The organism is Gemmatimonadaceae bacterium (genome assembly GCA_036003045.1).
Taxonomy (GTDB): domain Bacteria; phylum Gemmatimonadota; class Gemmatimonadetes; order Gemmatimonadales; family Gemmatimonadaceae; genus JAQBQB01.
In genome coordinates, this window is sequence record DASYSS010000101.1 from 1 (window position 1) to 57671 (window position 57671).

The following is a 57671-nucleotide window of genomic DNA, read 5'->3' on the forward strand; positions in this document are numbered from 1 at the left end:
GTGCCGTTCGTCAGCGTGAGCACGAGCGACTTCGACCGCTTGTTCTGGTTGACGACCCCGCCCGTGTCCGGAACCAGCAGGTAGAACATCTCGGCGAAGTTGCTGCCTGCGCACGGGCCGCCCGGTGCCGTGGTCTTGGAATACAGGTCGCGCGGAAAGAAGAATCCGAGCGTCACGCCCAAGGCGCCCGGCGACGTGAGCTCGTTGACGGCGCGCGTGAAGAACATGATCACGCGGCCGTTGCCGTCGATGTCCGACGGCGTGCCGAACGCGGCGCGGTCGATCGGGTCGACGAGCGTGTCGAACGTCACGCCGATCGACTTGTACTCGTCGTCCGTGAAGCCGCCGGCCGGATTGCTCGTGTCGGCGACGATGATCGCCTTGTTCGTGATCGCGGCGACGCGAGCGACGCGGGGCTGCGGGTTGTCGCACGGGTCGGCGGAGTTCGCGTTGAGCGAGATAAGATCACCGACGGCCGGAATCGCCAGCGTCGTGGTCGCGCGCGCCGCGTCGAGGCTCGCGCGCCAGGCGGCGCGCCCGCCGGGACGGCGCATCGCCTCGGCGCGAGCGCGCTGCCTGAGCCGTCTCTCGAAGCTGTAGTCGATCGTGACCGGCGGTTGTTGCGTCCTCTCGTTCGGAGCCCCTGGGGAAGCGCGAAAGATGTTCGCCACAGGCAGCGCGAGCGGCGCGATCCCTTGTCCGCGGACCTCGAGCACAGTCGTCGCGCTCGCCACGCCGGAGTTGTAGTACGGGATGATCGCGTACTCCGCTCCGGCGGCGGACGAATGAACGCAGAAGCCGTCGCCAGAAACACCGGTGATCGTCTGGCCGATGGCGAGATCCACGGGGGTCGGCGCTCCGGTGCAGATCGATTGGCCGACCGCGAGGACCGTGACCAAGACGCTGTCGGCTTTCGGCCCCGACGTGGCGACGACCCAGGTCGCCGATCCACGCCGAAGTGCATGCACAAATCCCGTCGGGTCGATGCTGAGCAGCGTCGGATCGCGCGCGACGAGGACGGGGGCCGGAGTCGCGACGTTGCCGAACATGTCGAGGCTCGCCGCAGCAATTCGCGCCGAGTCCACGTTGACCGGCATGCGCACGCTCTTTGGCGACAGCGACAGCGTCGCCGTGGGTCCGGGCGCGCCCATCGCGTGGAACGTCACGCTGCCGCCTGTTCCGCTGACGCTCGCCGTGATCACGTTGTCGCCCGCGATCGTGCCGAGATTCCAGGTTGCCTTGGCCTGTCCGTTCGATCCCGTCGTCGCGATGCGCGGGCTCGTCGACCCGTTTCCTCCGGTGACCGCGAAGGCCACCGATGCGCCCGAAACCGGCCGCCCGGACGCGTCGGTCACGCTGACGACGAGGCCGCCGGGAATCGTGTCCCCGACGACCGCGGCGCGATTGAGATCGCTGACCGCGTTGAGATGCGCGGGCGGACCGCTCGACGGGGACGTCGAATCGCCGCCGCAGGCCAACGCCAGCGGAGCGCCTACAATCAACACCAGCCTTCGAGCCATCTTCACGGTCAACGAATCTATCGGATGGACCGTGAGGCGACCCGTGCGCATTCCGCTAAGACCGCGGCGCCGACGAAGAGCGATTCCTCGGACGGCACGAACATCGGCGAATGCGCGGGAATGACCGGGCCGCCGGGCTCGCGGGCGCCAATGCGAAGGAAACAACCGGGGATCCGCTCCATGTAGTTCGAGAAATCCTCGGCGGCGAGATTCAGAAACCCTAGTGGGACCACGTTGTTCGCACCCACGACCGCCGACGCCGCCTCGCGCGCCCACGTTGCCTGCTGAACCGGATTGACGACTGGCGGAGGACCGCGATCTATGGTGACACGCGCCTCCGTGCCCAACCCCGAGGCGACCGCCTCGGTCACCCGGCGCAGCTCTTCGTGCATGAGGGCGCGCGATCCCGAATCGACGGCGCGAATGGTCCCCGTGGCCCGTGCCCCGTCCGGAATGATGTTCGACGCCGTTCCGGCGTTGATCGTCCCGACGGTGATCACGCCGGGCGTGGCCGGATTGAGCCGCCGCGCGACGACCGTCTGAAGCGCCATCACGACCGCGGCAAGCGCGACGATCGGATCTCTCGCCTCGTGCGGGCGAGCGGCGTGCGCCCCTGCGCCGACGATCTCGATCTCGAACGTGTCGGCCGACGCGGCGAGCGGCCCGTCGTCGGCCACCACCTGACCGACGGTGAAGCGTCGATCCACATGTCCGCCGAAGATCGCGCGCGCATCGTCGAGAGCGCCGCTCTCGAGCACGGCGAGCGCTCCCTGCCCGACTTCCTCCGCCGGCTGCAACACCACGAGCACGTCGCCCTCGGCGGGATTCTCGGCGAGAAGCGCCGCCGCGCCCACGGCCCACGATGCGTGGATGTCGTGGCCGCACGCGTGCATCACTCCGGGAACCGCCGACGCGAACGAAAGGCCCGTCGCCTCCTGAATCGGGAGCGCGTCGATGTCGCCACGCAACGCCACGACCGGCGCGGAGCGCGTGCGTCCCGGAACGCGGGCGACCGCGCCCGTCTCTTTGACCCGTGTCACGTCGGACACGCCGATCTCGGCGAGGACCGCGATGAGCCGCGCCGTCGTCTCTGTTTCCGCGAAAGACAATTCCGGATGGCGGTGCAGATCGCGCCGGAGGGTCACCAGGCGCTCGCGGAGTTTCGGCGCGAACTGTCCGGCGACAGTTTCAGGAACGCTCATCGGCTGCCCCCGGACGCACTCCTGGCAACTCGCGAAAGCACGTAGTAGCCGGCCGTCGGTGACCCGCCGTCCGCCCAAAGAAACGCGCTCACGGAATAGCCGGAAGCGAGTCCCCAGCACACGCCTTCTCGCACGGAGACACGCCAACGCCCCGCCTCCTCCGGATTGGTCAACAGCAGCGTCTCCGCATCCGCGGGAACCTCCACGCGGACGCAGTGCGGAAGAATGGTCGCGCCGGTGACTTCGGCGATCCATTCCGACGTGACCACCGGCGACTGACAACAATCGAGCGACGACAGCGCGCGTTCCGACTCGGCGAGTCGCTCGGCGATCTCCTCGTCGCGAGTGGGCCATGCGACGATGAGTCGATCCGTGGGAACGCCCCCGTGCAACGGGCTGTCGGTGATTCCGTACATGTCGACCACGTACTCGCTGGCCCTCACGCCGAGCCGGTTCAAGTTGAGGTGCGCGTTGCGCGCCACGAGCGGGTCGAAGGTCCAGTAAATGACGTCGCCGCCGAGCTCGCGGACGACCCTTCGCTGTTCTTCCTTGAGCCGCCTGCCGAGGCCGAGATTTCGGGCCTCCGGCGTCACGGCGAGCATGTCGGACCAGTGGACGATCCGGCCTTTTTCGACCCCGGTGAGCCCAAAGACGAACCCGACGAGCCGGTTTCCGGGAGCGAAGGCGCCGAGCGCCACGCCGCCGACGCGCTGCGCGACCTTCAGGATGCTTGGAGGGATGACGTCGCTGAACCCCTCACCCCACGTCTCACACTGAAGCTCGACGCACGCCTGATACTCGTCTGGCCCGTCGAGCGAGCGAATCTCGATCGTCTCTGAATCCATGCGTCGGGCAGGGGTGGGCGGGCCGGTGAAACGTAGGGCCGGTGAATCGTCCTCTCAAGCAGAATGAGCGCGATCGCAAAGCCGTCGACCTCTCGGAACTGGACCGCCTTGTCGTGGACGATGATCCTCGCCGCGACGATCGCCGTCGCGTCCACGGCGCGCGTGTTCAGCGGCACCGTCGACGAGCCGGCGCATCTCGCGGCCGGAATGCAGTGGTTGACGACAGGCGAATATTCGTACGACCTGCAACACCCGCCGCTCGGCCGAATCGCCGCGGCGCTCGGACCGTACGTTCGCGGCGTTCGGTCCACCAACGACCCCGCCGTCTACGACGAGGGCGCGAAGATCCTCGGGTCGGGCGCGCGCTACTCGGACATGCTGGCGAGCGCGCGACACGGCGAGTTGGTGTTCTTCGTCCTTCTAACGCTCGTCGTCTGGTTCTGGGCGAGGAGCCTCCTCGGCGACGCCGGAGCCGCGATCGCGACGCTGCTTCTCGTCACGAATCCCAATGTGCTCGCGCACGCCGGCCTGGCGACGACCGACATCGCGTGTGCCGCGACGACCACGCTCGCGCTTTTCTTGGCGGTGCGATGGGTGGAGTCGCCGACGATGCCGCGCGCCCTCGCCTTTGGCGTGGGCGCCGCGCTCGCCGTGGGTAGCCGGCTCTCGGCGCTCGCGTTCGTGGGAGGGGCGCTCGTGGTGTGCTACGCGCTCTACGCGTGGGTCACACGGCGCGCGACGATCGACAAAGCCCGCGGCGCGCCGAGCGCGCTTGCTCAAGTGGGCGCGAGCGCGGCGGTCTTCCTCTTGGTGATCTGGGCGATCTATCGGTTCGCGATCGGGCCGATGCATCCGGGCGGCGCGAGTGTTCCGGCGCCGGCGTTCCTCGCCGGCGTGGACACGTTCCTACTGCACGGCAGTTCGGGACATCCGAGCTTTTTGCTCGGCACACCGGCGAATCGCGGTTGGTGGTACTACTTCCCCGTGGCGCTCGCGGTGAAAACGCCGATCCCGCTGTTGCTGTTGTCCATCGTGGGCGCCGCCGTCGCGCTGGCGGACGCCAAGGCGCGTCGCGATTGGCGAACGGCGGTTCCAGTCGCCGCGGCGCTCGCGATGCTGGCCATCAGCACCACGGTACGCGTGGACCTCGGCGTCCGGCTCATCCTCCCCATGTACCCGTTGCTCGCGATCGTGGCCGCACAGGGCGCGATTCGCCTGTGGTCGGACCGCGCGGCGCGCGCTGCTCGAGGGCGGGCGATGGTCGGCGCGCTGCTCGCGTGGTCACTGCTCATCGTCGTGCGCGCGCATCCGGACCACCTGTCGTACTTCAACGCGCTGGCGGGCGATCATCCCGAGCACGTGCTGGTGGACAGCAACCTGGATTGGGGTCAGGACCTGTATCGACTGCGCGACACGATCGTGGCTCGGGGCATTCGCGACACCGTACGCGTCGCGTACTTCGGGACCGCCGACATCTCGGCGGCCGGCGTTCCCAACGCGCGCGAGCTCGGACTTCACGAGCGCCCGACTGGTTGGATCGCGGCGAGCGAAACGTACCTCGCCGGCGAGTGGGTCGGCCGCGCGTACGACTGGCTGCTCGACTACCCGGCGGTGGCGCGCATCGGACCGTCGATGCGCCTGTGGTACGTGCCGCCCGCCACCGCTACCACGGATTCGTTGCGGCGCTCAGCCCGATGATGAAGGTTCGTCGCGGCGAGGGTTCGTAGAACTTCGTCGCGGCGAGCGACGCTCCCGTCGCGTTGATGGCGACGGACCCGATGTACTTCCGGTCGAACAGGTTCTGCACTCCGACGACGGGAGAGAGCCATGGTTTTCCGAACGCCGCCATGCCGACGACGCGCGCGTCGACGACCGTGAACGAAGGCGCCGCGGCGGCGTTGGCATCGTTCACGAACACCTGGCTCTTGGATTGCACGTCGGCTACCACGAAGGCGCGCGGCACGTGCCAGGTCGCGGCCGCTTGCCATTGCTGCTCCGGAATTCCCGGAATCGTCTTTCCAGCGAACTGAACGCCGCCGTTCACGAAATTGCGAAAGCGGAAATGTGAATAGGCGTACGCGCCGGTCAGCGTGACCGGCCCGACGTCGGTGAGCAGCTCGAGCTCTGCGCCTTCGCGGCGGGTGCGGCCGGCGTTGCGGTAGTAGGTGCGGCCATTGCCACCCGGAATCTGAAACGGAATCAATTCGTCGCGAACCTCGGTGTCGAACAGCGACGCATCGTACTGAACTCGGCCGAAGCCAAGCCCCTTCGCGCCGACCTCGTACGTGGTCGAGAATTGCGGCTTCAGATCGCGGTTGAGCCCCGCGGTGCCGTCGGCCTGGTTCCCGAGCTCCGTCGTGGTGGGCGTCTCGAAGGCGGATCCCATGCTCGCATAGACCGAATGGACCGGCGAGAACCTCCACGCCGCGCCGAGCATCGGGCTGACCGCCCTCATCGTGCGGTCACCGGAGTCGTTGCGCCCATCTCCGAAATAGTGATCGGTGAGGTCGAAACGCACTCGATCCGCTCGCACTCCGGCGCTGCCGCGGAAGCGGCCGAGCTCCACTTCGTCGCGAACGTACGGTCCAACGCTCGACACACGTTCTCGCTGGTCGAGCGAGATCGTTCCCTTCTCGACCGGCAGCGCCGGGCACGTCGCGTTGGCGGTCGTCACGCCGTTGCAGTTCGCCCAATTCTTTCGAAGATCGCTGAGCCACTGCGCGTCGACGCCGACGCTGAATCGGTTCTCGACGGAGTCGATGCGCCACGGGAGCGTGAGTCGCGCGCCCGCGCCCTGTTGATGCCGGTCGACGCGCACGATGGCAAACGTCTGCGGATTGTAGAGCGCACGCGTTCCACCGTAGATCTGACCCGTGAGCTCGCCGTCGCCGGCGATCGGCCGTCGCGCCGAGATGCCGAGCTGCACTTGGTGAACGGCCTTGCGTGCTTTCTTGAGAATCGACTGCGCATCCGCCTGTTCGGGCGCGCTGTCCGCCTGCGCGCGGGTGAGCGCGCCGGGGTTTTGCGCCACCGGCATGTCCAGCCCCATTCCGGTAAAGCCGAGCTCAGTGCTTCCGAGTTGCGTCGTCGAATGAATGAAAGCGTTGGTGAGCCGCTGCTGCGAGAAGTCGCGATAGCCGTCGCTCTCGGTCCGCCCGATGTTGCCTTGGTACATCATCGCGCCGGCTTCACCGCCAAAGAGACCCGTATAGCGCCGCAGTCCCGAGCTACCGCGCCACGAGCGCAGCTGCGCGGCGAACGGCGCATCAGGGGGCGGGCCCGAGCGCAAATCGATGACGCCGCCGGCGGCGTTTCCGTACAGCGCCGCCGCCGCGCCCCGAATGACTTCGACGCGCTCGACCGACTCGAGATCGAGGTAGTCGATCGGCGTCTGACCGTCGGGAAGCGTGAGCGGCATGCCGTCGCGAAGAAGGCGAATGCTGCGCGCGCCGAATTGCGAGCGCGCGCCGAACCCCCGCACCGAAATGCGCGTGTCCTGGGATGGATTCGTCCGATTCGCAATCGTGACGCCGGGGAGAAACGACAGCGTTTGGTCGACGTTCAGGTGAGCCTGTCCCGGCGCCAGCGAGTCGGGTCGCAGGTTCGCGATGCCGTACGGCAAATCCAGCGGCGATCGGCCGACGTCGCGCGTGACGGTGACGACCGGAGGCAGCTTCCGCGGCAGCGAATCTTGCGCCGCGGCCTGCCGGCCGCCGGCCGCCAGCCCGGCGACTACGATTCCAATTCCCCCTGCCTCAATTCCCAACCGATGGCGCACGTGACGAATCCGGATGACGACCACGCCAATCTACGCCTATGAACGCGCCCTCTCCATCGGGCGCGAGAGGCGCGCCGCGTAAATTTTTGCCGTGACCACAGACGACTCGCCAAAACCCATCGCGCTCAGTTGGAGCGGCGGCAAGGACAGCGCCCTCACGCTCGCCGCGCTTCGCGCCGACCCGTCGGTGCACGTCGTGGCGTTGCTGACGTCGGTCACGCTCGGCTACGACCGCATCAGCATCCACGGCGTGAGGCGGACCTTGCTCCGCGCTCAGGCGCGCTCAGCGGGCATTCCCCTCCAAGAGATCGTGCTCCAGCCGAACAGCTCGAACGAGCTGTACGACCACGCGGTGTCGTACGCGCTCGACACGCTCCGACAGACACATCCCACGCTCACGACGGTCGCGTACGGCGATCTCTTTCTCGAGGACGTGCGGCGGTACCGCGAGGATCGGCTCGGCCTTCTCGGATTCAGTCCGTCGTTTCCACTCTGGGGCCGGCCGACGCGCGACTTGGCCGAGGAGTTCATCGACCGCGGCTTCGAGGCGCGTCTCGTGTGTGTGGACACGACGCAGCTCGACGCATCGTTCGCCGGCCGCTCGTTCGATCGCGCCCTGCTCGAGGATTTGCCCGTCACCGTCGATCCGTGCGGCGAGCGAGGCGAATTCCACACGTTCGTCTCGAACGGCCCGGGATTCTCATCGCCGGTTTCGTACACGCTCGGCGAGGTCGTCGTCCGCGACGGCCGTTTCGCGTACTGCGACCTCCTTCCTGGCCACACCTAGTTGACATAGGTATGCCCCCGGGCGTATACCTCAGTGAACAAGGCCTTCGACCCGGAGCGACTCACATGGCCGGTTCCGATCTGTTCACTGGCACGCTCGACATCCTCATCCTCAAAGCGGTGTGCTGGGGCCCGCGCCACGGCTACGCCATCGGGCGCTGGATTCGCGAGACGACCTCGGAGGGCGTCATCGTGCAGGAGGGCGCTCTGTATCCCGCGCTGCACCGGCTCGAGCGCAAGGGCCTCCTCGAAGAGGAATGGGGCGTCTCCGAGACGGGGCGCGAAGCCAAATACTACAAGCTGACGCCCACGGGCCGCGCGCACCTCCGCGCGGAATCGAAGCGCTGGTCGAAATTCTCGGCGGCCGTCTCACGGGCGATCGACGCCGCGTCGGCGTAGCGGAGAATCGATGAAACGAATCTTCCGAAAGTCCGAGCCCGCGCGCGACGTGCGCGACGAACTGCAGTTTCATCTCGAGATGCGAGCGCGGGAATTCATGGAGCGCGGCATGCCTGAGGCCGAGGCGCGCGATGCTGCCGCCCGCGCGTTTGGCAATGTGGAGATGATCGACGCCGAGCTGAGCGTCGCGCGCGTCGTGCACGTGAATTCGCGCGAGCGACGGGACTCACTGCGCGAGCTGGGTCGCGACGTCGTCTTCGCCGCGAGGACGCTCCGCAAGAACCGCGGGTTCACGCTGGCGGCGTTGGCGACGCTGGCCCTCGGCATCGGCGCGGCGACGTCGGTGTTCACCGTCGTCGACGGCGTGTTGCTTCGCCCCCTGCCTTACGCGGACCCCGGCCGCCTGGCGATGGTGTGGCTCTCACAGAGTACGGCGGGCCCCGCGGATCAACTGCCGCTGTCCACCGGCTTCTACTCCGACGCCGAGCGAACGGGCCGCGCGTCGTTCGCGTCGATCGCCGCGTTTCGCTCGTGGCCGTTCACGCTCACGGGCGGGGGTTCCGGCGACGTCGAGCAGGTCTCCGGCGCGCGGGTGACGCCATCGCTGTTCGGGGTGCTGGGCGTCCGACCGGCGCTCGGACACGACTTCACGGCGCCGGACGGCGATTCCGGCGCGGCGCCCGTGGCTATCATCAGCCACGCGCTGTGGCAGCGGCGGTTCGGCGGCGACGCCGGGGTGGTCGGACGCTCGATCGAGCTCGGCGGAACGCCGTACAAGATTCTCGGCGTCATGCCGGCGGACTTCGCGTTTCCTCGCGGGGCCGAGCTGCCGACGCCGCTTCAATTCGGATTGCGCACCGACATCTGGACACCGCTCCAGCTCTCGGCGAGCGATCGCACCTTCTACGGCGCGATGAACACCTCGGCGATCGCACGCCTTCGGCCCGGCGCGTCGCTGGCCCGCGCCCACGGCGAGTTATCGTCGGCGCTTCAGCAATTTCTCAAGGTGAACGCGCCGAAGCTGAAGCTGGATTACAACCTCGTCACGTTGAAGGATCAGGCGGCGACGCACATCCGCGGCGGCCTCTACCTGCTGATGTCGGCCGTCGCGTTCCTGCTGTTCATCGCCTGCGCGAACGTGGCGAACCTGCTGCTGGCGCGCACGGGGGCGCGCAGCCGCGAATTCGCGCTGCGCACGACGCTCGGCGCGCGTCGGTCGCGTATCGCGGCGCAGCTGATCACCGAAAACGTGCTGCTGGCCGCGGCGGGCTCCGCCCTCGGCGTGGTGCTTTCCATCTGGGCGACACGGGCGATGCTGGCGCTCGTGCCGGGTTCGATGCCTCGGGCCGACGATGTTGGCATCGATTGGCGCATCGCCGGCGTGGCGGCGTTGCTCGCGATCGCGATCGGCGCGGCGTTCGGGCTCGCCGCCAGCACGCAGGTTCGCTGGAATCGCGTCGCCGAAACGCTTCGCGATCCCGGCGCCCGGGCCACGGGCGGCCGAGCGACTCGCTTCGGACGTCGCGCGCTCGTCGTCGCCGAGGTCTCGCTGTCGCTCGTATTGATCATCGGCGCGGCGCTGTTGGCCACGAGCTTCGCGCGTCTCCAACGCGTCGACCCGGGCTTCCGCGCGGATGGGCGGTTTACGGCGAGCATCACGCTTCCCATCGGGGCCCGCTTCGATCCGGTCAAAGACGCGGCGGCATGGGCGCGCTTCTTCGGCCAGCTCGACGAGCGGCTCGCCAAGACTCCGGCCATCCAGGCCTCGGGAGCGATCAGCGGACTGCCGTTGTCCGACGCCGCCGAAGGGGGCGGCTTCGCGATTGTGGGACAGCCGACGCCCGAGCCGGGGCAGGCGCCGCACACGGAGTACTTCGTCACGCAAGGCGAGTACTTCCGCGCCATGGGCATCAAGGTCGTCTCTGGCCGTGTGTTCGACGCGACCGACGTGCGCGGAGGGGCGCGTGTCGCGGTCGTGAACCGCGAATTCGCCAGGAAGTATTTCGCCGGCGCGGCCATCGGCCGGCAAATCATCCCGTACTTCGACTTCGTGCGCGAGCCGCGCACGATCGTCGGCGTCGTCGACGACGTGCAGTATGGGTCGCTCGATGCGCCAGCTACGCCGGAGGCGTACGTCCCGCAGCAGCAGATGTCCTATCCGGGGCTGAAAATCGTGCTCCGCGGCACCGGCGACGACGCGACGATGCTCTCGCTGCTCAAGACGGCGGTCCGCGAGATCGACCCGAAGCTCGCCGTCTCGAGTCCTCGGCCGATGACAGCCGTGGTGGCGGAATCGCTGGCCCGCCGGCGATTCAGTATGACGCTGATCGGCATCTTCGCCGGCGCGGCACTGCTGCTGGCGATGGTCGGCCTGTACGGCGTGATCGCGCTCAGCGTCAACCAGCGTCGCCGCGAGATCGGCGTGCGTGTGGCCCTCGGCGCTCAGCGACAAGACGTGATTCGGCTCGTCCTCGGTGAAGGGCTGCGCGTGACGGCGATCGGCGTGCTCCTCGGCGTGGTGACCGCGCGGGTCCTGAGTACCCTCGTCGCCTCGCTGCTCTACGGCGTGAGCGCGACCAGCCCGGCGATCTACGGGGCCGCCGCGGCGATCGTCGTCGTCGTGACGCTCCTGGCGACGTATGTGCCCGCGCTGCGCGCGACGCGGATCGATCCGAACCTCGCGCTGCGCGCGGACTGAAGACGGTTCACCCGAAAAGAAAGCGGCCCACCGAGGCAGAACTCGGTGGGCCGCGATCGTTCGTGCCGCGCGTCTAGTGCTTGTCCTGATTGTTCCCGGGCGCGTTGGATGGCCACCACCACAGGTGCGCGATCTGCTTCTGCCGCGGCCACACCTCCGCCATCGTGTTGGCGTCGTACATGCGGCCGTTCTTCATGACGTATTTGATCGTGTTCGTGTTCTTGATGTCGTCGAGCGGATTCTTGTCGAGCACTTGCAGGTCGGCGAGCTTCCCGGCCTCGAGCGAGCCGACGTCCTTCTCGTGCCCGATGGCTTCGGCGCCGACGATCGTCGCTTCACGCAGAACGTCGTACCGCGGCATGCCGCCCGACGCGATGTTCCAGATCTCCCACTGCGCGCCGAGTCCCTGAAGCTGGCCGTGGCTGCCCATGCCGACTCGGCCACCGGCCGCGACCACTTTCGCGGCCTGCTCGGCGAAGAGCTGGAACGACCACTGCGATGGCGCCCACCATCCCGGCCGGCGCTCGGTCTTGCGCTCGACTTCGTCGTTCGGAGTGTAGCGGCGAAGCTTCTGGTCGCCGACGACGTCCGAGTGCTCGTACCAATAGTTCTCGGCCCACGGGCCGCCGTATTGAACGATGAGCGTCGGCGTCCACGTCGTGCCCGACTCTTTGAGGAGCGTCAGGACGTCCTTGTACAGCGGGGCGATCGGCAGCGTGTGCTCGATCCCCATGTACCCGTCCATCGCTTCGGTCATGTTCTTCTTGAAGTCCAGGCCGCCCTCGAGCGTCGGCATAAGCCCTTGCTCTCGCGCCGCCATGATGACCAGCTGACGAGTCCGGCGATCGCCCGTCATGTACTGCTTGATGGTTTCGGTATTGTAGAACTCCGAGTACTTCTTCAAAACGTCGCGGGCGTCTTCGATCGTGCGGATGTTCGTCTGCTGAAAGACGCCCGGTCCGGTCGCGTAGATGCGCGGCCCGATGAACTCGCCGGCCTCCACCATGTCGCTGTAGGACAGGACGTCGGTGGTGGACGTCTGCGGATCGCGCGTCGTCGTCACGCCGTACGCGAGATTGATGAGATACTCCCACGGCTGCGACCGATGGATGTTGAACGCCGGCCAGATGTGCGCGTGGACGTCCACGTACCCGGGCATGATGGTCTTGCCCGACACGTCGAACTCCTTCGCCCCCGACGGGATCTGCACTTTCCCCTGCGGCCCGACGGCGACGATGCGGTTGTCCTTCACGACGATGTCGCCCTTCTGAATGACCTCACTCCCCTTCATCGTGAGGATGCGAGCGCCGCGGAGAACGACCGTGCCCGCCGGCCGATCTTTCTTGACGGTGATGGCCACGTCGAACCGCGTCGCCTCGTAAATCGGTCGCGCGGCCGCTCCTCCGCGTCCGCCACGGCCGCCGCCTGCCGGCCCGGCGCCACCGGCGCTGTCCGCTTGGGCGAGTCGTGCCGCCGCCTGCGTCGTCGAATCCCGAACGGCCGCGTCGGCGGCGTTCAAGTCGTAGGTGAAGAGCGAATGCCCGAGCGCGTAGTAGATGTGATGGCTGTCGCCGGCCCACGTGGCGAACTCGCCGCCGATCCCCGTCACCTTGCGGACCGGCACTTCGGACTGCGCCGGGTTGGTCGCGTTGATCGCGGCGCCGTTCGGCGCTTTCGGCACGTCTTCAATGAGATAGACGCGCGGCCCGCCTTGATCCGTCACCTGAACGAGCACTTTGCTGCCGTCGGGCGACAACATCATCTCGCCGGCGCCGCCGCCACCACCACCTCCACGCCCGCCGCCACCGGCCGAACGTAGAATCGTTTTCTGATCCGTGCCGTCCCACCGCATCGATACGAGCTGCGTGCCTTCGGCGAAATACACGTGATCCGGATCCGACTTCACGAAATGCGGCCGGCCGAAGTTGGAGATCGGCGCGATCACAGTTTCGTTGCCCCCGCTGCCTGGGAGCCAGACGAGCTCGACGCCGACCGCTGCCGCGGGCGGACGCTCATCCTCTCGCAGATCCTTGTGCATGTTGCGCGGACCGCGGCCGACGACGATGCGTTGGCCGTCGTTCGAATAGGAGGGCTTTTCGTAGTACGCCGGCTTGCCCGTCAGCTTTTCTGGGCGCCCGCTGCCGTCGGCGCGCACCCGCGACACCGTGCCGCCGTCGACGTCGTTCCACGTGACGTAGGCGATGTACTGTCCATCGGGCGACCACGCGGGCTGGAACTGTCCCAGCCCCTCGTCCGCGGTCAGGCGCTTCGGCGTGCCGCTCGGCAAATCCATCGTCCAAACGCGGTCGAGCGCGACGAACGCGAGGCGTTTGCCGTCGGGCGACGGCTTCACGTCGCGGATCTGCCGCACGGTCATGCTCGTGTCGCTGTACGCGTACTGAAAGTGATCCGGCCCGGCGATCATCATGTCGATGTCGGCGGTGAACGGGATCATCGTTTCCTTGCCGGTCGCCACGTCGGCGCGCCAGAAGTGGCCGTGATGTCCGATGACGATCGACTTCGAGTCGGGCGTGAACGCGTAGGTCGGGAAGACGTCGCGATTCGGCCGCGACTCCTGGTCGTCGCGCTGCACCTTCGGAAGCAGAATGTGTTCGTCGCCGGTGGCGAGCTCCTTGAGCATGAGCGCTTCCTCGGCGCCGACGCGCGTCGCGAACGCGAGCCAGCGTCCGTCGGGGCTCAGCTCGGGACGCATCCCGCTGCCGACTTCGTTCGTCTTCGTGAACACTCGGCCCGTCTCGCGATCGAGCACGCCGATCTGCCAACCAAGCGCCGTCTGGTTGTAGCCGCCGCCCGTGCTGTTTCGCATGGCGGTGTAGACGTACCGCCCGTCCTTCGTCACCGTCGGACCGAGGAACACGTTCGGCGCGGCGCCACCACGCCCGCCGCCCGCTGGGGCGGCGCCGCCACGGCCGGCCGTCGAGTCACCCGTGAGTCGGAATCCGCCGGTGCCGCCGTGCGCGAAGTACATGTGCAGATCGTTCCCTTGCGAGACGATGATGTACTTGCCGTCGGGCGTGAAGGTCGGCGATTGGAAATGCGTGTTGGCGTTGTCGCGCGTGATCTGACGAGGACTCGTGCCGTCGGCGTTGGCCAACCAGACGTTGTCCGATCCGGAGCGGTCGCTGACGAAGACGACTTCCTTGCCGTCCGGCGAATAGTGCGGCATCGCGTCGTACGCCTGACCGCTCGTGATCCGCGTCGCCTTGCCGCCGGCGACGGGAAGCGTGTACAGGTCGCCGAGCAGCTCGAAGACGATCGTGTTACCGTCGGGCGAGAGGTCGAGCGAGAGCCAGGTCCCTTCGTCCGTCGTGAACTTGAGCTGGTGTGTCGGAGCGAGGGGAAGCCCGCGTCCCGCGGTCGAGTCGCCGCCGCGCCCGCGCTGCGCCGCCGCCGCCGAGACGATCGTGAGCGCGAGAAATCCAATGAGCGCGGCGGATGCCGCGAATCCGGTGGGACGACGCATACGTGCCTCTGCGTTGTTGAGAGATGGTGCCGCGCGTGACGCGCCAGTCATTCTGAACGAGGCACCGGGCGCGGGCAAGCCTGGGCACCTCTCCGCACGCCCTTTCAGGCGCCTAGAAGTCGTCCCCGGCCCTTTGCGCGGGGCACGCGGACACTGGGGTGCGGTGACTCGCGATACCGAGTCTTGCATCGACGACCCAGCGCTCATCGAAGACCGATCGATAACAGATTCGGAGCTTGACACGCCCGATCTGTTCCCAGAAGGGAGTCGGGAGCGACGCGGTAGGGAGTCCGAGCAATTCGACATTGTCGCCGGGACGCACGCCGTGGTCGAACAAGCTGGTGTTGCCGAAAGCGCGGGACGAATCGCCGAGCAGTACCTGAAGGACCCCGCGCCAGTCGCCCAACGGTTTGTCATCTACGGTCACCGCGATTGCCTCGACGACGGCTGGACCGAGCCCCGTGTTGTGCACGAAGATCTTTGCGCCCTCGCCGCTGGTGAACGTCCCGACCTCGAGATTCGGCCACACCTCGGCGCGATCGTGCGCCCGCTGAAGCGATGCCTCGTAGACGCCGACGGCGAGCGCCGACAGGCTGACGATGAGCGCCGAGATGGCGACGAAGGTCTCTGGCTCGCGGTACCACGGGCGATCGTCGGACATGGACGCCCAATGTCCGACGATGTTCTTCTTTCGTCCAGAGCGTCGCACGACACGCGGCGAAGCGCTACATTCACGGCCCCCTGAGCTGCAAAACGGTTCAGGGCGTTTCCCCCCCACCGGTAGCAGAGAGGAACAGATGCACCGAATGCTAGGCTCGATCGGCGCCGCCGCCGCAATCGCGCTCTGCGCGTGTAGCCAGAAGGAGGCCGCCAAGGCCGATTCCGCGCCCGTGGCGCAAACCGGCGCTGCCGCTGCATCGAAAGCGTCGTACGACCCGGTGACCCACGTCGCCGTCGTGCACACGAAAGACTTCGCGTTCGACGCGCCGGACTCGGTGAACGCGGGATGGACGACGTTCCATCTCATGAACGACGGGCCGGGAATCCATCACTTGCAACTCGTGCGCATCGACAGCGGCAAGACGACGGCCGACGTGGTGACCGCGATGGACGCGGTCCTCGCCCGCAAGGGACCGCCGCCCGCGTGGCTGACGCTCGTCGCCGGCCCGAACGCGCCGAACCCGGGCGCCGAGAGTGATGCCATCGTCAATCTCGAGCCGGGCAACTACGCTCTCATCTGTCTCGTCGACATTCCAAGCCACGTCGCCCACTTCGACAAGGGCATGGTGCGCGCGCTCAAGGTCACCGCGGCGACGGCCACGCCCGCGGCTGAACCGACCGCCGACGTCACGATTGCGCTCGCCGACTACAAGTTCGACGCGACCGGCCCGCTCACCACCGCGGGCATGCACACGTTCAAGGTGACGAACGCGGGTCCACAGCCTCACGAGATCGAGATCCTTCGCTACGCACCAGGCAAGACGATGAAGGACGTCGGCGACTTCATGACCGCCGCGATGGGCCCGAATCCTCCGGCCGGTCCGCCGCCGGCGGATCTGATCGGCGGCGTGTCGGCCGGTCTTCCGAAGCAGGTCTCGTACTTCACGGCGAACCTGACCCCGGGCAAGTACGTCATGCTGTGCTTCATCAGCGACATGAAGGACGGCAAGCCGCACGTCGAGCACGGAATGGTGCGCGAGTTCGAGGTCAAATAGTCTCTCTCTGCTGCGAGAACGCCTCCGACCTCGCCGTCGGGGGCGTTTTCGTTTTCGGGGAGGGGGCGCCGAGACAGCGCCGTCGTCGTGTGGTATGATTGTCGTTCCCTCTCCCACCTCGTCGCGGAGTCCGGCAATGCGTACTGCATCGAGAATCATCGTTCGCGTCGAGACGCTCCTGTCGTTCGCCGTGCCGGCAATAGCGCAGCAGCCCTCATCATTCACCGTCGGGTCGGCGACAGCCGCGCCCGGACGGACGGCGTACGGCGCGATCTCGATTCCCGCCGGATCGGACTCCGCGCTGTCGATCCCCGTCGCCGTGATTCGCGGAACGCGCGACGGTCCGGTCGTCGCGTTCGTCGCCGGAAGCCACGGCACCGAGTACACGTCGATCATCGCGATGCAGAAGTTGATCGGCCGAATTCCTGCGACGCAGTTGGCGGGAACGGTGATCGTGGCGCCGCTGCTGAACGTGTACTCGTTCCGGATGATGACGCCGCACATCAACCCGATCGACCGGAAAGGCATGAACGCGTCGTATCCCGGCGACGCGAACGGCACTCAGACGCAGCGCGCGCTCGCGGCCGTGACGGAGCAGATCGTGGCCCCGGCCGACGTCGTGGTGGACCTCCACGGCGGCGACCTCGACGAGGATCTGCGCCCCTACAGCTATTGGTTTCGCGGTGGACGCGCCGCACAGGACTCGGCGGGACTCCGACTCGCGCTTGCGTTCGGGCTCGACCACATCATCGTCACCGACGTCGATCCGTCAGCGCCGACCGCCGGTCGGTCGCTTTCCGGACAGGCGCTCGTCCGCGGCAAGACCGTGCTGGTCGCTGAAGCGGGGCGCAGCGGAATCGTCGCCAACGCCGATCTCACTTCGCTCGTGGACGGTTCGCTGAACGTGCTCGGCGCGCTCCGCATGATCGAGCGGCGCGCCACACCCCTCAAGCACGTCACCTGGCTCGCGGGCGCGGGCGCACGCGTCGCGGCGGATAGTGCGGGAGTCTTCTTCCCCGGTGTCGCGCGCGACGTTCGCGTGACGAAGGGACAAGTGGTCGGCCGGACGACCGACTATCTCGGCCGTCCGACCGGGGAGATCCGCGCGCCGATCGACGGACTCGTCACGTTCATCCGTGGCGTCCCGTCGATGGCTCCGCGGGCAACGTTGGTAAACGTCGCGCCGGTGTTGCCCGATTCCGGAAGTTGGAAAGCGCCGAAAGCGCCCTAACGCAAGCGGACCGTATCCATCGAGCGCACGGTCATGCGTGTGCCTTCCGGAATCACGGATTGGGTCGAGCCCGTACCGAGCGAGATGACCGTACCCGCGGCCGCGCCCAGCAGACCGCCGGTGATGATTTTCGACAGCTCAGCGCCCCCGATGATCGCGCCGAGCGCCGCACCCGCGATCGCGCCAACGCCGGCTTCCTTCGCGACGGACGCCTTCGTCGGATCCGTTTGCTCGCTGCTCACCTTGACGTCCGCGATCTGTCCGTCGAACGGATACGACGTTCCTCGGATGCGGACACTATCGAACGCGAGTCGAATCACGGACTGTTCTCCCGGCAGGTTCGCCGAATGCAAGCCCGTGACATGGCCGAAGAGCATCGAGCCTACAGGAACCGCGTCGACGCCGTTCGACGCGCGAACGGCTTCAGTCACCGTCGCACTGAATTGATCCCCCTCGTGGCTGGAACGCGTTCCAACCGACTCGTTCAGTCGAACTCGCATCGTCGTACCGGAAGGAAGCACGGCGCCGTTCATCGGAGTGGCAGGCGCGATTTCGCCGGCGGACTCGACGCGTGTCCCGGATGCGCACGCTCCCGCGACGAGCGCCGCGGCCAGTGTGATTGCGATGTGTCGCGTCATTGAGACTCTCCCTGTCGCTGACGTGAGCTGAAAAACACGCCAGGTGGGAAGGCAAGTCGCACGCCTCACGGCCCACGGCTGACCCGAAGCTCCGGTCGAGTGCGCTAGCGTCAGTTGCTCATCGCGCCTGGACTTGCGAGAATTCCATTCGCGGGCAATTGCCCGAACGACGCAGATCCGGTCGCCTCTTCGTCACAATCCCCGAGTATGGCAGAGTCGACTGTCAGTCGCCGAGAGTTTCTCGTGCAATCGAGCTCGTGCGCGGCGCACCTCGCGCTCGCGGCGACCGTCATGCCGACAGCGGCGCGCACGCTCTGGTCGGCCCCGGTGGGACGCGTCGTGGCGCGAGAGCCGTTCGGAAACCTCGAGCGAATCTCCGACGGCGTCTGGGCTCTCGTGTCGACTCCGCTCAACGGAGACAGCACGACGGTCTCCAACGGCGGAATCATCGTCGGAAAGGACGCGGTGTTGGCAATCGAAGGATTCAACCGCCCCGCCGGCGCGCAATGGTTGGCCGGCAAGGCGCGCGAGCTCACGGGTCGTTGGCCGACGCACGTCGTCCTCACGCACTATCACGCGGACCACGCGAATGGAGTCGCGGGCTATCTCGCCGGGGGCGACCACCCGGTCGTCCGCTCCACGGCGCGCACTCGCGACTTGGTCATCGAGCGCAACAAACCCGAGGACACGTCGCGCGTAGCGGCGGTTCGCGACTCGGTGGTGATCACCGCCACCGAACCGACGACATTGGATCTCGGCGGGCGGTCGGTTCGGGTGATTCCTCGGCTTGGCCACACGGAAAGTGACATTTCGTTGGAACTCGACGAGCCTTCGATCGTTTTTGCTGGCGATTTGTTCTGGAACGCCATGTTTCCGAACTTCGTCGACGCGATTCCAACGAAGCTTGCGGCATCGGTGCGAGCGCTCCGGCGTACGCGCGACACGCTGTACGTCCCGGGCCACGGTCCGCTCGGACGTGCCGCGGAGTTCGACCGGTATGTGGCGATGCTCGACGAGGTCGAGAAAGCGGCGCGGGCGGGACTCGCGGCCGGGACCTCGCCCGTCGATCTCGGAGCCAAATTCTCGCTCCCGGCGTCGCTCGGTGAGTGGACGCTCTTCAACAAAGTCTTCTATCAACGTGCCTTTGAGGCGTGGTACCGCGAGCTGAAACCGGCGTGATACGCGGTGCGCGCGATTTTGTTGTCCGCAGGGCGGATGATTTCGCGTTGGTACTGAAGTCCTGAACGAGCTACCCACCAGAACGGCGCGAACGCGCCGGGGAGGAAGCATGAACGATCGTCCACCAACTGAGCTGGAGCAGGGCCGCCGCGCATTTCTCGGCAAGATCGCCGTCGGAGCAGCCGGCCTCTCGATGGCCGCGGCGATCGATCCGTGGGAGGCATGGGCCCAGGCTCGCGCCAACGGCGCACCGGACGGCGAGCATTGGCTCGACAATCTGAAGGGCACGCACAGACAGCTCGTCGATGCCTACCAGCCGAACGAAGGGTTCCCGTTTGCGTTCGTGTGGTCGTTCGGGCTGGTGCAGCCGCCGCCGGCGCAGATCGGCACGGTCATGGTGCTGCGCCATTTCGCGATGCCCTTCGCGTTGAACGACGCGATGTGGGCGAAATACAAGATCGGCGAGGGGATCAAGTTCAACGACCCCGCGACGAAGGCGCCCGCGGTCAAGAACGTCATGTACAAGGCGAAGCCCGGCACGCTGCCAATCGACGACATCGCGATCGACAAGCTCATGGCCAAGGGCACGATCTTCGGCGCCTGCAACGTCGCGCTGCAGTTCCTGAGCGGCGAGTTTGCCGCCAACGCCAAGGTGTCAAAGGAAGCGGCCGCGAAGGAATGGGCGGCCAACTTGGTTCCGGGAATCCCCCTCATCCCGTCGGGGACCTGGGGAGTGAACCGGGCACAGCAAAAGGGATGCACCTACTGCACCGGCGGCGGTTGATCGGAAACCCCGGGTGATTCACCCGAGAAATGCATGGAAAGAGGCGTCTGGCCGGCTGGCCGGGCGCCTCTTTCCATTTCAGCTCCGGCGGCCCCGTGAATGCATCACTCATGAAGGGTTGCCAAGGAGCCGTAAACGCTTGATAGTGTTGGTGCGTATGCATCGTGACGCCGGGGGTGTTCAACCCCTAGGACTTGGCGTGCGCACCTGAAATAGTCCGTGTAGCCGCACGAAAACATTGACACGACAGACCGGCTTCCCCGGGAGATTGTCGAGCATGAAGATCGTGTTTGCATCGGTTGCGGCAGTCAGCGCCGCGGTGGCCTTTTCGGTCGGCACCGCGACTGGAACGCGAGCCCCTAACTATTTACGGCCCAACGCGTCCCCGACGAGACCTCTCGTAAAACCTCCGGCCAAGCACGCCGCGCGCTCAGCCAAGCCCGCGCCCTCGCCGACGATTCCGATCAGCGCACTCAACGCGGTCGTCGACCAGTACTGCACCGATTGCCACAACGACCAGATGATGGTCGGCAATCTTTCACTAGAGCACTACGACGTCGCAGCCGCGCCATCGCGATGGGCCGCATCGGAAAAGATGATCCGAAAGTTGCGCTCCGCGATGATGCCTCTCCCCGGCGCGCCGCGTCCGGGCGGTGACACGCTGACGCAGCTGGTCGCGACCATCGAGCAGGTCATCGACCGCGCGGCGAAACCGAATCCGGGCAGTCGCACGTTCCAGCGGCTGAACCGCGCGGAATACGAAAACGCCGTGCGCGATCTGATCGGACTCGACGTGACCGCCGGAGATTGGCTGCCGCTCGACACGAAGAGCGCCAACTTCGACAACATCGCCGACGCGCAAATCCTGTCGCCGACGTTGCTCGACGCGTACCTCAACGCCGCGTCGGCCGTGAGCCGCCTCGCCGTCGGCGACAAGAACGCCGCGCTCTCGCAGACGACCTACAAGTCGTCGCCGTTCGCGTCGCAGCATCCGTGGGATCACGTCGACGGCGCGCCGTTCGGCACTCGCGGCGGCATCGTCACGAAGTACGTCTTTCCCGCCGACGGGATGTATCAGTTCCGCATGGTCATCGAGGGCGGTGTCGGCGTGCACCTCGAGGACGTGGACATCTCGGTGGACGGCAAGAGCGTCTCGCTCTTCCACTACGAGAAGGGCGTGAATCGCACCGCCGCGTCGGCCGACGCGCCGCTCGGCGCCGATCTCTATACCACCGATCCCATCGCGTTGAAGGCGGGTCAGCAGATGGTGTCGGCCGCGTTCGTTCGCCGCACCGACGGCCCCTACGAAGACCTGATCAGGCCGCACGACTGGTCGATGGCATCGAACGGCAACGCGAGCGCCGGCACGACGACGCCGCCGCACATCATGGAATTGACGGTCATCGGGCCGTCGAAGATCACGGGCGTGTCGGACACGAAGAGCCGGCGCATGATCTTCTCCTGCCGTCCGTCGAAGACGCTCACTGAACGCGCCTGCGCCGAGCAGATCGTCACCCGGCTCGGCACGCGCGCCTACCGCCGTCCGCTGACGAAGCACGACGTCGACGGCCTGATGGCGTTTTACACGCAGGGCGCGAAGAGCGGGGGCTTCGAGGAAGGCGTACGGTCGGCGCTCCAGGCAACGCTGTCGAGTCCGTATTTCGTGTTCCGCTTCGAGCCGGTGCCGGCGAACGTCGCGCCGGGACAGAACTACCAGATCAGCGACATCGATCTCGCGTCGCGGCTGTCGTTCTTCATCTGGGGAAGCATCCCGGACGATCAGCTGCTCAAGCTCGCCGAACAGAAAAAGCTTTCCGACCCGAAGACGCTCGATCGCGAGCTGCACCGCATGCTCGCCGATCCGAAGTCCGAGGCGCTGGCGTCTCGCTTCGCGGCGCAGTGGCTCCGGCTTCAGGACCTCGACAAGGTTCACCCGGACGCCTACCTGTTCCCCGACTACGACCAGCAGCTCACCGACGACATGCGCCGGGAGACGCAGCTCTTCTTCCAGGACGTCGTCAGGAACGACCGAAGCATCCTCGACTTCTTCAATGCGAACTTCACGTACGTGAACGAGCGGCTGGCCCGTCACTACGACATTCCAAACGTCTCCGGCTCGGACTTCCGCCGCGTCGAGTATCCGGACAGCAACCGCCGCGGAATCTTCGGACAGGGCGCCTACCTCGTGCAGACGTCGATCGCGGACCGCACGTCGCCGGTGCTGCGCGGCAAGTGGATCATGGAAGTGCTGATGGACATGCCGCCGCCGCCCCCGCCGCCCAACGTTCCGACGCTCGATGAAACGGCCGCCGGGAAGGACGGTCATCCGCTCACCACGCGCGAGCGGATGGAGATTCATCGCAAGAATCCGACGTGCAACACGTGTCACCAGTACATGGACCCGATCGGTCTCGCGATGGATAACTTCGACGTCACCGGCAAGTGGCGGTATCGCGAGAACGCCATGCTTCTCGATACGCGCGGCAATCTGTACGACGGCACGCCGATCCAGACGCCGGGCGATCTGACGACGGCGCTGCTCAAGCGGCCGATCCCGCTGGTGCGCGCGTTCGCCGAGAACCTCATGGCGTACGCGTTGGGACGTCGGGTCGAGGACTTCGACCAGCCGACGATCCGCGCGATCGCCAAGCAAGCTGAGACCAACGACTACCGATTCTCGTCGTTCGTGAACGGGGTCGTGCGCAGTGATGCATTCAGGATGAAGCGAGCGGAAGACGCAGTGGCCGCAACCGACACCAAAGACAAGCACTAACCAACCCGACTCGGGGGAAGGCGGACCATGCAGATCCTCACTGGAAAGGCGTTGCCTCGTCGGACGTTCTTGCGCGGGCTGGGAGCGGCGGTCGCCCTCCCCTACCTCGACGCGATGGTGCCGGCGCTCGGGGCGCTGACCAAACGCTCGGTCACCTCGGCGCCGGGCGAGAAGACGCGCTTCGTCGCCATCGAGTCGGTTCACGGCGCCGCCGGCAGCAACATCTGGGGCGCGTCCAAGAACCTCTGGGCGCCCGCCGCGACCGGCAAAGACTTCGTGCTCAACCCGGACGGTGCGCTCATCCCGCTCGAGCCGTGGCGCAAGACGCTCACGATCATCAGCAACACCGACACGCGCATGGCCGAAGCGTTCGACGCCCCGGAGATCGGCGGCGACCACTTCAGGTCGAGCGCGGTCTTCCTCACCCAGTCGCACCCGAAGCAGACGCAGGGATCGGATCTCTACGTCGGCACGTCGATGGATCAGCTGATCGCCCGCCACATCGGCGGCGACTCGGCGATCCCCTCGATGCAGCTCTGCATCGAGAACCTCGACCAGGCCGGCGGCTGCTATTACAACTACGCGTGCGCGTACACCGACACGATCAGCTGGGCAAGCCCCAGCGAGCCGCTGCCGATGATCCGCAATCCGCGCACAGCCTTCGACCTGCTGTTCGGCGCGGGCAACAACAACGCCGACCGGGTCACGCGCCGCAAGGCGAATCAGAGCATTCTCGACTGGATCACCGGCGAGACGAATTCTCTGAAGCGCCAGCTCGGTCCTGCGGACCAGCAGCGTCTCGACAAATACCTGCAGGACATTCGTGAGCTCGAGCGCCGAATCCAAGCTGTCGAGGCGCGCAACTCCAGTGGTGAATCGCGCGAGCTGCCCGAGGCGCCGGTCGGCGTTCCGGACTCCTTCGCCGAGCACATGCAGCTGATGTTCGATTTCCAGGTGCTCGCGTTCCAGTCCGACATGACACGCGTGTTCTCGTTCAAGACGGGCCGCGACGCGTCGAGCCGCCAGTTCCCCGAGAGCGGCACGGACAAGGGCTTCCATCCGGCGTCGCACCACGGCGGCCGCGAGTCGGCGATCTTGGACTTCAACAAGATCAATCGGTACCACGTGAGCCTGCTGCCGTACTTCCTCGACAAGCTGGCCAACACGATGGACGGGGAAAAGAGCCTGCTCGATCAGACGATGATCATGTACGGCTCGCCGATGGCCGACGGCAACATTCACAACCACCGCCGCTGCCCACTGCTCCTGCTCGGACATGGCAACGGACGCATTGCCGGCGAGATGCACCTCAAGGCGCCCGACGGAACGCCGATGGCCAACGTGTTCCTCACCTTGATGCACAAGCTCGGCTTGAACAACAACAGTTTCGGCGACAGCACGGGCGAGTTCGCACTCAGCGTCTGAGGAGGACGCGGCATGAAACGAGTCAGCCTGTTCGGTGCGGCGCTGCTGTGTGCGGCGAGCGCATCGGCATTCGCGCAGCAAAAGGACACGCGCGGCAAGGTCACGCTCCCGATGCCGCCGGCGCGAACGCCGGCGGTCGCCGATGCCGCGCAGAAGGGCGATGCCGCGGCGGTAAAGAAGCTCATCGCGCAGGGCGCCGACGTGAACGTGCCCGAAGGCGATGGCATGACGGCGCTGCACTGGGCGGCGGAGCACGGCGACTCGGCGATAACGACGATGCTGCTTCGCGCTCACGCCGACGTCAAAGCCGCGACGCGCATCGGCTCGTATACGCCGCTCGAGCTCGCGAGCCGCAGCGGCTCGGCGGCCGTGGTGAAGGCCCTTCTTGCCGCCGGCGCCGATCCGAATCGCCCCGACGCAAGCGGCGCGACCGCCGTGCACCTCGCGGCGGCGGCCGGGAATGCGGACGCAGTGTCCGCGCTCCTCGAAAAAGGCGGAAACCCGAACGCGCGCGAGAAAGAGTGGGGACAGACGCCGCTCTTCTTCGCCGCTGAGAATAATCGCGCAGCCGCGATCAAGGTGTTGCTCGCGAAGGGCGCCGATCCCGCGGCGCGGTCGAACGTGATGAATCTTCAGGAAGACGCGGCGCGCGATCAGGCCGGTACGAAGAAGCGCAACGAGGTCCTCATCGCGTTCATGCCGCAGGCACGAAAGGATTCGGTCGCAGCGGCGGCCAAGGCCCAGGCTCACGCGGACTCGATCGCCGCCGCCGAAGCCGGTCCGAACGCCGCGCAGTTTGCGCGGCGCGGCGGTGGCGGCGGCGGCGGCGGTGGTCGAGGCGGCCCGCAGCCAAAGGGTCCGTTTACGATGGAACAGGTTCAGGCCGCGATCGACTCCGGTCGCGTCGTCGAAGCCATGCGCCCCGCGTCGAACGCGCAGGTGACTGAAGAAGTCGACACGCTCAACGGCGGCGTCGCGGGCTACAACGGAACGGTGGGCGGCGTCGGCGGCTTCACGGCGCTGCATCACGCGGCTCGCCAAGGGAACGTCGAAGCCGCGCGCGCGCTGCTCGACGGCGGCGCGGACATCAATGACACGAGCCGCGTCGATCACACGACGCCGCTCCTCATCGCGACGATCAACGGGCAGTTCGACGTCGCGATGCTCCTCGTCCAGCGTGGCGCGAATCCGAACATCGCCAGCAACGTCGGCATGACGCCGCTCTACGCGACGCTCAATACGCAGTGGGCGCCGAAGTCGCGCTATCCACAGCCGCAGGCGATCCAGAACCAGAAGACTCCCTACCTCGAGCTGATGAAAGCGCTGCTCGACGCGAAGGCCAACGTCAACGCGAAACTCGGCACGCAGCCGTGGTATTTCGCCTACAACAACTGCGGCAACGCCAACTGCGGGCTGGAGTATCTCGACGGTTCGACGGCGTTCTGGCGCGCGGCGTATGCGGTTGACGTTGACGCCATGAAGCTCTTGGTGAAGTACGGCGCCGATCCGAACATTCCGGCGATCCGCGCGCCGCAGGGTGGCGGCCGTGGTGGTCGCGGCGGGCGTGGCGGCGGAGCGGGTCGTGGTGGCGCTCCTCCGGGCGACATCGCCGCGTTCGACTCGGCGACGCGCGCCGCGCAATTCGCCGGCGGTCGTGGCGGCGGCGGCGGCCGCGGTGCCCAGCCGATTCTCGACCCGGCAATCGATTCCGCGGCGAAGGCGGCGCCGGTCGGCCTCGGCGTCTATCCAATCGACGCGGTGGCGGGCGAAGGCTACGGCAACGGCTTCGCTGGTAACTCTCACCGCCACGCGCCAGATGGCTGGATGCCGGCGATGCGGTACCTCGTCGAAGAGTTGCACGCCGACGTCAACCAGCGCGACGCGCGCGGCATGACGCCCCTGCACCAGGCGGCCGCCCGCGGCGACAACGAGATGATCCTGTACCTCGTCGCGCACGGCGCCGATCCACGAGCCGTGTCACGAGACGGACATACGACGGTGGACATGGCGAACGGGCCGGTGCAGCGACTACGTCCCTTGCCCGAGACGATCGCGCTGCTCGAGAAGCTCGGCGCGAAGAACCAGCACCATTGCGTGTCCTGCTGACGGGCCCGCCGTAGTCCAACGATGCCGATTTACGATTACGTTTGCCGCGCGTGCGGGCACGAGTTCGAGGCCCTCACGCGCGGTTCGTCTTCGAAGCAGCCGAAGTGTCCCGAGTGCCAATCGGAGGACGCCGAACGCTTGCTCTCGATGCCGCGGGTCAAGTCTGAGACGACCAAGGACCTCGCGATGCGAGCCGCGAAACGCCGCGACGCCCAACAGGGAGCAGATCGCGTCAGGGCCCAACGGGAATACGAAGCGAGTCACGACGACTGAGGCCGGTGGGCCGGTAGCCGGTAGCCGGTAGCCGGTAGCCGGTAGCCGGTAGCCGGTAGCCGGTAGCCGGTGGTTCATCGAGAATTCGCGGATCACTCCAAAACGAAGGCCCCGCTCAATGACGGGGCCTTTTCCTGCGAAGCAAACCGATCAGCGAATGGGAGACCGGTTTCAAAACCGGTCCACCGGTCCACCGGTCCACATGTCCACCCGTCCACCCGTCTACGGCTTCTTCTCCCCCGCGACGAGCATCTTCACGTGGTCCTGCGCCAGCTGTAGGCCACCTTCCTCGGGCGTCACGCGCCCGTCGCCGTTTGCGTCGAATCCGGCCATCAACTGCTCCGACATTGACGCCATTCGGCTGACCAGCGCGGCCGCGTCGGCGGGCGACGTCGCCGCCTGAACCTGCTTCGCGATCGCGATGACAGAATCCGCGCGCATCGCGCTGTTCTTCGCCGCCTGCGCGATATGCGCCGCGTGCGTCTGCACGTTCTGCGAGGCACCCGGCGCCTTCGCCGCAAGCTCGATGTGGGTCGCCGCGCCGATCGCCGCCTTCTTCATTCCGTAGCCGAGTCCGGGGCCCGTCGGCACGATCGTCGGGTCGAGCGCGTTGAGAACGTGCCCGGCGTGGAGCTTCATCGCGTCGAGGTTGTTCGGCTGCCGGCCGGCCAGACCCGCGTGCTGAATCGCGACCTTGGCCTCGTTGATCGCGACCGTGAGCAGCCCATCGCCGTTGGGCGTGTCGTTGAACGCGTTGACCACGTGGCCGATGTGCGTGCCAACGGCCCCTGGTGGGAGATCCGCGGGGGGAATGACGTTTACGTGCGGTGGTGGCGGTGGAAGAAGGCCGGGAGTCGGCACGCCGCTGATCTCCGCCACCATCGCGTCGAAATCCTTTCGCAGCGCGGGGTCGACGCTCACGAGATAGATCTTGTGCTCGTAATCCCCCTCGGTCATCCCGTTGTGGTGCAGGATCTCGGCGATCTGGCTCCTCAGGCTGTCACGAAGCTCCGCCTGGGACTCGGGCTTCGTGTTCCTGATCGAAGCGAGCCGAACCGCGCTCGAGTCGCGCGCGACGCCGATCGCGACGTGCGTCTTGGCGAACGTCATCAGATCCTCGTGACTCATCGCCTTCGCGGCGGCCGCCGGCGCGGGACTTCCCGCGGGCGTCTGCGCGACGATTGGCGATGCGGCCGCGAGCACGACCACAGCAGCACTGGCAACGATGGGCGAACGACGCACGGTTTCCCCCGCGGATCCCGACAAGGTGGTGAAGCGAATCAGGCGACCGATCACTCCAGCCTGATATTCGAGAAACGCACTCCCCGGGTCAATCCGCTGGAACGGTGGGGAGACGGAGGGCTGGTGGGCCGGTGGGCCGGTCTGCAGAGTGAGAGTTGGCCCGCCTCGATTGAATCTCAGGGCGCCACGGCGGGCAGCCACTTCACCTCGCTGGGCATTGGCGCGGCGGCGAGGCGGTCGAGCAGCCGCTCCCCCTCATCATCGACAATGAGCCGGTCGCGCTGAACGGCGCTCACGAACCCCTCGGCCACCGCGCGATCCGCCATCTCCAGGATCGGGTCGTAGTAGCCCGCGACGTTGAGCACGCCAAGGGGCTTGCGATGGAAGCCGAGCTGCGCCCAGGTGACCACCTCGCAGAACTCGTCCCAACTTCCGAACCCGCCCGGCAGCATGACGAACGCGTCGGCGAGATCCGCCATGCGCTGCTTGCGCTCGTGCATCGTCTCGACGACGTGAAGCGTCGTGAGCCCGCGATGGGCGATCTCGCGCTCGGCGAGTGCGCGTGGAATGACTCCGATGGCGCGTCCGCCGGCGCCGAGCGTTGCGTCGGCGAGCACACCCATGAGGCCGACGCATCCGCCGCCGAAAACGAGGGTGATCTCGCGCGCCGCGAGCGCCTCACCGAAGCGACGGGCGGATTCCGCATAGAGCGGGCGAGCGCCAATGCTGGAGGCGCAGAAGACGCAGATGGATTCGAGTTTGCTCATTTTTCGGGAAACCGGGAAACCGGGAAACCGGGAAACCGGGATACCGGGATACCGAGATACCGAGATACCGAGCTACCGAGATACCGAGCTACCGGAACAGAGGAACGGCCGTCGGATCGAAACGGAAAACGCGGTTCCGGTTACGCGGTGCCCGGTGACCCGGTTCCCCGACCTTGCGCTCCGCCACCATCACCCACTACCGTCCCCAACACAACCGAATCGCGTGAACGGGGTCAAGTTGTAGGAAGCCGGTGCGATTCCGGCGCGGCCCCGCCACTGTAAGAGACTTCGCGAGCATTTCGACTTCGCTCGCAAAAAAAGGTCTGCTCATTCGTCCACTGGCGCGCTCGCGCGCTGGGAAGGCGAGCCAGACTGTCTCGAGCCAGGAGACCGTCCCCGTTCACTCCCGCACAGAACCCCCTCGAGGGAGGGGCGCGGGGTCGAACGAAAGACTGCCGACTCCTGGCGCCTTCCCTTCGCCCCGTCCCGCTCCTCGACCGAGCCAGGACGGGTTTCATGTTTTTGGACGCAGCAGTGAACGGCCTTCCTCGTCGCGCGACTCGATCGCTCGTCATCGCGGCGTTCACCATGGCGTCCTTCATCTCGGCGCGCGGCGTGTTCGCGCAGGTGCCGGGAGAGCTGCGCGGACGTGTGACTGACGCGGCCACGGGACGCGCCATCGCCGGCGCGCGCATCGAGATCGCGGACCGGGTCGACCCGGTCCGCTCCGATGCTGACGGATCGTTCGTCGTGCGCGGTCTCGCTCCGCAGATGTACACGATCTCGGTACGCGCCGTCGGCTACGCGGCCGGTAAACGCGACGTCTCCGTCGAGAACGGGCGCGTCGCGCGGTTTGACGCCGCCCTCGAGCCGTTGCCGACACGGTTGCCGACCGTCGTGAGCTCGGCGTCTCAAGCGTCGGCCGAACGCGAGACGGCCGCTTTCGATCGCTCCGCGATCGAGTCATCGGGCAAGCATGACGTGGGCGAATTGTTGACGGCGGTGCCCGGCGTCGTCGTGACACGTAGCGGCGGCCCGGGACAGCCCAGCCAAGCCTCCATACGGGGGTCGAGCGCGGCCGAGGTGTTGGTCGTGCTCGACGGCGTGATCTTGAACTCGCCGCTCACCGGCGCTGCGGATCTGTCGCAGCTGCCGCTCGCAACGATCGAACGAGTGACCGTCTGGGAGGGTGCGCAGTCGGCGCGCTACGGTGGCCGTGCGCTCGGCGGAGTGATCGTGATCGAGACGCGCCGGGCTGTGCGCGAGGCATCGCTCTCGCTCGACGCCGGCGCGTGGGGAGAACGCGCGGTAAGCGGCTCGATCGGCCATTCGTCCGAGTCAGGGTCAGGACTGCGCGCGTCGCTCTCGGCCGAACATCGGACAGCGCGCGGCGACTTCTCGTACGACGTGCCGGCGGTTCGCGGCGGCGGTACGGCGACGCGCACCAACTCCGACGCCACCTCGACCAACGTGCTCGGCGTCGCCGCCATCGACGGATCAGCGGGAACAGCACGCGCCCGAGTCGACTGGCGTGCGACGGACCGAGGGTTGGCGGGAAGCATCGTGCAACCGTCGCTCACCGGCCGAGACGACGAGCACCACGCGTCAGGCGGGCTCGATCTTTCCTCCGTTCGCGGACCGCTCGCGTTCGACGGATCGGCGAGCGTCACGCGCGACCGCGCGCATTTTGCCGATCCGGCGCCGCCGTTCGGCTCATCGTACGACGACGTCCTCGACGCCACCGAAGCGCGCGCCGCGGCGTCGGTGACTGGAACGGGCTCCCCGGGCGGTAACACGCCCATGACCTTCACGCTCGGCGGGGACGCCCGGCATCTCGGCGTGAGCGCCACGTCGTTGGCTGAGAATGCGCCGCGGTCGCAGCGGATCGTCGGCGCGTACGCGAATGTCCGCGCGGCACGCGATCTCGGCGGCGTCGCGGTGTCCGCGATGCTCTCCAATCGCGTCGACGACGATGACCTTCTCGCGTCGACGATGTCGTCGCCCCGCGCGTCGATGCAACTCGCCCGCGGCGTCGCCTCTCTCTCGGCGTCGGTCGGAAACGGCTATTCGCCGCCCTCGCTCGCTGACCAGTTCTTCCACGAGGGCGTTCTCGTGAAGGCGAATCCGTCGCTCGCGCCGGAGCGCACGCGAGGAGAGACCGAGCTGCGTGCGGCATTGGGGGACGTCACGCTCGGCGCCGCCGCGGTAAGCGGCGATGCGGCGGTGTACCGCGCCGACGTGAACGGAATGATTCTCTGGTCGCCCGACTTTCGGTTCGTTTGGAGTCCCGCGAACGTCGACGTTCGCCGCTCCGGTTGGCAGTTGGGGGCGCGGCTTGCCGTGCCGTCAATTTCTGGATTCAACGTCCTCGGGAACGTCGACCACACCGACGTCGCGTACACGGGCGGCGCCCGAACGGGTCAGGTGATCTACCGGCCGCGCGTGACGGCGCGGATCGCCGAATCGATCGCGCGTCCATTCGCGCGCGTCGACGTCGAGACGCGTTATGTCGGCGAACGGCGAACCGTCGCGGGAACGGATCTCAACGCTCTCGATCCATATTGGCTCACCGACGTGCGCATCGCCGTGCCGATCGCGCGCGCGGCGTGGCACGTCGAGGCAGCCGTCGGGGTCGAGAACGTGTTCGACCGGTCGGCTTCGATGCTCGTCGACTACCCGTTCGGCGGTCGGCGCTGGACGGTCTCGCTGCGCACGAGACGCGGAGGCGCCGGCGGCGGATAGCCGGCACCGAGAGCTCGTTCACATAACTCCGACAAACGTCATTCCTTCAACACGGCGATCCATGCACCGCTACAACATTCGTCTCGCGACCCTTGCCCTCCTCGGCTCGCTCGCGTTCACCATCAGCTGCTCGGACGACACCACCGCTCCGGTCGCTCCGGGGTTTCTCGGCGGAACGGCGGGCGACCACGAGGTCGGCGTCGTCGTCAACTCTCTGGCGCGCAGCCTGACGCTATTTCAGCACGGGAGTCCGGGGACGCAGCAACAAGTGGCGCTCGGATCGAGCACCACGATCACTCCCACGGGCATGTCGGTGCGCGGCCGCGTTGCCGCCGTACCGCTCGGCGACGCGGCTTCGGTCGCGCTGGTCGATCTCCAGGGTGATTCGGTCAAGCGTTTCTTCACCTTCGCGTCCGGAAATGCGACCGGTTCCGCTTTTGTGGACGACACGACGGTCGTCGCGGCCAATCTCCTGACCAACGTCGTCGGCCGCTTCACCACGGGTCAGACCGCCGCCGCGATCACGAAGACGGTGACCGTCGCGCCGCAGCCTACGGCTATCGCCGTGACTGGAGGGCGCGTATTCGTCGTGTCGTCGAATCTCGACCAGAATTTTCAGCCGATCGGCAATGGGATCGTGACGGCGATCGACCCGACGACGATGACCGTCGTGGGAACGGCGACGATGGGCGGAACGAACTCGACCGACATCAGCGTTGGCCCCGACGGTCTGCTCTACGTGGTGAATACGGGTGATTTTTCGAGCCCGGGCAGTCTCACCGTGCTCAACGGTGGGACCATGCAGGTCGTAACAACCGTCGCGAACGTCGGCGTGGGTCCGGGAGCGGTCTACGTCGACGCTTCGGGCTTGGCGTACATCTCCGGTTTTCTCTTCGGCACGGCCGTCTGGAGCACGACGACTCGAACATTCGTTCGGTCGCCCGACAACGCGCTTTGCGCCAAGTTGGCGAACGGCGGTTGCCGCGGCGCGTTCGCCGCGACGACGGACAGGGCGGGCAACGTGTATCAGGCGTTCTTCGGCACGGCGAGCCTTCCGGCGCAGTTGTTCGTGTACAAAGCCGGCACGTTCTCGCTTAGCGACAGCGTGGCGGTCGGAGCCGGGGCATCCGCGGCGACGATTCGCGTGTTCTAGGACTCGGCCGTCGGTGTGACGTGCATTACACAGCGCGCGTCGTGACGCGCCCGCCCGACGTGGGGTCTCTTCTCGTGTCGGACCGCGCAGTGTCGCGAGCGCGTCGCTGCCGACGTCTCCCACCCGGAGTTCCACGATGCGAATTCGAGTAGGCGTTCTCGCCGGTGCGTTTCTCTCGCTCACGCTCGCCACGGCGGCCTCTCTTGCCGCACAGGGCGCGGCCGCGACGATCTGTAAGGACGGAACCACATCGGTAGCCTCGGGACGCGGCGCGTGTTCCGGCCATGGCGGCGTAGACGCCAAAGCGACCGACGTCGCGAAAAAGGGCGCTGCCAAAGTAGACAAGGCCGAAAGCAAGGCCGCGTCGGCGACGGCCAAGGCTGAAAAGACGACTGAGAAGGCCGCGAAGAGCACGGACAAGGCCGCCGACAAGGCCGCCGAGAAGACGGCGGCCCAGACGTCCAAAGCCGACGCGGCAGCGGCCAAGACGGCATCGAAGGCCGAGTCGAAGGTCGAGAAGAGCGAGTCCAAGGCCGCGGACAAAGCGGCGAAGACGACGAAGACGGCCTCCAGCCTCGACAACAAGGACCCGACCAACGCGACCGCACAGTGCAAAGACGGCACGTACTCACACGCGACGCATCACCAGGGCGCGTGCTCGAACCACGGCGGCGTAGCGAAATTCTTGAAGTAGCGTTCTCTCATGGAAGGCTCGGCGCCGCTGAGGCCAGCGGGTAGCCCACGCGGTGGGCTCGTCCGAGCCGAACAACCCTGGGGTGCCACCCGCACTCCAGGGTTGTGTCTTTTCGCGAGCCGGACTCAGTGTCCGAAGCGTCCGGTGATCGATCCCGACGCCAGGAGATGCCCGCGCATTCGGAAGATGACTCCGGCGCCGGTCGTCTTGTCCGTGGCGCCTCTCGGGGTGTCGACGTCGAGCGCGTAGACCGTGAATATGTAGCGGTGGTCGCCGTCTCCTTTCGGCGGGGCGGGCCCGTCGTACGACGCCGTACCCGAGTCGCCGTATCCGCTCTGCGCGCCGGCGGGAGCGCGCCCTGTGCCGGCGCCTGCATCCAGCTTCGTGACCGACGCCGGAATGCCCCACGCGAGCCAATGCCAGTATCCCGATCCGGTCGGCGCGTCGGGATCGAAACAGGTGATCGCAAAGCTCTTCGTTCCCGGCGGCGCGCCGCTCCACGAGATCTGCGGCGACTGATTCCCGCCCCCGGCGCCGTCCGACACATTCTTCATCGGTATCTCGTCGCCGTCGGAAAACGCTTCGCTCGTTACGATGAGTTTTCCCTTCGCCGTCTGCGGCGCGCGCACCTCGATGGTCTCGTAGCCCGTTGACGTTGCCGGCATTCGGTTCCTCCACGGAAGGGTGCCGTTGGGTGCTGCGCGATTCGGGCCACGAGCGTCGAACAGGCCCAACATTTTGTTTGCGGGGCTGGTACTACGACCGGGGCACGGCACGGCTGGCGTGTCACCAGCAATGAGACGCCGCCGCCCGGGGGGCCGGCGCGCGTCGTGTGTCCACGAGCTCGCTCAACCGCGCTTTTTTCGCCGGCACCCATGACTCGCATCGCCCTCCGTCTCCCGACAATCCGTCGTGTCGTCGCCCCGACCGCGCTTTGCGCCCTGTGGGCCTGCGCGTCCGACACCGCGCCGACGACGCCCACCGGCCCGTCGACGTTCACTTCCTCCCCTTGCTCACAGACCGGCACGCTGCAGCTCGCCGTAGCGACGACCGCTCGTGTCGATTGCAGCAACGGAGGCACGACCGTGACCCTCGCCGGCGGCGGCGCGAGCTACATCGTCGTGGCGCAGTTCCCCGTCGATCTCGTCCCGGACACGTTCGTCGCCTACCGCGTCAGCTCGGGGACCGCCGTCTCCGCATCCTTGTCGCCGGCGCCGAGCCGTTTCCCGTCGCCGCGCATTGTCGGACCGACCCTTGGCATCTCGCCGATCCGCTCGTCGCGGAGAGCGCCGGGAGCGGCGCAACGCCGGTTTTCGAACGCGCTTCACGCCCGTGCGCGGGTACGCCTCGCGTCCCGCGCGTGGCCGATGAGCGCGCGGCTTTCACCTCGAGCCAGCGCATCGCTCACGCGCTCGTTGGACATCGCTCCGCCGCCCGCGTTGGGCAGCCTCCGAAGCTTCCGCGTCTTGGCCTCGAACGGCACCTCGTTCAAGTCGGCCGGCGCGACGTTGGCGTTCGTCGGCGCGAACGTGCTCGTGTACATCGACACGCTCGCTCCCGCGAACGGCTTTTCCGCGGCGCAGCTCCAGCAGTTCGGCTCCTACTTCGATCAGACCTTGTACCCGATCGATACGGCGGCCTTCGGCGCGCCGACTGACGTCGATCAGAACGGGCGAGTCATCATGCTGATGACACCGGCCGTGAACGCGCTCGTCACCGCGTCGTCGTGCCAAACGCAGGGCTACGTCGCCGGCTTCTTCGACGACGAAGACCTCGGGGGCGGCACCGGCGACCCGAACTCGAACCAGGGCGAGGTGTTCTACGCGATGGTGCCCGATCCGGCGGGCGTTGCGAGCTGCTCGCACAGCGTCGACGAGGTCGGATTCGCTGTCCCAGGCACGTTCCTCCACGAGCTGCAGCACCTCATCAACTTCTCGCAGCACGTCATCGTCCACCATGCGAATCCCGAGTTCGGATGGCTCGACGAAGGGCTGAGCATCGTGGCGGAAGAATTGGGGTCGCTCTACTACGAGCAGAGGTGTCCGGGGACGGCCTGCCGCAGCGACCCGACGCAGCTCTTCCCCGATTCGTCGCAGGGATTCGTGCAGAATTTCTTGTACGACTCGTACCAGTATGCACTGCTACCCGACACGGCGAGCGTGACGCTGCACAGCGACGACGACGACGGCTTCTCCTGGCGCGGCGGCGACTGGCTGCTCGTGCGATGGCTCGGCGATCAAATGGGCGCGGGCATCTTCAAGAAGCTCGATCAGACTTCTCTCACTGGCGTGGCGAACATCGAATCGTCGAGCGGCCAATCGTTCCCGGGTCTCTTCGCCAACTTCGCGCTCTCGCTGTACACCGACAGTCTGGTTGGCCTCTCGCGGGGCACCGCGCCGCCGGCCGACCGGTTCACGACGCGAAACGTTCGCGCGCTCTGGAATCGCCTCTACATCACGTCAGGCGGTGAGCCGGACATACCGTCCCCCAATCCGCTGGCATTGTTTCCGATCACCGCGGATACCTCGCTGGCCGTGCTCGACCCGGGCACGTCGTCCTACTTCCGCCTCGATACGAAAACGACTGACGCCAGCGTCTCGGTTCAATTCTCCGGCGCCGGAGGCAAGGCGCTTCCCGCTGCGCTCAAACCACAACTGGCGATTTTCCGATTGCCAAAGGGGCAATAGGAAACCGGTTCCCGGTACCCGGTTTCCCTGTGGCCCGTTACTCTACTGCCCTTCGATCGGCACGTAGATCTCGGTGATCAGCCTTTCTTTCGGTGTCGTTCGCGGATCGTTTACGTATCGCTCGTAGCTCGGCCCGTCGCGCAGTCGTTCGCCGCTCTCGGGAAGCCATTCGCCGAGGAAGCGGGCCCACGTGTCGCCCAGCGTCTCGTACGAGCCGACGTGCACCGTCTTGGCGTAGCGCCCCGCGGGCAACCGATGCTCGGCGAGCTCGTTTGGCAACGCGACGCCGCTCGCGACCGCGACGCCGGCGTCGGAGCGCAATTCGTCGGCGGGCGTCGACTCGGGGTCGTCGTGGTACAGGGCGATCATCGCCGCGTTCGGGTTCGTGAACAACCCGGCCGGGCCAGCGATCTCGCCGAGGCGGCCGAACGCTTGGCCGATTTGGTTGTACGGTCCAACGTGGCGCACGGCGGCGACGCGCTGCTCGGGCATTTTCTTGATTTCGACGTCCATGGTTCTGCCTCCTGAGTCTCTCGGGACGAACGGTGGAACGACGCCTCGTTGATCGAAGTGCACGCCGCACGTGGCGGCCAGCTCGGTGCGGCGCACACCGCGCCGGCGAAAGTCAGAGGGCGGCTCGCCGTAGCACGAGCGAAACGCGCGCGTGAACGCCTCGTGGGTCTCGAATCCCGCGTTGAAAGCGATCTCGGTGACCGACAACGGTGTGTTCGCCAGCTGCCAGGCGCCGCGTTCCATGCGCAGCCGCCGCGCGAGCTCGACGGGCGTTTCCCCGACCATGCCGCGGAACACCCGATGAAAATGGAAGGGCGACAGGCACGCGCGAGTCGCCAGGGCGTCGAGGGCAAGCGCCTCGTCGAGGTGCTGCGCGACGTGCTCGATCACTCCCTGCACGACCCGCACATAGAAGGACCGCGTCTCGGCTTTCACGAGGGCAATGTATTCCGCCCGCGGCCGCCGGCGCTTGACTCTGATTGCTGTTTTGCGGTAGAAACGGGTTACCGGGCAACCGGGCACCGGGATACCGGATCGGCGAGACGGGTCGACTGGTTGTACCGCAGTCCCGGTATCCCGGTCACCCGGTGTCCCCGTAATGCGCCCAAGCGAACGCGGCCGCCCGGAGGGCGGCCGCGGTGGCCCTGACAGCTCGCCTACATATGTCCGCGCCTGTTAATATGCGATAGTTCTTTAATACAGAGAAACTCGAACCCGGACCGCTCAGCGCGAGACGGCCGGCGTCGGCGCGGTTTGGATGTAGCCGCCGCCGCCCTTCTTGCAGCCCGCAATGGCGGCCGCCGCCAGTACGAGCGCCAACACCACCTTCACTTTTCGCATGGCTTCCTCAGAGGTTGTGCGTTCACCGAATAGAATCCCGCCGACGAGCACGGCGTTCCGCGCCCGAGGGCCTAGAACACGACCGCCGGAACCGTCGCGTCGATCGTCTTGAGCCCCCGCGAGCGCAACAGCGTGTTGAACCTGGCCAGATCGGTGTTGATCAGGCTCTGCAGCGCGGCGTGCGTATCGCGGACCTGCTTCGCCAACACCTGGCTGACCCTCTGCTGCTGTACGGCCGGCGCGAAGTCCGACACCGCGATGCCGCCCGCCAAGTAGTTGAGCTGGGCCCCGAGCTTGGCCGGATACCGCACCTCGTCTTGCCCGCGGCCGGTCATGCGCACGTCGATCAGGTTCCCTTCGGTCGCCACGAACTTTCGTCCCAGCGAGTCGCCTTGCGCGCGTACGTCCGCCATCGCGGAATTGGCGCCGATCTGCGCCGCCAGCGAATCGAGCTGCGCACGGACGCTTTCGATCGACAACAGCATGTCGGCGCTGCTCGTCATGTCCGCCTGAACCTTTTTCAACAGGTCAGTCGACGCGGCCATGTCGAGCGGGGTGACCGTCTGGTTCGGGTCCTTGAGCACCTCGAGCGGCTGAGTCATCGTTTTTCCGGCGGCGGTGAGTCTGACGGTATAACGTCCCGGCGGCATCAAGACGGACAACGTGCCGAAGCCCGGCGCCGGGCGCGTGCCGTCGGCGTCCATCGTGAACTCGGGATCGTAGAGCGGCTTGGTCCGCATGCGCGCCGTCTTGGACGGCTCATTGCTCAGATCCCAGTTCACCCGGTTGAACCCCGCGCGCGTCGTGCCCTGAATCGTGCGCACCGTCTTCCCGGCCGCGTCGACGATCGCCACGCTCGCCGTGCCCCCTCCGCTGCCGAGCCAATAGTTGATGTCCGCGCCGTAGATCGGGTTCGTGCCCGCGGTGGGATCGTCGTTCGGCGAAACGTTGGCCTCGATGTCGCGGAAGCGATACGCCGCCCGCGGCGCGAACAACGTCGCGGCGGACGCCGTCACTTCCGGCGTCAGCTTTTGCAGCGGCGACAGGTCGTCGAGAATGAAGAAGCCGCGCCCATATGTCGCGACGACCAGATCGTTGAAGTGCTCCTGGACGGCGAGACCGTAGACCGGCGCGTGCGGCATGCCGAGCTGCATCGCCTGCCAATGATCGCCGTCGTCGAACGACACGAACAAGCCGCCTTCCGTACCGAGGTACAGCAATCCTCGGCGCACCGGATCTTCACGAATGATGTGCGCGTAGCTCACCACGCTCTTCGGAACTCCGGTGACGATGAGCTTCCACGTCTTACCGAAATCCTTCGTGCGATAGACCCACGGGTCGCGGTTGTTCTCCTGGTGCCCGTCGACGATGATGTAGGCCGAGCCTGCGTCGTACTTCGACGGTTCGATGTGACGCACCGATCCCCACGGCAGAATGCCGGGGACGTTCGCCGTCACGTTCGTCCACGTCTTGCCCGCATCGCGCGTCACCTGCACCAGACCGTCGTTGGTTCCCGCCCAGATCACTCCCGCTTGCGCGCGCGACTCGGCGATCGCGTACACGACGTCGCCGTATTCGACGCCGATGTTGTCCGGCGTGAGTCCGCCGGACATCTGCTGCTTCGATTTGTCGTTTCGCGTGAGGTCGGGGCTGATCACGCGCCAGCTCCGGCCGCCGTCCTTGGACATGTGAACGAACTGGCTGCCCGTGTAGATCGTGTTGTGGTCGTGCGGCGAGATCGCGAACGGGGCGTCCCACACGAAACGGTACTCGACCTCCGCCGCCGAGTGTCCGCCCGTGCTCAGCGGCCACACCTCCACGTTCTGACCGGTGCGAGTGCGCTCGTCGAATCGCACGACGATGCCGCCGCGGCTGCCCGATCCCGACGCCGTCGACCAGATGACGTTCGGATCGACGGGGTCGGGCGTCGCCCACCCGCTTTCGCCTCCCTGCACCGCGTGCCACTCGCTGCGCGAAATAGTTCCGCCCGCGCGGCTGTTGCTGGGTCCACGATACGACGGACCGTCCTGCTTGTTGCCGTACACGTAGTACGGGACGCGGTTGTCGACCGTGACGTGATAGATCTGCGCGATCGGCAGATTCACGTGCAGCCACGTGCGCCCGCGCGTCGTCGAGATCTGGACGCCGGCGTCGTTGCCGACGACCATGCGCGACGGATTGGTCGGGTCGATCCAGATGTCGTGGTTGTCGCCACCCGGCGCGGTGAACGCCGGCGTGGGCGGGGCGCCGCGACCTCCCTCGGCGGCCGGCGGCGCGCCGCCGCGACCGCGCCCGCCACCACCGCCGCGTCCGTTCGCCGTGAGTGTCGAGCCGCCGTCCATCGAATGGTTGAAGGTCGCGCACAGGAAATACGTCTCGTCGGGATTGTCGGGCGCGACCGCCATGCGTGTGTAGTAGGGCTGACGACACCCCAGATCGCGGTCGAAGCTGATCACCTGCCAGGTCGAACCGCCGTCCTCCGACCGCCAGAGCTCACCGTTGTCCGTAGGCCGCCCGTGCAGCGGGTTGCCGTCGCCGGTTTCGATCAGCGCGTAGACGCGGTTCGGATTCGATTTCGAGATCGCGAGTCCGACCTTGCCGATCTCGTGAGTCGGCAGGCCATGCCCTTCGAGCTTCGTCCAATGGTCGCCGCCGTCGTGCGTGACGTATATGCCGCTCCCCGTGCCGCCGCTTTCGCGTCCCCACGTGTGAAGCTCGAGCTGCCACATCGCGGCGAAGAGTGTCTTCGAGTCGGTCGGGTGCATCACGACGTCGATCGCACCGGTGTTCGCGTCCACGAACAGCACCTTGCTCCACGTCCGTCCGCCGTCCGTGGTGCGGTAGACCCCGCGCTCCTGCTCGGGTCCGTAGCTGTGCCCCTGCGCCGCGACGTAGACGATGTCCGGATTCACCGGATCGATGACGATGCGCCCGGTCCGACTCGCCGAATCCGGACCGGAATGCGTCCACGTGCGTCCTGCGTCCGTCGACTTGTAGAGTCCATTGCCGATCGAGATGTGGCTGCGAATCCACGGCTCGCCCGTTCCGGCCCACACGATGTTGGGATTCGACGGCGCGACGGCGAGAGCGCCAAGCGAGGAGATCGATTCTCCATCGAAGATCGGAGTCCAGTGGATACCGGCGTCGACCGTTTTCCAGATTCCGCCGGACGCGGCGCCGGCGTAGTAGACGTTTGGGTCGCCGATGACACCGGCAACCGCCGCGACCCGATTGCCGACCGGGCCGATGTAGCGAAATCGTAACGCGGACGCGGACGCGCTCAGGTCGACCGACGGTGCCTGCTGAGCGCACAAAGATTCGATAGCGGCCGACGTGGCAGCCAACGAAAAACAGGCGGCCAAAAGGCGAGTGTGGTTCGACATTGCTACCCTCGCAGTCGTGGAGGTGGTGGGGGCACCGTCGAAGATCGGGCTTCACCAGGCGGACGCAAGAGCGCTTGTCGTGTTGCGCCGTTGAGCTCGCGAACCGCGGGCGGGACCCGGGGTACGACCGCTTCGCGGAGGGACTGCCACGACGAGCGCCAATCAATCCGAGCCCGACCGCCAGGACCCGGCACCGACCGAGCTTTCGACGCGCGGCATGTGGATTCCGCTCGTCTTCGTCATCGCCGTCCTCGCGACGCTGGTGATCGCGCCGATCGCCGTGAGCAACCGACTCCGGATTCAGCGCAACATGATCACGGAGGTCGTCGACCCCGCCCGGCTGCGCGCGACCGACGTCGCGTCGTTCCTGGCCGAAGAGATGTTCGCGGTCGGCATGCGCGCGCCCTCGGTGATCCCGAACGCGGATCAGCGGTATGTCGCCGCGCTTCGCTCCGAACGACGGGGCGCGCTTGCTCTGGACTCGCTGCTCGAGGGCTCGAACGCCGACGCGCTCGAGCGGTTCGCGCAATATCGAGAAGCGGCGACTCGGTGGCACGACGACGTCGAGTCGATGACGCCGTCGCCGAATGCGGCTGTCCTCGATACCGCGCGAATGGACGCCGACACCGCGCTCATGGCGGCGCGCCATCTCGTCGAGCTCTTGGAGCAGTCGGCCGCCGCGGTTCGCCTCGATGTCCGACGGTGGGAACGCGTCGACGTTCTCCTGCCCGTGGTGCTCGCGCCGCTCGCCTTGCTCGCCTGCGTGCTCATCGTGCGCGCCGGTCAACGAACCGTGAAGCTGGCCGTCGCGGCTGACCGAGACCGGCGCGCCCTCGCGGCGGTCATGGATCAGAAGAGCGCCTTCATGCGGGGCATCTCGCACGACCTTCAGAATCCGCTTGGCGCCGCGCTGGGCAACGTCGACTTGATGCTCGAAGGGATCACCAAGCCAGCCGATCAACGCGACGCGCTGCTTCGAATTCGCCGTCTCACGCGCCGCGCGAGCGACACCGTGGCGTCGCTGCTCGCCGTCGCGAAGAGCGAGACGGGTGACATCCGGCTCAGCACGACGGCCATCGACCTTTGCGCGCTGGCTCGTGCCGCCGTCGACGATCAGAGCTTCACCGTCGTCAGCAAAGGGCAGACGATCGACTTGCACGCGGAGTCCGAATGCCGCGCGATGGGCGACGCCGCGCGGGTACGGCACATCGTGGACAACCTCCTGTCGAATGCGAACAAGTACACGCCGCGGGGAGGACACATCCGCGTGGATGTCGGCTATCGGATGCGCGACGGACAGCGCTGGTCCACGCTGAGCGTCGAAGACTCCGGCCCGGGCATCCCCGCGGAATGGCGAGAGCGCGTGTTCGAGGAGTACGCGCGCGTCCCCGCCTCGAAAGATCTCGCGCCGGGTTTCGGAATCGGGCTCGCGGTGAGCCGGCGCGTCGCCCGGATGCTGGGCGGCGACGTCACCGTCGAAGGCGAGAGTTCGAACGGACATCAGCGACTCGGCGGCGCGACGGTCACGCTCTGGCTCGCCCTCTCGGCTGAACCCTAGTCGGTCTCGGTTCGTCCCGCGCTGGTGCATGTCGGCGCAGCGGCGTGACCGGACGAGTGGTCGCTGAAGTTTGAACTCGCGACCGCTTCCGCCACGCCGAGAACGCACATGCAAACACCGAGTCGGCTCACATTCGCCGTTGCTCTCGTCGGTCTCGCAGCGTTGACCGCCGTCTACGGCGACTTTGCGCTGCAGTGGCAGCCCGTGCCTGCGTGGGTGTCCGATCGACGCCTTCTCGCGTATCTGTCCGGCGCCCTGCTCTTCGCCTGCGGCTTCGCGCTACTCACCGCGCGGGCGAGTGCGATCGGGGCACGCGTTTTCTTCTTCTACGCGCTGCTGTGGGTGCTTCTCCTCAAGGTGCCGAAGGTTGCCGCCGCGCCGCTCGTCGAAGTCAACTGGCTCGGCTTGGGTGAGATCTGCGTCGTGCTGGCGTGCAGCTGGACGCTCTTCGCGTCGCTGAATGACGAGCCAAGCGATTCCGCTCCGCGCTTCGCCACCGGCGAGAACGGGCTTCGCATCGCGCGCTACCTGTTCGCCGTCGCCCTGCTGCCGATCGGATTGTCGCACTTCGTCTATCTGCCGCAAACGGTTGCGTTCGTGCCGTCCTGGCTTCCGTATCGCACGGGGTGGGCGTACCTCGGCGGCGCGGGCCACATCGCCGCGGGACTCGGTGTGTTGCTCGGCGTCATGACGGAGCTCGCGGCTACGCTCGAAGCCGCGATGATCGGCGTGTTCACGCTGTTGGTGTGGTTGCCCGCCGCGATCGCGAATCCCGCGAGCAGGCTTCAGTGGACCGGCTTGGTGATCTCCGGATTCATCGCCGCCGCGGCATGGGTCGTCGCCGCGAGCCTGAGTCGTGCACGTTCGCTGCGCCCCGCCGACGAAACCCGGCCGACGCATTCCGGCGCTTTGAAGGACCTCGCCGAGGCGTGACCGCCTCGCTCGACGTGTGCGATACGGGCTCAGGCCTGCGTCTTGCCCTGCAAAGCGCATCGCATCGTAGGACATCGAGGGCATGGAGCTCGTTTCCCGTCTGCGCGCCGCGCCTCGCGTGGCGACGCTCGTGGCGTTCGTTTGTGTCGCAGCGCAAAGAGTCAGCGCGCAGTCCATCGGCCGATTGGTCATCGATCACGCGCGCACGTCGGCAGGCGATGCCTGGGCGGTGTGGACCGCGCCACTTCACGGTGGCGGCCGAGACTGGCTGACTGCCGTCGGCGTCGTCGGAGTTGCGGCCGCGGTGTCGCCGTTCGACGACAACATTGACCGGTGGGCGGTCGGTCAACGCGACGACGGCACGTGGCATTTCTTGCGACCGTTTCGAGAAGGCGGCGATGCATTCTCGGGGCGCACCGTCGCACCGTTCGCGATCGGAGCGTTGGGTGTCGCGCTCATCACGAAGAGCGATGGGATGCTCGAGGGAATTTCCGGCTGTGCGACGTCGTACGGTGCGGCGACGGCGGTGCGCGATTTCGTCGTCTACCCGCTCGTCTCTCGTACGCGGCCCGACAGCGGACGCGGCGTGCAGCCGCCGCCGGCAACGCAGGGCGATCAGTACCACTTCACGGTTCCCGGCACCGGCGACTGGGGACGGCACGCGTTGCCCGGTGGGCACGTCAGCAACATCACGTCGTGTGTGGGCTTTTTCGTCAGCCGCTACAAGCTCGGACCCTTCGCTGTCGCGCCCTGGGCCGCGGTCGGCGCCGTCGCCATGGCCCGAACCCTTGACCGCCGCCACTGGGCCTCCGACCAAGTCGTCGGCGCGTTCCTCGGCTATGCCGTCGGGAGAGAGGTTGCTCTGCGATCGCTGCGTCGGACGGAAAATGCGTCCGCGCGGCGAAGCGCGGAGCACGACGAGGACGGAAGTTTCTATTTCGCGCCCGGCGTCGACGGTGCGCGCGTCGGCTGGCGTCGCGCGTTCTAACCGCTAATCGCGCCGATTCCTCGGGCCGGGAGCCATATCGGCGTCACCGGACGGCGAAGACTTTGGTCCTGCCATCACGCGTGAACGACACCACCTCGTATCGATCTTTCACCGGCCCTTCCATTCCCGGCGCGCCGTTCGGCATGCCAGGCGCGGCCAAGCCGGCAAGCGGCAATCGCGTGTCGACCATCTTGCGAATCAAATCGGCGGGGACGTGTCCTTCGATCGTGTAGGCGCCGAGGATCGCCGTGTGACATGACCAGAGCTTCTCGGGCACGCCACGCTTGCGCTTGATCGGCGTCACGTCGTTGACGAATTGGGCGGCGGGAGCGAACCCATTCGCCTCGAGATGCTTGATCCACGCCCGACAGCATTGGCAATCGGGGCTCGCATAGACGAGTATCCCGGTCGGCGCGGCGTCAGCGGCCGACGCCAGGCTTCGGGTCACGGCGACGAGCCCCATCACCGACGCGACGGTCGAGCCGATCCAGGCACGGCGCGATACCAGGGATGACGAAGGCGGCGTGGCGTTCGCTTCGGATCTTGATGACATATGGTTCTCCTCAGGCTGCGAGCGAAGGCTAGCTCAAATATCAGCTTCTGGACAGGCGCAGTCAGTTAGCGTTTAGTACGGCCGCGTTCTTCACCCACCGCCCACCACCGTGCTCCCCGCTCGCCGACCCCCGGCCGCATTCATTGCGGCGGACCGTCCATGCTGATCAGCGAAGTCATTCGCACGGCGTTGGCGTCGCTCCGCTCGAACGCGATGCGGTCGCTGCTCACGATGCTCGGGATCATCATCGGCGTCGCGGCGGTCATCGCCATGATCGCGCTTGGCAACGGCGCGGCGGGCGCCGTGAAGGACCGCATAGCGCGCCTCGGGACCACGACGCTCCAGATCAACCCGCAACGGGTGATGCAAGCCGGCATCGGCACGAACACGACCACCAAGCTCACCTACGACGATGTCAAGTCGATCGAGGCGCACGCGCTGAGCGTCGTCGGCGTGACCCCCCAGCAGGACCGCAATCTTCAGATCGTGTGGAAGAGCAAGAACACGAACGTTCAGGTCACGGGCACGACGCCGAACTTTCTCGACGTGCGCGGCTTCGCGCTCGGCGAGGGAGCGATGTTCACCTCCGCCGACAACCAGGGGCGCCAGCGCGTCGCCGTGCTCGGCGCCGACGTGTTGCCGCTGCTCGACGTCGTCGAGCCGCAGGCGATCATCGGCGAGACGATTCGCATTTCGGGGCGGCAGTTCAAGGTCATCGGCGTGCTGGCGCGCAAGGGAACGACGGGTTTCGGCGACAACGACGAGCAGATTCTCATTCCCTTCCTCACCGGCCGCTTCGGCATTTTCGGAACCGATCGCATCAACGACATCTGGGCGCGCGTCGTCACGCCCGAGTCGGTCACGGTCGCGATGGGACAGATTCAATCGGCGCTGCGCCGCTCGCACCGACTGACGGCCAACCGTCCGGACGATTTCAGCATTCGCAATCAGGCCGACGTGCTCAACACGCTCAGCGAAACGACCGCGACGTTCACGACACTGCTCGCCGGCATCGCCGCCGTGAGTCTTTTGGTCGGCGGCATCGGCATCATGAACATCATGCTCGTCTCGGTCACCGAACGGACGCGCGAGATCGGCATTCGAAAGGCGCTCGGCGCGACGCGCAGGAACATCCTGCTGCAGTTTCTGGTCGAAGCCGTCGTCCTGTGCATCGCCGGCGGGCTGCTCGGCATCGCATTCGGCGCGGGTGCCTCGATCGTGCTGTCTCAATCGTTCGGTTGGCAGACGTCGGTCGACGTCCCCGCGCTCGCCATCGCGTTCGCGTTCGCCGCGGGTGTCGGGATCATTTTCGGCGTCTGGCCCGCGCGACGGGCAGCGGTGCTCGATCCGATCGAAGCGCTCCGCTACGAGTAGCCCGGGCCTTGGCGCTACCGGCAGGAGTGATGATGAGCAAACCGCCGCGCATGAAACGAGATCTGTGACTGGGACGCACTCTCGGCGTCGCGATCTCGTTTAGGCCGCGGCCCTTTCTCTCGGCCGTGTCGCCAGCTCCATCCCCGTCATGCACACGGTGACCCATACGATTCCCACCGCGAAGCCCGCGATCACGTCGCTGAGGTAATGGACACCGAGGTACAGGCGCGACCAGCCGACGAGGAGCACGAGAATGACGGCGACCGCCACCACGGTCACTCGGTGCGCGCGCGCGGGCGGCCAGAGCTTTATGAGGACGTACGCGAGCATCGAGAGGCCGATGAGTGATCCCATCGAGTGGCCGCTTGGATAGCTGAAGGTGACGCCGTGGAGAAAGCGCTCCGCGCCGATCGGGCGGGGCCGACGGATGATGTTCTTCAGCATCCAGTCGAGAAGCGCTCCGACGATGAACGCCGCGAGCCAGACCCACAGCGTGAGCCACGCGCCCATGCGCGCCGCGATCATCGCGACGACGAGGGCAAGGATCGTCATGGTGATCGGACCACCGATGAAGGAAATCGTAAGCGCGACCCGGTCTCCGAGCGGAGTCGCGTGCGCGCGCATCCAGGTGTGAACCGTCAAGTCGAACGCGGTGATGGACCGGTCGTCGACGACTTGCCTGGTGATGGACCCGAACAGCAACAGCGCGCCCACGGTGATGAGAAATCCCACCGTGAGGTGCAGACCGAGGTATTCGCCGCGCGCGAACCGCGCGGCGATGAACGATCGCACCCTGGTGACCAGCGTCACGTCCGATGTCTGGATGGGTCCTGACACACGTCCCCTCTCGCTTTAAGATCTCTACATCCGCACGGTGATACTTAGCGCTTTCTTAGTCCGCCGGCGGGTTTCCGCGGCGTATTCTGGGACGGTTCCCTATGGCCGACGCATCGCGCCCCAATGCTTTGACGCGATTCGTGCCGCGGAAGGTGCGCGCGCTCGAGGCCGCGGTGCACGAGGCCTGGCTCCGCGTGATGGTGGTGCTGCTGTCGGTGGACGAGGGAGGAGTCATCGCCCCCGACAGCTGGCACCTCCATCCGTCGCGCGTCCTGTTCATTCGCTACGACCGCGTCGGCGACATGGTGCTGTGCACCGGTCTCCTGCGGGCGCTCTCGGCGGCGTACCCCCGTATGACGATCGACGTGCTCACGACGCCGACGAACGCGCCGGTACTCGAGCATCTGCCGTTCGTCGGCGACGTGGTGGTCCACGAACGGCGCCGCTGGCGCGACTACCCCGCCCTGTTCGCCCGCCTCGCGTCGCGGCGCTATGACGCGGTCATCGACGGCCTCGTCGTTCGCCCATCCGTCAATTCATATACGACGTTGCTCATGCTCGCGTCGCGGGCCCCGGCGCGCATCGGCAGCGCGGGGCGGCCGCATGACCGCGTGTACAATATTCCCGTCGCCCCGCCGGCCGACATCCATCGCGAGCATCACGTCGATCATCTCGCCCGTCTGGCCGAGCCATTCGGCATTCGCGGGCCGGACGCCGACTGGCGCCCGACGCTCGCCGCCACGGATTTCGAGCGCGAGGAGGCGAACGCTCACTGGGACGCCGCGCCCGGCGACGGCCCACGCGTTCTGGTCAACATTTCGGCCGGGCAGACGTGCCGGCGCTGGCCCGACGACCATTTCGCGGCGACCCTGACGGCGCTCCGCGCTCGCCGGCCCGATGCGCGCGTCATCATCGTCGCGTTGGAGGAGGACCGCGCAAGCGCGACGGGGCTGGCGGACCTCATCGGCGGTCTCGCGGTGATCCCGCGGCTGCGCGAGTTGTTCGCGCTGGTTGCGGAATCGGACCTGGTCGTCACGCCGGACACCGGCGTGACGCACATCGCCTCGGCGTTCGCGCGTCCGACGCTCGCCTTGCTTCGGAGGCGCGACGAGTACGAGATGTGGGTGCCGTACCGCACGCCGAGCGTGAACGTGTTCGGTCCGACCGAACATTCGCTGGCCGACCTCGACGCGGCGGCCGTCATCGGCGCGCTCGACGAGGCGCTCGCGCTCGTGCCGAGTACGTCTTCTCGACTGTCCGTCGGGCAGCCGGCGTAGCTCGAGGTAGTCGCGGACTCGTAGTCGCGGACTCGTCGGACTTGGCCGAAAGTCGCATATGTACGTCGTAGTGCCAACGTCGATCATGCGCGCTCGGGGTTTGGGGGGCCGTTCACCCGACACGAGGACGCGATGCTTCGACCGTACCGACGGGCGTGCTTCACTGCTGCTTCCCTCATCACGCTCGCGTTCGCCTCCGCGGCCCTTCCTCGAAAGACCGCGGCGCAAGACGCCGATCCAAGACCGCAGCGCCCCGACACGTCAATGCGATTCCCGAACACGATCGCCGGCGAGTTCACCCCGTCGGCGGGCTTCGACATCGTCAAGACGTCGTTCGGCAGTCTGAACATCAGCGTGTACGGGCTGTTTCGCTATCTGAACCAGGTGCCGGGCGATCAAACCTTCAGGGATCACCTAGGCAACCTCGACACGATCAATACATCGAACTACCTCAACTGGCACCGCACGCTCGTGTGGCTGACGGGGTTTTTCTACGACCCGCGATTTCGCTACAACATCACGCTCTGGTCGCTGCCGACGACTCAGCAAACACTTCTCTTCGGGAATCTCCAATACACCGCGGCGAAACAGCTCACGCTCGGGATCGGCATCGCGCCGAGCACGACCGCCCGGTCGATGAACGGGTCGTGGCCCTTCTGGGCCGGGTCGGATCGCACGATGGCCGAAGAGTTCTTTCGCGGCGGCTTCTCATCGGGGCTCTTCGCGACCGGCGAGATCTTGCCGCGCCTCGCGTATACGCTGACGATGAACAACAACATCAGCGAGCTGGGCGTGCCTCAGTCGGCAGACACCCGCAACATGCTCTTCGGCGGCCAACTGCGCTGGCGACCGACGACGGGTGAGTTCGGACCGCGGGGGGGCTTCGGCGACTTCGAGTACCACACGCACGTCGCGACCCAGTTCGGATTCAACGGCTCGCAGAGTCGGGAGGGGCGCTACGCACCGATCGCCGATCCACCGCTCAACACGCAGATCAAGTTGTCGGACGGGATCAACCCGTTCGCCGTGAATGCGCTGGCGGATTCCGTGACCGTTTCCACGCTATCGTATCGGGAGGTGGCGACGGATGCCGGCGTCAAGTACCGCGGCTTCTCATTCCAGGGTGAGTACTACTGGCGCACGCTGAGCGACTTCGTGGCCAACGGCCCCCTGCCTCTCACCTCCATCTTCGACCGCGGCTTCATGGCGCAGGCCGGGTACATGGCGATCCCACAGACCCTGAACGTGTACGCTCTCGGCGGGTATGTGCACGACCAGTTCCGCCGATATCCGTGGGAAGCCGGCGGCGGAGTCGGGTACTACCCGTCGCACACGCGAAGTTGGCGACTCGATGTGCGCGCCACGCACATCAACCAATGTCCGGCCAGCTCGAGCTTCGGTTATTATCTCGCCGGCGTCACGGGAACGATCATCTCCGTCGGCACCGACATTCTGTTCTGAGCGGGTTCGCTATTTCACGAATTCGTGAAATAGGTTGATGAACCCGCCGACGGCGATCGACGCGGTGCCCCTGCCGAGCCCGATCTGGGCCCAGTTGTTGTTTCCGTGCGGCCGCCACGCCGCCTGGGCAAACGAACCGACGTATGCCCCCGTTATGCGGGGCACGGCGAGCTTGTAACTCCCGTCGGGCATCTGATCCATGACGGCGCCGGCGAACGCGTGACGGATCCGCGCTCCCTTGTTGGTGCACTTGCAGTGCTGGTAGTCGAGCGGCCGGTTCATGATCGCGGCGAGACCTTCCGTCACACTTTCTTGGATGACGAACTGCCCGACGTTCGACGCCGCGCGGCGCGCGTAGCCCTTTCCCCCCCCGCCCCACTCGGGCGGATCGTTGCGCGCTTGGTCGACCCCCGCGAAGGCCAGGCCCATGAGCACACCGTACCCGAGGTCGATTCCGAAACGCTCGAGGCGCGTGTGATTTCCAATGCGCGCTTGTGCGGACGCGCGACAAGGGACGGCGGTCGCGATCGCGAGCACCGCGAAAGACGCGATGCCCAGGCGACGCCGCTTGCTGCTGGCGTTGGTGTGGGTCATTTGAAACGAAGCACCAACGCAACGTCAGTGCCGCGTCGCGATGAACGGCGCGCAAAGCGTCTCGGGCAATCCCCCGGTCGCGACCGCTGGTACACCCAAATGCCAATGGGCTGACGGCCTACCGCGCGCCGACCTTGCGAGCGCTCAAACCCTGCTTCGCTCGCCGACAATGCCGGTCCACGCGTCGATTCGCCGCCTCCTGGCCGCCCTGCTCCTGACAGGAGGGGCACAGGTCCTGGCCGGCCAGGGAATTCAGCCGAGCCGCGTGGTACTCACCGACGCGCACTTCCACCTGACGAACTACATCCAGCGCGGTCCGACGCTGAAGCAGTTTCTTCCGCTGCTCGGCGACAGCATCGGCCGAGTCGCCGTCTTTGGCATTCCGTTGCAGCAAGAATGGCTCGATGCCGTCACCGGTGAGGTCGCGCCGACCTACTACCTCCACTCCGACGCGCCGCTCTACTACTACTCGTACGTCGACGCGAACATCGCGATGGAGTACCGATCGCTGTCGCCGGCGGAACAAGCGCGATTCGACCCGATGATCACCGGGTTCAATCCGGGCGACATGTACGCGCCGGACCACATTCGGCGAGTCCTCCTCGCGTTTCCGGGCGTTTTCACCGGGATCGGTGAGTTCACGATCCACAAGGAATTCGTGTCCGACGCGGTACGCCCGGGACCGGCGAGCCTGCTCGACCCCGCGTTGGACAGCATTCTGCGCTTCGCGGGAGAGGTCGGCCTTCTCTCGATCATCCACGAGGACATGGACGTCCCGTTTGCCGCCGACACGTCGAAGCCGGCGTACCTGGACGCCATGAAGGCGCTCATCAAGCGCCACCCGAACACGACGATCATCTGGGCGCACACCGGCCTCGGCCGCGTCGTGCGCCCGGTGCAGGGGCATGCGGCGATCGTCGCGTCGATGCTCTCGGATCCCGCGTTCTCGAATCTCTATTTCGACATCTCGTGGGACGTCGTCGCGCAATACCTCGTCGCCTCCCCGGAGGCGGTCCGGGTGACGGCGGATTTGATCAACCGGTTCCCCGATCGATTTCTGTTTGGCACCGACGCCGTCGCGCCCAAGACCGCCAAGGCGTATCTGACGACCGATGAACTCTACCGGCCGCTGTGGGCCGCGCTGACGCCCGAGGCGCGATCCAAGGTGCGGGTCGGCAACTACGCACGACTGTTCGACGCGGCGCGACGCAAGGTCCGCGCGTGGGAAGCGGCGCACGCTCGCTAGCGGCGTCGTGGCAGCAACTCTACACCAAGGGTGAGCTCCATGGGAATTTCCATCGGAAGTAAGTTCGGGCGACGGACTCTCGGGTTCGCGGCGCTGCTCCTCGTCGCCGATGCGCGCGCAAGCACCGCGCAGCGCGACACATCGGTCAAGATCGAGATCTACGGCTTTGCCATGGCCGACGTGATCTTCGACTTCAAGACGAACAACCCCGACTGGTTCGACGTGAACCGGCCGTCGAAGCTGCCCGCGTTCGACGACGAGTTCGGGCACAATGGGCACACCTGGTTGAGCGCGCGCCAGTCGCGATTCGGCACCAAGGCGACGATTCCGACGTCCCACGGCCCCGACATCACGGTCGTGTTCGACTGGGATCTCTTCGGCGTCGGCATCGACGCCGGCCAGACGACGATTCGGCCGCGACACATGTACGGACGATGGGGAAAATTCGGAGCCGGGCAACTCGAAAGTCCCTTCATGGACCTCGACGTGTTTCCGAACATCCTCGAGTACTGGGGGCCCAACGGGATGCTCTTCTTCCGGAACGTGCAGGTGTTCTGGGAGCCCGTCGATAGGCCGGACGGCACGCGCGCCATCTTCGCGCTGGAACGCCCGGGCGCGAGCGGCGACGCCGGACGCGTGGCGGACCGTGAAGAACTGCAGAACATCATCGCCCGTTTCCCGCTTCCCGACATCTCGGGCACGTTCCGCTATGGCGCGAAATGGGGGTACGGCAAGGTCGCCGGAATGCTCCGTTGGTTCAAATGGGATGACGTGCTCACCACCGACGCGTTCGATCTGAGCAGCGGGACCTTCGGATGGGGCGTGTCGCTCAGCGGCGGCTACAAGCCCAGTACGAGAGACCTGATCCACGCACAAGTCGTGTACGGCGCGGGCGTCGAGAACTATTTCAACGACGCACCCGTGGACATCGGCGCGCGAACCAATTTCGACGACCCCCTCAGGCCGGTCACCGGCAAGGCGCTCCCCGACTTCGGCCTGGCGCTGTATCTGGACCACACGTGGAACAGCAAGTTCACGAGCTCGATCGGCTACTCGCGCGTGGACATTCAAAACAGCGATCTCCAATTGCCCGAAGCGTTCCGGATCGGACAATACGCCAGCGCCAATCTCCTCTGGACGCCCGTGAAGGACATCTTGATGGGCGGTGAGTTCCAGTGGGGATACCGGCAGAACCACAGCGACGGCTTCACGTTCAACGACTACCGGCTCCAGTTCTCAGCCAAGTATTCCTTCTCGCAAACCTTTGGGGGCAGCAAATGACCGCGGTCACGCAGCACGACCGCGCCGGGATCCGGCGCGTTGCCACGCTCGGCACCTTGGCCACGCTCACGATGCTCGCCGCCGCATCGCCGAGGCTCGTCGCGGCTCAGAGCGCGCCCGACTACCAGCGCATCGTGACCGCCGCCTACGAGAAATACAAGAATTTGAATGAAGGCAAGAACGCGGATTACATCCCCGCGCTGGCCAAAGTCAATCCCAACCTGTTCGGCATCGCGCTGATCACGCCGGACGGCCAGGTCTACACCGCGGGCGACATCACGAGCGAAGTCTCGATTCAGTCGGTGTCGAAGGTGTTCACGATGGCTCGCGTGATCCAGGATTCCGGCGAGACCGCGATCGAGAAGAACACGGGCGTCGACGCCACCGGACAGGCGTTCAATTCGATCGTGGCCATCGAGAAGGACAAGGGGCACGAAATGAATCCGCTCGTCAACGCGGGCGCGATCACGACGACGAGCATGATCGGCGGCGGCAGCGCGGACGCCGTCTGGTCGAACATCATGAACACCCTGAACGAGTTCGCCGGCCGACAGCTGACCGTCAACCAGGAAGTGTACAAGTCCGAGGCGGCGACGAATCAGCGAAACCAGGCGATCGGCGCGCTGATGTACGCGTACGGCCACATTTCGGCGAATTGGGCGCAGGCGGTGGACCTCTACACGCGTCAGTGCTCGGTGAACGTCAATGCGAAGGATCTCGCCGCCATGGCCGCGACGCTCGCCAACGGCGGCATGAACCCGGTCACCGGCCGGCAGGTGGTCGATGCTCGGCACGTGCCCGGGATTCTCGCGGTGATGGCGACCGCCGGGTTGTATGACAACTCGGGCGAGTGGCTGTACGCCACCGGGCTTCCCGCGAAGAGCGGCGTCGGCGGCGGCTTGATCGCCGTCTCGCCCGACCGGTTCGGCATCGCCGTCGTCTCGCCGCCGCTCGATTCGGCCGGCAACAGCGTACGCGGACAGAAAGCGATCACCGAGATCTCGACGGCGCTGCGCGGCAATCCGTTCATCAGCCAGGCCCACAACACGATCGCGAAGAAACGCTGAGCGTCGGCGGCTCACCCATCGATGGAGAGGGCGCGTCCACGCTGACGGGGCGCGCCCTCCTCACGTGTCACACGTCTGGTTTCTCGCCGTCACGTCGACGCTCGTCGTCGCGCTCTTCCTCGGGATGCTGCTTCTTCTCGAGGCGGGGCGCCGTCTGGGTCTCCGCGAGTCGGCGAAGCACGGGGCGAACGCGCGTTCCGGAGTCGGCCTCGTCGACGGAATCGTCTATGCGCTCCTCGGGCTACTCATCGGGTTCACCTTTTCGCACGCCGCCGACCGGTTCGACATGCGCCGCGAGCGCATCGGCGACGAAGTGCACGCGATCGCCGTCGCGTGGGAAGCCGTCGACGTGCTCCCGCCGGAGGCGCAGCCGCCCGTCCGCGCCGGCTTTATGCGGTACCTCGACGCGGTCTATGCGGTGGACACGTCGGACGAGGAGCGCGGGGACAAGTTCATCGAACCCGCGGCCGTCACCGCGGCGCGCCACGCGGCGTGGAAACAGGCGGTCGCGGTGGTCACGATTCCGAGTGGCGAGCGCGCCCGGCTCGTCCTGCTCCCCAGGCTCGGCGACATGTTCGTGGCGGCGGAGCGCGAGCGGCTTGGCCGGCGCATCCATCCACCCAAGGTCATCTACCTCATGCTCGGTCTCACCGCGCTGGCCGCTGCGCTACTCGGCGGCTACGCCTTCGCGAGCACGCCGACCCGCAACTGGACGTACCTCGTCGGCGTCGCCGCCGCCGTCTCGATTTCGACCTACGTCATCCTCGACCTCGAGTACCCGCGGATCGGGTTCGTGCGCGTCGATCCGCTCGACCAGGTTCTGGAGGATCTTCGCAAGACCCTGAGATGACCCGAGGTCGATGACGTTGCGTTTCGCCCTGGCGTCAGACGCCGGCCGCGAGGCCCTTGCCCAGGTTCTTCGCCTTGAACGCGAGCATCACGAGCATGATGCCATAGAGCACGGCATAGAAGCCGATGATCCAGATGACGGCGAGCAAGCCCGCACCTGGACGCGCGAAGACGATCGCGCCGAACACGATCGAGAGCGCACCGGCGAGGAGCAGCCGCCATTCTCCCGCCAACTCTTTGCGCAGCGAGATCGCGACGACGATCTCGAGAATCCCTCGGAGCACCGCCCAGGTCGCGATGAGAAACAGCAGTCCAAGCGCCGTCGCTCCCGGTCTGGCGAGCGCGATCAAGCCGATCACGATGCCGATGATCCCATCGAGGAGCATCCATCCCCACGACTTTTCCGGCCGGTCCTCGAAGGCGAGCCAACAGTTCACGAGACCGTCGACGAGCGCCCAGAGGCCGAACGCGAGTATCAAGAGCTTCAGCGAGATGCCCGGTCTCGACCACACGAGCAGCCCGATCGCGATCGCGATGATTCCTCGCCACAACAACGCTGTCCAGCGATGCTGGAGCGAGTCCGAAAGTCGTGCCTGTATTCCGTCCATTCCCGCCTCCCGCCGATCCCGACGCGATGAGGGTATAGTGTTGACGTTGGTTACCGCCGAGAGGGGCAAGAACGTGCCCACGTGCCGCCCGTCCCCCCGATTCGTTCCCGATCGCTAACTTTCTGGCGATCAGACCACTTCGACGAACCGCATTGGACCGATGAGCGACGACCGACTCGAGTGGCTCCACGCTGCCGTAAACGCGGTCTCGAAGCTCGACACCGACGACCACCACGAGCTGCGCGACGCGCGATGCCCCAAGTGCAACGCCTCGGCCTTCGTGAGCGCCGCCGATCTCTACTACGAGAGCGCCGCGCGTCTCGAGGACGTACCGAACGCGCCGGTCGAGGTTCGCGTCGGCGGCATGACCGACCAGCAGATCGTTCGCCGCCTACAGCCGCCGCGCCGGAAAACGGCTCTCCGTCCCGCGGCGCTCGTCGCTCTGCCGCTCTCTGTCGGCGCGTTCTACGTGTTTCGCCGCTTCGGGCCGGGTGTCGGGCAGCTCGCGTTCGTGGCCGTTTTCCTCGTGACGCTCACCGTCTTCATGACCTGGCTGCGACGCTACAGCGACGAGTACTATGCCCGTCGCAAGAAGTGGCGTTCGCTACATGTGTGTAGCCGCTGCGGGCAACTCGTCGCGTAACGCGGCGTGGTCCTAACCGGGCCCGCTGTCGATCGAACGGTGGAGCACGGGTTCGCTGGCCTGATCCGGCGGGTCGTTGGCGACCAGCGACCGGAACACACGCGCGATCATGCTCGTCGCCAACTCGTGCTCGCCCATGAAAACCGCGTCGACGTTCTCGCGCCGCATCAATTCGGCCTCTTCGTCACTGTGCGTCCGCACGATCGTCTCGATGCGCGGATTCAACCGGCGCGCGATGTCCACCATCTTGCGCGCGCGCGGGCTGTCGGGCGTCGCGACGACGACCATGCTGGCGCGCGCCACGTGCGCCTGAATCAAGACCGCCGCTTCGGACGCGTCTCCTGAAACGGCGAGCAACCCGTTCCGCCGCAGCAGCTCGACCATCTCGCGATTCTGCTCGGCGACGACGAACGTGCGATGGTTCGCGTGCAGCGCCTCTCCGATGCGTCGCCCCACTCGACCGTACCCGACCAGCACGACGTGCGCATTCAGCCGCTCCGGCTGGATCTCGTTCGGCAGCTGGGCGAGCTGATCCCCGACGCGCTCCAGAAACCATCCGCGCGCCGACAATCGCTCGCCGACCCGGCGCAGCGGCTCGACGGCGAAGAAGAGAATCGGGTTGACCGCGATCGAGATGATCGCCGACGCCAGGACCAGATTCCCTGCCTCGGCCGGAAGAATCCCGAGCGACCGGCCGAGGGAAAGCAAGATGAACGAGAACTCCCCGATCTGGGCCAGCGCGACCGACACCGTGAGCGCGATGTCGAGCGGATATCGGTACCAGGCGACGATCGCGAACGCGATCACCGATTTCACGACGACGACCACGCTCACCGCGACCAGAACGCGCAGCGGTTCCTGTACCAGCACGGACGGATCGAACAGCATGCCGACGGAGACGAAGAAAAGCACCGCGAACGCGTCGCGCAGCGGAAGCGACTCTTCGGCGGCGCGATGGCTGAGCGCCGACTCGCCGAGCACCATCCCGCCGAGGAACGCGCCAAGCGCGAACGACACGCCGAACAGCCTTGCCGAGCCGTAGGCCACGCCGACGCCAACGACCACCACCGCAAGCGTGAACAGCTCGCGAGAGCCGGCGCCCGCGATGCGCCACAGCAGCCACGGAATCGCGCGCCTCGCGACGACGAGCATGAAGACGACGAACAGCGCGACGCGCGCGAGCGCCCATCCCAGCGTCAGCGTCAATCCCGTGGCGCCGACGCCGCCGGGCGCCGGCGTCCCGCCGAGCGGGCCGGCGAGCGGCGGAAGCAGGACGAGCACGAAGACCAACGCCAGGTCTTCGACGACGAGCCAACCGGCGGCAATCGTCCCGGTCATCGTCGCGAGCAGTCCGCGATCCGAGAGCGTGCGCAGCACGACCACCGTGCTCGCGACCGCGAGCTCCAAGCCGAAGACGAGCCCCGCGCCGACGCTCCATCCCCACAGATGGCCGATCCCGATGCAGAGCAGCGTCGTGAACACGATCCGCCCCAGCGCGCCGGGGATCGCGATGCGCCGCACCGAGAGGAGGTCGTCGAGCGAAAA

At 66.6% G+C, this 57671-nt stretch carries 43 protein-coding genes and 1 riboswitch (1 of these 44 running past the window's edge); of the genes, 26 read left to right on the plus strand and 17 right to left on the minus strand.

Annotation, left to right across the window (positions count from 1 at the left end; all coding sequences use genetic code 11):
• From VGQ44_22060 to VGQ44_22070, 3 genes are all read right to left on the minus strand, one after another.
• The coding region (locus VGQ44_22060) for a hypothetical protein (protein ID HEV8449523.1) at window positions 1–1526 on the minus strand (1526 nt) is incomplete at its 3' end.
• Window positions 1527–1537: 11 nt separating this feature from the next.
• Window positions 1538–2722: a M20 family metallopeptidase gene (locus VGQ44_22065; GenBank protein ID HEV8449524.1), complete on the minus strand. Its 1185-nt coding sequence runs from the start codon at window positions 2720–2722 to the stop codon at window positions 1538–1540.
• The gene (locus VGQ44_22070) at window positions 2719–3567 is read right to left on the minus strand and encodes a hypothetical protein (protein ID HEV8449525.1); all 849 of its coding nucleotides are present in this window, start codon (window positions 3565–3567) and stop codon (window positions 2719–2721) included. The genes VGQ44_22065 and VGQ44_22070 overlap by 4 nt, the downstream gene beginning before the upstream one ends.
• Window positions 3568–3630: 63 nt before the next feature.
• Between VGQ44_22070 and VGQ44_22075 the strand changes: the two genes are divergently transcribed.
• Window positions 3631–5265: a glycosyltransferase family 39 protein gene (locus VGQ44_22075; GenBank protein ID HEV8449526.1), complete on the plus strand. Its 1635-nt coding sequence runs from the start codon at window positions 3631–3633 to the stop codon at window positions 5263–5265.
• Here VGQ44_22075 and VGQ44_22080 read toward each other — a convergent pair.
• Window positions 5231–7345 carry a TonB-dependent receptor gene (locus VGQ44_22080; protein HEV8449527.1) on the minus strand — a complete coding sequence of 705 codons (2115 nt, stop codon included), beginning with the start codon at window positions 7343–7345 and terminating at the stop codon, window positions 5231–5233. The genes VGQ44_22075 and VGQ44_22080 overlap by 35 nt on opposite strands.
• A gap of 91 nt (window positions 7346–7436) precedes the next feature.
• Here VGQ44_22080 and VGQ44_22085 point away from each other — a divergent pair, with 91 nt between their 5' ends.
• From VGQ44_22085 to VGQ44_22095, 3 genes are all read left to right on the plus strand, one after another.
• Entirely contained in the window at window positions 7437–8132 is a 696-nt protein-coding gene (locus VGQ44_22085; GenBank protein ID HEV8449528.1) for a hypothetical protein, read from the plus strand.
• Between the two features lie 65 nt (window positions 8133–8197).
• A complete protein-coding gene (locus tag VGQ44_22090; protein HEV8449529.1) occupies window positions 8198–8530 on the plus strand; it encodes a PadR family transcriptional regulator in 333 nt (110 codons plus the stop codon).
• Window positions 8531–8540: 10 nt separating this feature from the next.
• Window positions 8541–11228 carry an ABC transporter permease gene (locus tag VGQ44_22095; GenBank protein HEV8449530.1) on the plus strand — a complete coding sequence of 896 codons (2688 nt, stop codon included), beginning with the start codon at window positions 8541–8543 and terminating at the stop codon, window positions 11226–11228.
• A gap of 73 nt (window positions 11229–11301) precedes the next feature.
• Here VGQ44_22095 and VGQ44_22100 read toward each other — a convergent pair whose 3' ends face one another.
• Together VGQ44_22100 and VGQ44_22105 are read right to left on the minus strand one after the other, a co-directional pair.
• Window positions 11302–14712: an amidohydrolase family protein gene (locus VGQ44_22100; protein ID HEV8449531.1), complete on the minus strand. Its 3411-nt coding sequence runs from the start codon at window positions 14710–14712 to the stop codon at window positions 11302–11304.
• Between the two features lie 112 nt (window positions 14713–14824).
• Window positions 14825–15373 carry a hypothetical protein gene (locus tag VGQ44_22105; GenBank protein ID HEV8449532.1) on the minus strand — a complete coding sequence of 183 codons (549 nt, stop codon included), beginning with the start codon at window positions 15371–15373 and terminating at the stop codon, window positions 14825–14827.
• Window positions 15374–15509: 136 nt separating this feature from the next.
• Between VGQ44_22105 and VGQ44_22110 the strand changes: the two genes are divergently transcribed.
• Window positions 15510–16427 carry a hypothetical protein gene (locus VGQ44_22110; GenBank protein ID HEV8449533.1) on the plus strand — a complete coding sequence of 306 codons (918 nt, stop codon included), beginning with the start codon at window positions 15510–15512 and terminating at the stop codon, window positions 16425–16427.
• A gap of 136 nt (window positions 16428–16563) precedes the next feature.
• Entirely contained in the window at window positions 16564–17658 is a 1095-nt protein-coding gene (locus VGQ44_22115; protein HEV8449534.1) for a succinylglutamate desuccinylase/aspartoacylase family protein, read from the plus strand.
• Here the strand turns inward: VGQ44_22115 and VGQ44_22120 are convergent.
• Window positions 17655–18296 carry a hypothetical protein gene (locus tag VGQ44_22120; GenBank protein ID HEV8449535.1) on the minus strand — a complete coding sequence of 214 codons (642 nt, stop codon included), beginning with the start codon at window positions 18294–18296 and terminating at the stop codon, window positions 17655–17657. The two genes, VGQ44_22115 and VGQ44_22120, sit on opposite strands and share 4 nt — an antisense overlap.
• 207 nt (window positions 18297–18503) lie before the next feature.
• Between VGQ44_22120 and VGQ44_22125 the strand changes: the two genes are divergently transcribed.
• The 5 genes from VGQ44_22125 (at window position 18504) to VGQ44_22145 (ending at window position 26563) form a co-directional block, all read left to right on the plus strand.
• Complete coding sequence (locus VGQ44_22125; protein HEV8449536.1) at window positions 18504–19475, plus strand: MBL fold metallo-hydrolase; 972 nt, start codon at window positions 18504–18506, stop codon at window positions 19473–19475.
• A 109-nt stretch (window positions 19476–19584) separates the two neighbouring features.
• Window positions 19585–20259, plus strand: coding sequence for a hypothetical protein (locus VGQ44_22130; protein HEV8449537.1), 675 nt, complete (start codon window positions 19585–19587; stop codon window positions 20257–20259).
• Window positions 20260–20536: 277 nt separating this feature from the next.
• Complete coding sequence (locus tag VGQ44_22135) at window positions 20537–23032, plus strand: DUF1592 domain-containing protein (GenBank protein ID HEV8449538.1); 2496 nt, start codon at window positions 20537–20539, stop codon at window positions 23030–23032.
• Window positions 23033–23059: 27 nt separating this feature from the next.
• On the plus strand, window positions 23060–24457 hold the full coding sequence (locus tag VGQ44_22140) for a DUF1552 domain-containing protein (GenBank protein HEV8449539.1): 1398 nt from the start codon (window positions 23060–23062) through the stop codon (window positions 24455–24457).
• Between the two features lie 12 nt (window positions 24458–24469).
• Entirely contained in the window at window positions 24470–26563 is a 2094-nt protein-coding gene (locus tag VGQ44_22145; GenBank protein ID HEV8449540.1) for an ankyrin repeat domain-containing protein, read from the plus strand.
• Window positions 26564–27058: 495 nt separating this feature from the next.
• Here VGQ44_22145 and VGQ44_22150 read toward each other — a convergent pair whose 3' ends face one another.
• On the minus strand, window positions 27059–28078 hold the full coding sequence (locus VGQ44_22150; GenBank protein ID HEV8449541.1) for a hypothetical protein: 1020 nt from the start codon (window positions 28076–28078) through the stop codon (window positions 27059–27061).
• Window positions 28079–28254: 176 nt separating this feature from the next.
• Window positions 28255–28845 (minus strand): TIGR00730 family Rossman fold protein, encoded by a 591-nt coding sequence (locus VGQ44_22155; GenBank protein HEV8449542.1) that lies wholly within the window; start codon window positions 28843–28845, stop codon window positions 28255–28257.
• Window positions 28846–29058: 213 nt separating this feature from the next.
• Window positions 29059–29259: riboswitch (cobalamin riboswitch) on the plus strand.
• Window positions 29260–29379: 120 nt separating this feature from the next.
• Here VGQ44_22155 and VGQ44_22160 point away from each other — a divergent pair.
• The 3 genes from VGQ44_22160 (at window position 29380) to VGQ44_22170 (ending at window position 33434) form a co-directional block, all read left to right on the plus strand.
• On the plus strand, window positions 29380–31587 hold the full coding sequence (locus VGQ44_22160; GenBank protein ID HEV8449543.1) for a TonB-dependent receptor: 2208 nt from the start codon (window positions 29380–29382) through the stop codon (window positions 31585–31587).
• Between the two features lie 61 nt (window positions 31588–31648).
• On the plus strand, window positions 31649–32740 hold the full coding sequence (locus VGQ44_22165) for a hypothetical protein (protein ID HEV8449544.1): 1092 nt from the start codon (window positions 31649–31651) through the stop codon (window positions 32738–32740).
• Between the two features lie 136 nt (window positions 32741–32876).
• On the plus strand, window positions 32877–33434 hold the full coding sequence (locus VGQ44_22170; protein HEV8449545.1) for a DUF3761 domain-containing protein: 558 nt from the start codon (window positions 32877–32879) through the stop codon (window positions 33432–33434).
• 125 nt (window positions 33435–33559) lie between these two features.
• Here VGQ44_22170 and VGQ44_22175 read toward each other — a convergent pair whose 3' ends face one another.
• Entirely contained in the window at window positions 33560–34099 is a 540-nt protein-coding gene (locus tag VGQ44_22175; protein ID HEV8449546.1) for a YbhB/YbcL family Raf kinase inhibitor-like protein, read from the minus strand.
• A gap of 210 nt (window positions 34100–34309) precedes the next feature.
• On the opposite strand from VGQ44_22175, the gene VGQ44_22180 reads away from it, so the two are divergent.
• Window positions 34310–36121, plus strand: a complete 1812-nt coding sequence (locus VGQ44_22180) for a hypothetical protein (GenBank protein HEV8449547.1) — start codon at window positions 34310–34312, stop codon at window positions 36119–36121.
• A 42-nt stretch (window positions 36122–36163) separates the two neighbouring features.
• On the opposite strand, the gene VGQ44_22185 is transcribed toward VGQ44_22180, so the two are convergent.
• Together VGQ44_22185 and VGQ44_22190 are read right to left on the minus strand one after the other, a co-directional pair.
• Window positions 36164–37069, minus strand: coding sequence for an AraC family transcriptional regulator (locus tag VGQ44_22185; GenBank protein ID HEV8449548.1), 906 nt, complete (start codon window positions 37067–37069; stop codon window positions 36164–36166).
• 476 nt (window positions 37070–37545) lie between these two features.
• The gene (locus VGQ44_22190) at window positions 37546–40857 is read right to left on the minus strand and encodes a hypothetical protein (GenBank protein ID HEV8449549.1); all 3312 of its coding nucleotides are present in this window, start codon (window positions 40855–40857) and stop codon (window positions 37546–37548) included.
• A 217-nt stretch (window positions 40858–41074) separates the two neighbouring features.
• Here VGQ44_22190 and VGQ44_22195 point away from each other — a divergent pair, with 217 nt between their 5' ends.
• The 3 genes from VGQ44_22195 (at window position 41075) to VGQ44_22205 (ending at window position 44336) form a co-directional block, all read left to right on the plus strand.
• Entirely contained in the window at window positions 41075–42415 is a 1341-nt protein-coding gene (locus tag VGQ44_22195; protein HEV8449550.1) for a HAMP domain-containing sensor histidine kinase, read from the plus strand.
• Between the two features lie 108 nt (window positions 42416–42523).
• Entirely contained in the window at window positions 42524–43348 is an 825-nt protein-coding gene (locus tag VGQ44_22200) for a DoxX family membrane protein (protein ID HEV8449551.1), read from the plus strand.
• 82 nt (window positions 43349–43430) lie between these two features.
• Window positions 43431–44336, plus strand: a complete 906-nt coding sequence (locus VGQ44_22205) for a phosphatase PAP2 family protein (protein HEV8449552.1) — start codon at window positions 43431–43433, stop codon at window positions 44334–44336.
• A 43-nt stretch (window positions 44337–44379) separates the two neighbouring features.
• On the opposite strand, the gene VGQ44_22210 is transcribed toward VGQ44_22205, so the two are convergent.
• Window positions 44380–44889, minus strand: a complete 510-nt coding sequence (locus tag VGQ44_22210) for a DUF411 domain-containing protein (protein ID HEV8449553.1) — start codon at window positions 44887–44889, stop codon at window positions 44380–44382.
• 159 nt (window positions 44890–45048) lie between these two features.
• Here VGQ44_22210 and VGQ44_22215 point away from each other — a divergent pair, with 159 nt between their 5' ends.
• Window positions 45049–46263 (plus strand): ABC transporter permease, encoded by a 1215-nt coding sequence (locus VGQ44_22215; GenBank protein HEV8449554.1) that lies wholly within the window; start codon window positions 45049–45051, stop codon window positions 46261–46263.
• A 99-nt stretch (window positions 46264–46362) separates the two neighbouring features.
• Here the strand turns inward: VGQ44_22215 and VGQ44_22220 are convergent, their stop codons facing one another.
• Window positions 46363–47100 (minus strand): phosphatase PAP2 family protein, encoded by a 738-nt coding sequence (locus VGQ44_22220; GenBank protein HEV8449555.1) that lies wholly within the window; start codon window positions 47098–47100, stop codon window positions 46363–46365.
• A gap of 101 nt (window positions 47101–47201) precedes the next feature.
• Between VGQ44_22220 and VGQ44_22225 the strand changes: the two genes are divergently transcribed.
• Together VGQ44_22225 and VGQ44_22230 are read left to right on the plus strand one after the other, a co-directional pair.
• Complete coding sequence (locus VGQ44_22225; GenBank protein HEV8449556.1) at window positions 47202–48377, plus strand: glycosyltransferase family 9 protein; 1176 nt, start codon at window positions 47202–47204, stop codon at window positions 48375–48377.
• A 132-nt stretch (window positions 48378–48509) separates the two neighbouring features.
• Window positions 48510–49838, plus strand: coding sequence for a hypothetical protein (locus VGQ44_22230; protein HEV8449557.1), 1329 nt, complete (start codon window positions 48510–48512; stop codon window positions 49836–49838).
• A 9-nt stretch (window positions 49839–49847) separates the two neighbouring features.
• Here the strand turns inward: VGQ44_22230 and VGQ44_22235 are convergent, their stop codons facing one another.
• On the minus strand, window positions 49848–50432 hold the full coding sequence (locus VGQ44_22235; GenBank protein HEV8449558.1) for a hypothetical protein: 585 nt from the start codon (window positions 50430–50432) through the stop codon (window positions 49848–49850).
• A 169-nt stretch (window positions 50433–50601) separates the two neighbouring features.
• Between VGQ44_22235 and VGQ44_22240 the strand changes: the two genes are divergently transcribed.
• The 4 genes from VGQ44_22240 to VGQ44_22255 all read left to right on the plus strand — a co-directional run bounded on the left by VGQ44_22240 (window position 50602) and on the right by VGQ44_22255 (window position 54876).
• Window positions 50602–51678 carry an amidohydrolase family protein gene (locus VGQ44_22240; protein HEV8449559.1) on the plus strand — a complete coding sequence of 359 codons (1077 nt, stop codon included), beginning with the start codon at window positions 50602–50604 and terminating at the stop codon, window positions 51676–51678.
• Between the two features lie 39 nt (window positions 51679–51717).
• Window positions 51718–52959, plus strand: coding sequence for a DcaP family trimeric outer membrane transporter (locus VGQ44_22245; protein HEV8449560.1), 1242 nt, complete (start codon window positions 51718–51720; stop codon window positions 52957–52959).
• The gene (glsA, locus tag VGQ44_22250; GenBank protein ID HEV8449561.1) at window positions 52956–54026 is read left to right on the plus strand and encodes a glutaminase A; all 1071 of its coding nucleotides are present in this window, start codon (window positions 52956–52958) and stop codon (window positions 54024–54026) included. Before VGQ44_22245 ends, glsA begins: the two co-directional genes overlap by 4 nt.
• 64 nt (window positions 54027–54090) lie before the next feature.
• Window positions 54091–54876: a hypothetical protein gene (locus VGQ44_22255; GenBank protein HEV8449562.1), complete on the plus strand. Its 786-nt coding sequence runs from the start codon at window positions 54091–54093 to the stop codon at window positions 54874–54876.
• A gap of 34 nt (window positions 54877–54910) precedes the next feature.
• Here the strand turns inward: VGQ44_22255 and VGQ44_22260 are convergent, their stop codons facing one another.
• The gene (locus VGQ44_22260) at window positions 54911–55483 is read right to left on the minus strand and encodes a DUF308 domain-containing protein (protein ID HEV8449563.1); all 573 of its coding nucleotides are present in this window, start codon (window positions 55481–55483) and stop codon (window positions 54911–54913) included.
• 160 nt (window positions 55484–55643) lie between these two features.
• On the opposite strand from VGQ44_22260, the gene VGQ44_22265 reads away from it, so the two are divergent.
• On the plus strand, window positions 55644–56126 hold the full coding sequence (locus VGQ44_22265; GenBank protein HEV8449564.1) for a hypothetical protein: 483 nt from the start codon (window positions 55644–55646) through the stop codon (window positions 56124–56126).
• A 12-nt stretch (window positions 56127–56138) separates the two neighbouring features.
• Here VGQ44_22265 and VGQ44_22270 read toward each other — a convergent pair whose 3' ends face one another.
• Window positions 56139–57671: the 3' portion of a cation:proton antiporter gene (locus VGQ44_22270; protein ID HEV8449565.1), read on the minus strand. The gene runs 225 nt beyond the window's last position; 1533 of the gene's 1758 nt are visible here — the last part of the coding sequence; the start codon falls outside the window, past its right edge; it ends in the stop codon at window positions 56139–56141.

Excerpts from the sequence above, each read along its gene's own strand:
- VGQ44_22065 (HEV8449524.1), bottom strand. The coding sequence starts at position 2,722 with ATGAGCGTTCCTGAAACTGTCGCCGGACAGTTCGCGCCGAAACTCCGC.
- VGQ44_22070 (HEV8449525.1), bottom strand. The coding sequence starts at position 3,567 with ATGGATTCAGAGACGATCGAGATTCGCTCGCTCGACGGGCCAGACGAG.
- VGQ44_22075 (HEV8449526.1), top strand. The coding sequence starts at position 3,631 with ATGAGCGCGATCGCAAAGCCGTCGACCTCTCGGAACTGGACCGCCTTG.
- VGQ44_22090 (HEV8449529.1), top strand. The coding sequence starts at position 8,198 with ATGGCCGGTTCCGATCTGTTCACTGGCACGCTCGACATCCTCATCCTC.
- VGQ44_22095 (HEV8449530.1), top strand. The coding sequence starts at position 8,541 with ATGAAACGAATCTTCCGAAAGTCCGAGCCCGCGCGCGACGTGCGCGAC.
- VGQ44_22100 (HEV8449531.1), bottom strand. The coding sequence starts at position 14,712 with ATGCGTCGTCCCACCGGATTCGCGGCATCCGCCGCGCTCATTGGATTT.
- VGQ44_22105 (HEV8449532.1), bottom strand. The coding sequence starts at position 15,373 with ATGTCCGACGATCGCCCGTGGTACCGCGAGCCAGAGACCTTCGTCGCC.
- VGQ44_22110 (HEV8449533.1), top strand. The coding sequence starts at position 15,510 with ATGCACCGAATGCTAGGCTCGATCGGCGCCGCCGCCGCAATCGCGCTC.
- VGQ44_22115 (HEV8449534.1), top strand. The coding sequence starts at position 16,564 with ATGCGTACTGCATCGAGAATCATCGTTCGCGTCGAGACGCTCCTGTCG.
- VGQ44_22120 (HEV8449535.1), bottom strand. The coding sequence starts at position 18,296 with ATGACGCGACACATCGCAATCACACTGGCCGCGGCGCTCGTCGCGGGA.
- VGQ44_22125 (HEV8449536.1), top strand. The coding sequence starts at position 18,504 with ATGGCAGAGTCGACTGTCAGTCGCCGAGAGTTTCTCGTGCAATCGAGC.
- VGQ44_22130 (HEV8449537.1), top strand. The coding sequence starts at position 19,585 with ATGAACGATCGTCCACCAACTGAGCTGGAGCAGGGCCGCCGCGCATTT.
- VGQ44_22135 (HEV8449538.1), top strand. The coding sequence starts at position 20,537 with ATGAAGATCGTGTTTGCATCGGTTGCGGCAGTCAGCGCCGCGGTGGCC.
- VGQ44_22140 (HEV8449539.1), top strand. The coding sequence starts at position 23,060 with ATGCAGATCCTCACTGGAAAGGCGTTGCCTCGTCGGACGTTCTTGCGC.
- VGQ44_22145 (HEV8449540.1), top strand. The coding sequence starts at position 24,470 with ATGAAACGAGTCAGCCTGTTCGGTGCGGCGCTGCTGTGTGCGGCGAGC.
- VGQ44_22155 (HEV8449542.1), bottom strand. The coding sequence starts at position 28,845 with ATGAGCAAACTCGAATCCATCTGCGTCTTCTGCGCCTCCAGCATTGGC.
- VGQ44_22165 (HEV8449544.1), top strand. The coding sequence starts at position 31,649 with ATGCACCGCTACAACATTCGTCTCGCGACCCTTGCCCTCCTCGGCTCG.
- VGQ44_22170 (HEV8449545.1), top strand. The coding sequence starts at position 32,877 with ATGCGAATTCGAGTAGGCGTTCTCGCCGGTGCGTTTCTCTCGCTCACG.
- VGQ44_22175 (HEV8449546.1), bottom strand. The coding sequence starts at position 34,099 with ATGCCGGCAACGTCAACGGGCTACGAGACCATCGAGGTGCGCGCGCCG.
- VGQ44_22180 (HEV8449547.1), top strand. The coding sequence starts at position 34,310 with ATGACTCGCATCGCCCTCCGTCTCCCGACAATCCGTCGTGTCGTCGCC.
- VGQ44_22190 (HEV8449549.1), bottom strand. The coding sequence starts at position 40,857 with ATGTCGAACCACACTCGCCTTTTGGCCGCCTGTTTTTCGTTGGCTGCC.
- VGQ44_22195 (HEV8449550.1), top strand. The coding sequence starts at position 41,075 with ATGTGGATTCCGCTCGTCTTCGTCATCGCCGTCCTCGCGACGCTGGTG.
- VGQ44_22200 (HEV8449551.1), top strand. The coding sequence starts at position 42,524 with ATGCAAACACCGAGTCGGCTCACATTCGCCGTTGCTCTCGTCGGTCTC.
- VGQ44_22205 (HEV8449552.1), top strand. The coding sequence starts at position 43,431 with ATGGAGCTCGTTTCCCGTCTGCGCGCCGCGCCTCGCGTGGCGACGCTC.
- VGQ44_22210 (HEV8449553.1), bottom strand. The coding sequence starts at position 44,889 with ATGTCATCAAGATCCGAAGCGAACGCCACGCCGCCTTCGTCATCCCTG.
- VGQ44_22215 (HEV8449554.1), top strand. The coding sequence starts at position 45,049 with ATGCTGATCAGCGAAGTCATTCGCACGGCGTTGGCGTCGCTCCGCTCG.
- VGQ44_22225 (HEV8449556.1), top strand. The coding sequence starts at position 47,202 with ATGGCCGACGCATCGCGCCCCAATGCTTTGACGCGATTCGTGCCGCGG.
- VGQ44_22230 (HEV8449557.1), top strand. The coding sequence starts at position 48,510 with ATGCTTCGACCGTACCGACGGGCGTGCTTCACTGCTGCTTCCCTCATC.
- VGQ44_22235 (HEV8449558.1), bottom strand. The coding sequence starts at position 50,432 with ATGACCCACACCAACGCCAGCAGCAAGCGGCGTCGCCTGGGCATCGCG.
- VGQ44_22240 (HEV8449559.1), top strand. The coding sequence starts at position 50,602 with ATGCCGGTCCACGCGTCGATTCGCCGCCTCCTGGCCGCCCTGCTCCTG.
- VGQ44_22245 (HEV8449560.1), top strand. The coding sequence starts at position 51,718 with ATGGGAATTTCCATCGGAAGTAAGTTCGGGCGACGGACTCTCGGGTTC.
- glsA (HEV8449561.1), top strand. The coding sequence starts at position 52,956 with ATGACCGCGGTCACGCAGCACGACCGCGCCGGGATCCGGCGCGTTGCC.
- VGQ44_22260 (HEV8449563.1), bottom strand. The coding sequence starts at position 55,483 with ATGGACGGAATACAGGCACGACTTTCGGACTCGCTCCAGCATCGCTGG.
- VGQ44_22265 (HEV8449564.1), top strand. The coding sequence starts at position 55,644 with ATGAGCGACGACCGACTCGAGTGGCTCCACGCTGCCGTAAACGCGGTC.